Annotated in this window: 49 protein-coding genes (1 of these 49 cut by a window edge); 43 read left to right on the top strand and 6 right to left on the bottom strand. The window is 59.9% G+C overall.

Translation table 11 applies throughout. From position 1 onward, the window contains the following. Together I2I01_RS15345 and I2I01_RS15340 are read left to right on the top strand one after the other, a co-directional pair. Positions 1-105, top strand: partial view of a PorP/SprF family type IX secretion system membrane protein gene (locus I2I01_RS15345; protein ID WP_196287347.1) — the final stretch only. 942 nt of this gene lie to the left of the window's left edge; the window shows 105 of its 1047 coding nt (coding positions 943-1047); its start codon lies beyond the left edge, outside the window; its stop codon occupies positions 103-105. Positions 106-174: 69 nt separating this feature from the next. After that, positions 175-1452, top strand: coding sequence for an SUMF1/EgtB/PvdO family nonheme iron enzyme (locus tag I2I01_RS15340; RefSeq protein WP_196287346.1), 1278 nt, complete (start codon positions 175-177; stop codon positions 1450-1452). Positions 1453-1524: 72 nt separating this feature from the next. Here the strand turns inward: I2I01_RS15340 and I2I01_RS15335 are convergent, their stop codons facing one another. Then, complete coding sequence (locus I2I01_RS15335) at positions 1525-2226, bottom strand: ComF family protein (RefSeq protein WP_196287345.1); 702 nt, start codon at positions 2224-2226, stop codon at positions 1525-1527. A gap of 211 nt (positions 2227-2437) precedes the next feature. Here I2I01_RS15335 and I2I01_RS15330 point away from each other — a divergent pair, with 211 nt between their 5' ends. From I2I01_RS15330 to I2I01_RS15250, 17 genes are all read left to right on the top strand, one after another. Continuing rightward, the gene (locus I2I01_RS15330; RefSeq protein ID WP_196287344.1) at positions 2438-2851 is read left to right on the top strand and encodes a carboxymuconolactone decarboxylase family protein; all 414 of its coding nucleotides are present in this window, start codon (positions 2438-2440) and stop codon (positions 2849-2851) included. Continuing rightward, entirely contained in the window at positions 2848-3234 is a 387-nt protein-coding gene (locus I2I01_RS15325; RefSeq protein ID WP_211537976.1) for a hypothetical protein, read from the top strand. The genes I2I01_RS15330 and I2I01_RS15325 overlap by 4 nt, the downstream gene beginning before the upstream one ends. A gap of 268 nt (positions 3235-3502) precedes the next feature. Next, on the top strand, positions 3503-4519 hold the full coding sequence (locus tag I2I01_RS15320) for an ABC transporter ATP-binding protein (RefSeq protein ID WP_196287343.1): 1017 nt from the start codon (positions 3503-3505) through the stop codon (positions 4517-4519). Further along, the gene (locus I2I01_RS15315; RefSeq protein ID WP_196287342.1) at positions 4512-5882 is read left to right on the top strand and encodes an HlyD family secretion protein; all 1371 of its coding nucleotides are present in this window, start codon (positions 4512-4514) and stop codon (positions 5880-5882) included. Before I2I01_RS15320 ends, I2I01_RS15315 begins: the two co-directional genes overlap by 8 nt. Before the next feature lie 132 nt (positions 5883-6014). Next, on the top strand, positions 6015-7499 hold the full coding sequence (locus I2I01_RS15310; protein WP_196287341.1) for a TolC family protein: 1485 nt from the start codon (positions 6015-6017) through the stop codon (positions 7497-7499). A 291-nt stretch (positions 7500-7790) separates the two neighbouring features. Then, on the top strand, positions 7791-8561 hold the full coding sequence (locus I2I01_RS15305) for an exodeoxyribonuclease III (protein ID WP_196287340.1): 771 nt from the start codon (positions 7791-7793) through the stop codon (positions 8559-8561). Positions 8562-8742: 181 nt separating this feature from the next. After that, entirely contained in the window at positions 8743-12300 is a 3558-nt protein-coding gene (locus tag I2I01_RS15300; RefSeq protein ID WP_196287339.1) for a DUF4175 family protein, read from the top strand. 166 nt (positions 12301-12466) lie between these two features. Continuing rightward, complete coding sequence (locus I2I01_RS15295) at positions 12467-12913, top strand: ATP-binding protein (RefSeq protein WP_196287338.1); 447 nt, start codon at positions 12467-12469, stop codon at positions 12911-12913. Between the two features lie 16 nt (positions 12914-12929). Then, a complete protein-coding gene (gene ybeY, locus I2I01_RS15290) occupies positions 12930-13427 on the top strand; it encodes an rRNA maturation RNase YbeY (protein ID WP_211537975.1) in 498 nt (165 codons plus the stop codon). A 91-nt stretch (positions 13428-13518) separates the two neighbouring features. Next, complete coding sequence (locus tag I2I01_RS15285) at positions 13519-14253, top strand: GNAT family N-acetyltransferase (protein ID WP_211537974.1); 735 nt, start codon at positions 13519-13521, stop codon at positions 14251-14253. A 215-nt stretch (positions 14254-14468) separates the two neighbouring features. Next, entirely contained in the window at positions 14469-16337 is a 1869-nt protein-coding gene (mnmG, locus tag I2I01_RS15280; RefSeq protein ID WP_196287337.1) for a tRNA uridine-5-carboxymethylaminomethyl(34) synthesis enzyme MnmG, read from the top strand. Continuing rightward, on the top strand, positions 16334-16693 hold the full coding sequence (locus tag I2I01_RS15275) for a hypothetical protein (RefSeq protein WP_196287336.1): 360 nt from the start codon (positions 16334-16336) through the stop codon (positions 16691-16693). The genes mnmG and I2I01_RS15275 overlap by 4 nt, the downstream gene beginning before the upstream one ends. 231 nt (positions 16694-16924) lie before the next feature. Next, entirely contained in the window at positions 16925-17830 is a 906-nt protein-coding gene (locus I2I01_RS15270) for a methyltransferase domain-containing protein (RefSeq protein ID WP_196287335.1), read from the top strand. Further along, entirely contained in the window at positions 17830-18117 is a 288-nt protein-coding gene (locus tag I2I01_RS15265) for a hypothetical protein (protein WP_196287334.1), read from the top strand. The genes I2I01_RS15270 and I2I01_RS15265 overlap by 1 nt, the downstream gene beginning before the upstream one ends. After that, complete coding sequence (locus tag I2I01_RS15260; RefSeq protein ID WP_196287333.1) at positions 18101-19735, top strand: Ig-like domain-containing protein; 1635 nt, start codon at positions 18101-18103, stop codon at positions 19733-19735. The genes I2I01_RS15265 and I2I01_RS15260 overlap by 17 nt, the downstream gene beginning before the upstream one ends. A 1074-nt stretch (positions 19736-20809) precedes the next feature. Beyond that, positions 20810-21304, top strand: coding sequence for a DUF4385 domain-containing protein (locus tag I2I01_RS15255; protein ID WP_196287332.1), 495 nt, complete (start codon positions 20810-20812; stop codon positions 21302-21304). 194 nt (positions 21305-21498) lie between these two features. Further along, positions 21499-21984 (top strand): hypothetical protein, encoded by a 486-nt coding sequence (locus I2I01_RS15250; RefSeq protein ID WP_211537973.1) that lies wholly within the window; start codon positions 21499-21501, stop codon positions 21982-21984. 189 nt (positions 21985-22173) lie between these two features. Here I2I01_RS15250 and I2I01_RS15245 read toward each other — a convergent pair whose 3' ends face one another. Next, positions 22174-23577, bottom strand: a complete 1404-nt coding sequence (locus I2I01_RS15245; RefSeq protein ID WP_196287331.1) for an inorganic phosphate transporter — start codon at positions 23575-23577, stop codon at positions 22174-22176. Between the two features lie 167 nt (positions 23578-23744). Continuing rightward, a complete protein-coding gene (locus I2I01_RS15240; protein WP_317196897.1) occupies positions 23745-23957 on the bottom strand; it encodes a GIY-YIG nuclease family protein in 213 nt (70 codons plus the stop codon). Positions 23958-24127: 170 nt separating this feature from the next. Here I2I01_RS15240 and I2I01_RS15235 point away from each other — a divergent pair, with 170 nt between their 5' ends. The 13 genes from I2I01_RS15235 to I2I01_RS15175 all read left to right on the top strand — a co-directional run bounded on the left by I2I01_RS15235 (position 24128) and on the right by I2I01_RS15175 (position 44930). Continuing rightward, positions 24128-25633: a glycine--tRNA ligase gene (locus I2I01_RS15235; RefSeq protein WP_196287330.1), complete on the top strand. Its 1506-nt coding sequence runs from the start codon at positions 24128-24130 to the stop codon at positions 25631-25633. 123 nt (positions 25634-25756) lie between these two features. After that, positions 25757-29212 carry a DUF7948 domain-containing protein gene (locus I2I01_RS15230; RefSeq protein WP_196287329.1) on the top strand — a complete coding sequence of 1152 codons (3456 nt, stop codon included), beginning with the start codon at positions 25757-25759 and terminating at the stop codon, positions 29210-29212. Between the two features lie 135 nt (positions 29213-29347). Beyond that, the gene (locus I2I01_RS15225; protein WP_196287328.1) at positions 29348-31792 is read left to right on the top strand and encodes an efflux RND transporter permease subunit; all 2445 of its coding nucleotides are present in this window, start codon (positions 29348-29350) and stop codon (positions 31790-31792) included. A 142-nt stretch (positions 31793-31934) separates the two neighbouring features. After that, positions 31935-35339 carry an isoleucine--tRNA ligase gene (ileS, locus tag I2I01_RS15220; protein WP_196287327.1) on the top strand — a complete coding sequence of 1135 codons (3405 nt, stop codon included), beginning with the start codon at positions 31935-31937 and terminating at the stop codon, positions 35337-35339. Positions 35340-35506: 167 nt separating this feature from the next. After that, positions 35507-36178: a lipoprotein signal peptidase gene (locus tag I2I01_RS15215; protein ID WP_196287326.1), complete on the top strand. Its 672-nt coding sequence runs from the start codon at positions 35507-35509 to the stop codon at positions 36176-36178. A 282-nt stretch (positions 36179-36460) separates the two neighbouring features. Beyond that, positions 36461-37132, top strand: coding sequence for a lipoprotein signal peptidase (locus I2I01_RS15210; RefSeq protein WP_196287325.1), 672 nt, complete (start codon positions 36461-36463; stop codon positions 37130-37132). An 85-nt stretch (positions 37133-37217) separates the two neighbouring features. Continuing rightward, positions 37218-37514, top strand: coding sequence for a hypothetical protein (locus I2I01_RS15205; protein WP_196287324.1), 297 nt, complete (start codon positions 37218-37220; stop codon positions 37512-37514). 18 nt (positions 37515-37532) lie between these two features. After that, the gene (locus I2I01_RS15200) at positions 37533-37823 is read left to right on the top strand and encodes a GIY-YIG nuclease family protein (protein ID WP_196287323.1); all 291 of its coding nucleotides are present in this window, start codon (positions 37533-37535) and stop codon (positions 37821-37823) included. Positions 37824-37937: 114 nt separating this feature from the next. Then, the gene (locus I2I01_RS15195) at positions 37938-39842 is read left to right on the top strand and encodes an ABC transporter ATP-binding protein (protein ID WP_196287322.1); all 1905 of its coding nucleotides are present in this window, start codon (positions 37938-37940) and stop codon (positions 39840-39842) included. A 310-nt stretch (positions 39843-40152) separates the two neighbouring features. Next, on the top strand, positions 40153-42633 hold the full coding sequence (gene rnr, locus I2I01_RS15190) for a ribonuclease R (RefSeq protein WP_211537971.1): 2481 nt from the start codon (positions 40153-40155) through the stop codon (positions 42631-42633). A gap of 276 nt (positions 42634-42909) precedes the next feature. Then, on the top strand, positions 42910-43881 hold the full coding sequence (locus I2I01_RS15185; protein WP_196287321.1) for a polyprenyl synthetase family protein: 972 nt from the start codon (positions 42910-42912) through the stop codon (positions 43879-43881). A 6-nt stretch (positions 43882-43887) separates the two neighbouring features. After that, positions 43888-44538: a rhomboid family intramembrane serine protease gene (locus tag I2I01_RS15180; RefSeq protein WP_211537970.1), complete on the top strand. Its 651-nt coding sequence runs from the start codon at positions 43888-43890 to the stop codon at positions 44536-44538. 101 nt (positions 44539-44639) lie between these two features. After that, the gene (locus I2I01_RS15175) at positions 44640-44930 is read left to right on the top strand and encodes a PLD nuclease N-terminal domain-containing protein (protein ID WP_196287320.1); all 291 of its coding nucleotides are present in this window, start codon (positions 44640-44642) and stop codon (positions 44928-44930) included. A gap of 92 nt (positions 44931-45022) precedes the next feature. Here the strand turns inward: I2I01_RS15175 and I2I01_RS15170 are convergent, their stop codons facing one another. Next, entirely contained in the window at positions 45023-45646 is a 624-nt protein-coding gene (locus I2I01_RS15170; RefSeq protein WP_196287319.1) for a hypothetical protein, read from the bottom strand. A gap of 116 nt (positions 45647-45762) precedes the next feature. On the opposite strand from I2I01_RS15170, the gene I2I01_RS15165 reads away from it, so the two are divergent. Both I2I01_RS15165 and I2I01_RS15160 read left to right on the top strand, forming a co-directional pair. After that, positions 45763-46608, top strand: a complete 846-nt coding sequence (locus tag I2I01_RS15165) for a glycerophosphodiester phosphodiesterase family protein (RefSeq protein ID WP_196287318.1) — start codon at positions 45763-45765, stop codon at positions 46606-46608. A 255-nt stretch (positions 46609-46863) separates the two neighbouring features. Then, positions 46864-47250, top strand: coding sequence for a helix-turn-helix domain-containing protein (locus I2I01_RS15160; RefSeq protein ID WP_196287317.1), 387 nt, complete (start codon positions 46864-46866; stop codon positions 47248-47250). A gap of 207 nt (positions 47251-47457) precedes the next feature. Here I2I01_RS15160 and I2I01_RS15155 read toward each other — a convergent pair whose 3' ends face one another. Continuing rightward, a complete protein-coding gene (locus tag I2I01_RS15155) occupies positions 47458-47766 on the bottom strand; it encodes a DUF721 domain-containing protein (protein ID WP_196287316.1) in 309 nt (102 codons plus the stop codon). Between the two features lie 71 nt (positions 47767-47837). Beyond that, positions 47838-48950, bottom strand: a complete 1113-nt coding sequence (recF, locus tag I2I01_RS15150) for a DNA replication/repair protein RecF (RefSeq protein ID WP_196287315.1) — start codon at positions 48948-48950, stop codon at positions 47838-47840. Between the two features lie 74 nt (positions 48951-49024). On the opposite strand from recF, the gene pdhA reads away from it, so the two are divergent. The 9 genes from pdhA to I2I01_RS15105 all read left to right on the top strand — a co-directional run bounded on the left by pdhA (position 49025) and on the right by I2I01_RS15105 (position 57501). Further along, positions 49025-50191, top strand: a complete 1167-nt coding sequence (gene pdhA, locus I2I01_RS15145; RefSeq protein ID WP_211537969.1) for a pyruvate dehydrogenase (acetyl-transferring) E1 component subunit alpha — start codon at positions 49025-49027, stop codon at positions 50189-50191. Positions 50192-50300: 109 nt separating this feature from the next. Next, positions 50301-51080: a tetratricopeptide repeat protein gene (locus I2I01_RS15140; protein WP_211537968.1), complete on the top strand. Its 780-nt coding sequence runs from the start codon at positions 50301-50303 to the stop codon at positions 51078-51080. Positions 51081-51243: 163 nt separating this feature from the next. Further along, on the top strand, positions 51244-51720 hold the full coding sequence (gene ribH / locus I2I01_RS15135; protein WP_196287314.1) for a 6,7-dimethyl-8-ribityllumazine synthase: 477 nt from the start codon (positions 51244-51246) through the stop codon (positions 51718-51720). A 189-nt stretch (positions 51721-51909) separates the two neighbouring features. Further along, entirely contained in the window at positions 51910-52293 is a 384-nt protein-coding gene (locus I2I01_RS15130; RefSeq protein ID WP_196287313.1) for a TraR/DksA family transcriptional regulator, read from the top strand. A 158-nt stretch (positions 52294-52451) separates the two neighbouring features. Further along, positions 52452-54404, top strand: a complete 1953-nt coding sequence (locus tag I2I01_RS15125) for a pseudouridine synthase (protein WP_196287312.1) — start codon at positions 52452-52454, stop codon at positions 54402-54404. Between the two features lie 139 nt (positions 54405-54543). Further along, the gene (locus I2I01_RS15120) at positions 54544-55284 is read left to right on the top strand and encodes a type III pantothenate kinase (protein ID WP_196287311.1); all 741 of its coding nucleotides are present in this window, start codon (positions 54544-54546) and stop codon (positions 55282-55284) included. After that, positions 55271-56611: a porin family protein gene (locus I2I01_RS15115; protein WP_196287310.1), complete on the top strand. Its 1341-nt coding sequence runs from the start codon at positions 55271-55273 to the stop codon at positions 56609-56611. The genes I2I01_RS15120 and I2I01_RS15115 overlap by 14 nt, the downstream gene beginning before the upstream one ends. 39 nt (positions 56612-56650) lie before the next feature. Further along, positions 56651-57211, top strand: a complete 561-nt coding sequence (lptC, locus tag I2I01_RS15110) for an LPS export ABC transporter periplasmic protein LptC (protein WP_196287309.1) — start codon at positions 56651-56653, stop codon at positions 57209-57211. A gap of 26 nt (positions 57212-57237) precedes the next feature. Further along, positions 57238-57501 carry a hypothetical protein gene (locus tag I2I01_RS15105; RefSeq protein ID WP_196287308.1) on the top strand — a complete coding sequence of 88 codons (264 nt, stop codon included), beginning with the start codon at positions 57238-57240 and terminating at the stop codon, positions 57499-57501. Positions 57502-57671 lie beyond the last annotated feature (170 nt).

Here is a 57671-nt window from a genome sequence, read left to right as displayed (position 1 = left end):
GCCCACGAGGTGACGCTGGCCCTGCGCGCCTTCGACCGATTGGAAAACGCCCATCGTCGTTTAAAAAAGAGAGTTTACCCGGCAGCCCCTTGCCCAACATTCTAATATTTTGTATTATTGCGTCCTGATTGCCTTAGCTAACCCCTCAGCCCCCATACTCATTTTAACTTAATTATGAAATTAACCAATTATCTACGCCTCTCCGTGCTTGGCCTGGTAGTGCTGGCCAGCTGCGGCAAGAAAGGCCCGCCCACGGCCCAAAAGCCGGGCAAATATTCCTCTACGACCGGTATTGAATATAACACGGAGAAGGGCATGGCCGTGGCTAACTTCAAAAAAATCCCCGAAGGCCCGGGCCTGGTGTTCATCGAAGGCGGCCGCACGGTGCTGGGCTCGCAGGAAGAAGACGTAACCCAGACGCACGACAACATCGAGCGCACGGTGACCATCGCCTCGTTCTACATGGACGAAGCCGAGGTGGCTAACATCCACTGGCTGGAATACCTGCACTTCATCCGCACCGACTCGGCTGAAGAATTCTATCGTTCGGCCCTGCCCGACACCACGGTGTGGGCCCGCGACCTGTCGTTCAACGACCCCTACGTGACTTACTACCTGCGTTACCCCGGCTTCCGCTACTTCCCCGTAGTGGGCGTGAGCTGGCTGCAGGCCGATGACTATTGCTCGTGGCGTACCGCTAAGGTGAACGAGCGCCTCGCTGCTGGTGGCGAAAGCAAGCCCGGCGGAGGCAAAGGCCTCTTCGGCAAGAAAAAAGACAAAGCTGCTGGCGAAGGCGCTGGTGCTGAGGGCACCGCTGGCGCTGCCGGCGCCCTGGCTACCGGTAAGAACTCGACTTCCATCGAAAACGGCAACACGCTGCCCAACTACCGCCTCCCCACCGAGGCTGAGTGGGAATACGCTGCTCAGGCCCTCGTAGGCACCCAGGAAGTGGGCAACGAGAACCAGGAAGAGAAGCGCATTTACCCCTGGGACGGCAAATCGACCCGCAACGCTTACGGCCGCAAGCAGGGCCAGTTCCTGGCTAACTTCAAGCGTGGCCGCGGTGACTACGCCGGTATTGCCGGCAGCCTGAACGACGGCGCCATGATTACGGAGTACATCTACTCCTACCCGCCGAATGACTACGGTCTGTATAACATGGCTGGCAACGTGAACGAGTGGGTGCAGGACGTGTACCGCCCGTTGTCGTTCCAAGACGTAGAAGACCTGAACCCCTTCCGTCGCAACGGCGTGGGTGACCCCGCCGAGAAGTACGACAAGAAAGGCTACCAGTCGCTGATTGACGACCACGTGCGCGTGTACAAAGGCGGTTCGTGGCGCGACGTGGCCTACTGGCTGTCGCCCGGCACCCGCCGCTTCATGGCCGAAGATTCTTCGACGGCAACCATCGGTTTCCGTTGCGCCATGATTAATGCCGGCTCGAACAAGTAAGCTGGAATTTAAATAATAAAAAGGCCGCTCCTGATACAGGGGCGGCCTTTTTGTTATGATAGGTTTCTGGTTTTAGCGGTCGGCACAGGCTATTGTAGCAATGCTCACCTCGGCCGCGCCGGCCGCCAGCAGCACCGCACCGCAGGCTTCGAGGGTGGCACCAGTAGTCAGTACGTCGTCCACCACAAGTACGCGCTTGCCTACTACCGTCGTTGGGTTTTCTACTTCAAAGACCGTGGCCACGTTTTCCCAGCGCTCGGCGCGGTTTTTCTTGGTCTGGGTTTTGGTGTTAGTAGTGCGGCGCAGGGCGGCGGGGGTGGCGGGCAGTTGCATGCCTTCGGCCAGGCCGGTGGCGAAGGCGGCGGCTTGGTTGTAGCCGCGCTTGGCCAGCTTCTTGGGGTGCAGGGGGACGGGTACGATGAGGTCGAAATCGGCGGCGAGGCCGGCGGCGTGCAACTCGGCGCCGTAGAGTTGGCCCAGGGCGGTGCCCACGTCGCGCTGGCCCTGGTACTTGAGCTCGTGGAGCAGGTGCTGGACGCGGCCGTGGCGCACGAAGCGCAGGTAGCTCAGGGCGTGGCGCACGGGGAGCTTGCCCCAGAAGCGGCGGCCCAGCGGGTTTTGGTCGGGCGGGAGGCGGTGGTAGTCGGTGTAGGGCAGTTCAGCCCGGCAGCCGGTGCAGAGGTGGTTTTCGCCAGTGATGAGCGGCTCCTGGCAGGCCAGGCACAGGCGCGGGTAGATGAGACCCACAAAATCATCCCACAGGGTGCGGAGCATGGCGGTAGGGGAGGGCGAGAGTTTGGGGAGTAATTTTGGAAAAGCAATGTAGCTGGATTTAGCTAGCATCAAACAGAACGTCAGCCCGAAAGCACGTCATGCTGAGCGAAGTCGAAGCATCTCTACCGCTTCGTTGTTATCGTTTTGATTACTGCTGCACGCGAGATGCTTCGACTTCGCTCAGCATGACGTTCATAATAATCTCCTCTCTATGTCCCTAGTCACCGAATTCAACGAGTACCGCCAGCGGATGAATGCCACCATCATGGCGGCCGATAACAAAGTCATCAAGCGGTTTTTCAACCTCGACACCAACACGTACGCGGCCGGCGCGCTCGACGTGAAAACAAAGGAAATGCTGGGCCTGGCCTGCTCCATGGTGTTGCGCTGCGACGACTGCATTAAGTACCACGTGGGCAAATGCTTCGAGGAGAAGCTCACCGACGAGGAGATTTACGAGGTGTTTGCCATTGCCAACATCATCGGCGGCAGCATCGTCATCCCGCACTTCCGCCGCGCGGTGGAATACTGGGAAATCCTGAAATCGGAAGCCGGCAGCAGCGCACACGACGGCGCAGGCCTGGCCGCCCACAAGGCCGAACACGACGGCCAGCCCCACGCATGAGCGAGGACCTAAACCACCTCGCGCCCGCCGAGCATCCGGAGGCCGAAGCCGACTTCGACGCCCGTTGGGAAACCCTGATGCAGGAAATGGAAGCCCGCTTCGGCAAGCGGCCCGATTTGAACGCGCTGCTGCTGCTCATCGGCATTCAGGAGCTGAACCAGGGCCTCACCACCTTCACCAAAGAGCAAAAGCAGGACCTCATGCACATTGCCACCTGCCGGCTGTTCAGCCTGAGCGGGCACTACGAGCAGACGCATGTGGACGAGGATGGCTGGCCGCACTACAAGCTGCTGCGCCCCGTGCCGTTTGCCAATCTTAAGGAGCAGGAGCGCATGCTGAAGTGGCACATCCTGGAGTATTTCAACACCAATTACATGGAGTAGCCTACCGTGGCAAAGCAACTGCCTGCTACGCTACTTACCGTTTTTGAAACCAGCCCAAAGGCCGCCCCGCACAATTTGCCGGGCGGCTTTTTTCATAGCCTTTGGGCCGATAAGCAGGAAATTAAAATCGGATTAATGCCTAATTAAAAGGGGGTTAATTCGCACTTGGGCTTGTAACAAAGCTGGGAAAACGGGCATTTAGGTACTGAATTTTGCAGGCGCAATTGCTGCGCGGCTACCTGTTCAGTTTCTTTTTTACCGTTTATCAATGGCTTCATACGCTAGTACTTTGCCACCGCCCACGCCCTGGCAACGCCTAACGCGGATGCTCGACACCGAGCGCAAAACGATTCGTCACATTGTGTGGTACGCCGTGGTGGCGGGCCTCGTCAGCTTGTCGCTGCCGCTGGGCACGCAGGCGGTTTTCAACCTGGTTTCGACCGGGGCCGTGTTTGGCTCCACCTACCTGCTCATTGCCGTGGTGGTGGGCGGCGTGCTGCTGGCCAGCATCCTGCTCATCGGGCAGCTCACCATGGTGGAGGCCATCGAGCAGCGGCTGTTTGCGAAGGCCGCCATTGAGTTTGCCTATCGCCTGCCACGCATCAAGCCCGAGGTACTCGAAGGCCAGAACCCGCAGGAATTGGTGAACCGTTTTTTCGATGTGCTCACGGTGCAGAAAGGCCTCACCAAGCTACTGATTGACTTGATGTTTGCCGGCATGCAGATACTGTTTGGGGCACTGGTGCTGGCGTTTTACCACCCCATCTTCATCGCGCTGGGGCTGTTCACCATCATTGCCCTCATCCTCATCTACGCGCTGAACTACCAGCGGGCCCTGCGCACCAGCATTGCCGAATCGGCCTACAAGTACGAGCTGGTGGATTGGCTGGAGCAAGTGGCCGGGCGCCTGCCCGAAGTGCGCGCCGAGCGCAAGCAGAACGACGGCGCCCTCATCCGCACCGATGAGCTGACGTCGAGCTATCTGCACGCGCGCAATTCTCACTTTCAGGTGCTGAAAACCTACTACGCCTACGCTACGGCGCTGCGCACGCTGCTCACGGCGGGCCTGCTGATTGCGGGCACGCTGTTCGTGGTGTCGCGCCAAATGACGCTTGGCCAGTTTGTGGCCGCCGAAGTGCTCATCGTGCAAATCAGCGCTTCCATTGAGAAGCTGATGACGGGCGTGAGCACCATTTTCGATATTCTGACCGGGGTGGAAAAAATGGCGGCCGTGACCGACCTGCCCCTTGACTCCCACCACGCCGACATCACCACCCATGCTTAACCTTTCGAACCAACACGTAGCCGAGTGGGTATGGGAAAAAATACCCCGTAAATCGCGCCCCGAGCTGCTGCGCATCAACGGCAGCCAGCGCATGAGCCGCATCCTGCTGGTGGTGGCCGTCCTGTTTATTATTGCCTTGTTTCTGCCCTGGCGGCAGACGATTTCGGGCACGGGCACGCTCACGGCGCTTACCCCCCAGGACCGGCCCCAGACCGTGCAAAACCAGATTGCCGGCCGCATCGAGCATTGGAACGTGCGCGAGGGCCAGTTTGTGCACAAGGGCGACACGCTGCTCACCGTGTCGGAAATCAAGGACGAGTATTTTGACCCCAACCTGCCCGAGCGCCTGCGCGAGCAGCTCGCCGCCAAAGTAGCTAATGTGGCCGCCTACGACGCTAAAATAGCGGCCACCGACCAGCAGATTGCCGCCCTCGGCACCACGCTGCAGGTGCAGTTGGAATCGGCCCGCAACAAGGTGGAGCAGGCCGAGAACTACCTCAACATTGACCGCGCCGACCAGGTGGCGGCCACCAACTATTATGAGACGAGCCGCGCCCGGCTGGCCCGCTACGAGAAAGGCTATAAAAACGGCCTGTTCTCCCTAACCGACATCGAAACCCGTCGCCTCAAGCTGCAGGAAGACCTGGCCAAGGTGACGGCCGCCCGCAACAAGGTGGCCAGCAGCCAGCAGGCCCTGGCCAACGCCCGTATCGAGCTCAGCAACCTGCGCGCCAAGTACGCCCAGGACCTGGCCAAGGCCCAGTCGGACCGCAGTTCGGCCGTGTCGAGCCGGGCCAGCTCGGAAGGGGAGGTGGCCACCACGCGCAATAAAATCAGCAACGTCGAGGTGCGCCGCAGCCTCTACGTGGTGCGCGCGCCCCAAACGGGCTACGTGGTGCGGGCGTTCAAGGCCGGCATCGGCGAGACCATCAAGGAGGGCGAGTCCATTGCCACGCTGCAGCCGGAGGCGCCCTTGCTGGCCGCCGAAATCTACGTGCGGGCCATGGACGTGCCGCTTATTCAGCGCGGCCGGCAGGTGCGGCTGCAGTTCGACGGCTGGCCGGCCATTCAGTTTTCGGGCTGGCCCTCGGCGGCGGTGGGCACGTTCGGCGGCTTCGTGTCGGTGATTGATGTGGTGAGCAGCGGCAGCGGCAAATACCGCCTGCTGGTGCGCCCGGCCCAGCCGCAGTCCGGCGACAAGCCCTGGCCCCGCCAGCTCCGTCTGGGCTCGGGCGTGCAGGGCTGGGTAATTCTGGATTCGGTGCCGGTGTGGTACGAAATCTGGCGCCAGCTCAACGGTTTCCCGCCCACCCTCGCCGCTGAGCCCGATGAAGCGCCGGTGAAAGGCGACAAGGGCAAATAAGAACGAGGTAGGGGTAGGACTTGCGTCCGCCCCTACTTCGTTCTGCTAACATGAGTTTTGTGTATTAACATGTTATCCATCATATCCAGTAAGCTTTTTCAACCCCGTTTCAGCCGCCATTGGCCGCTGCTGATGCTGCTATTCGCCGTCTTTGCGCGCCCTGTTCTGGCCCAGAACCCCAGCCTGCCCGCCCGCCGCTCCGGTCTGGAGAAGGCGCCGCTGCAAACCACACAACTCGACGTAACCCGCCCCGGCGACACGGCCAAGGTGTTTTCGCTACAAGACCTGGCTGATTTGGTATTTGCCAATCACCCCATCGTGAAACAGGCCGACCTGCTTTCGGACGAGGCCCGCAGCCAAGTGCTGCAGGCCCGCGGCGGCTTTGACCCCAAGCTGGAGTCAGACTTTCACCGCAAGCAGTTCGGTGGCACCGACTATTACAACAACTGGGGCAACGAGCTGAAAGTCCCGCTCTGGCCCGGTGGCATCGACCTGAAAGCCAGCTACGACCGATACGTGGGTACTTACGTGAACCCCGAAGGCCGCACGCCTGTCAACGGCTTGGCCGGGGTGGGCGTCTCGGTGCCCATTGGGGCGGGGCTGTTGATTGACGCCCGCCGCAGCACCCTACGCCAGGCCAAAGCCATGCAGAACGCCGCCGAGGCCGACCGCGTGAAGCAAATCAACGAAGTGTGGCTGCAAGCCGTGAAGGACTACTGGACCTGGTACTACTCGGTGCAGCAGGCGGCCCTCATCCAGGAAGGCGTGGCGCTGGCCGACCGCCGCTTCCAGGGCACGGCCCGTCGTGCCCAGATTGGCGACCAGGCCCCCATCGACTCGGTAGAAGCCCAAATCACGGTGCAGGACCGCCAGGTGCAGGCCGCGCAGCTCGACGTGGACCTGCTCAATGCCCGCCTGGTGCTTTCCAACCACCTTTGGACCAAGGACGGAAAACCCGCCGAACTGCCCACTTATGCTGTGCCCCAGGCACCCGTCCTCGATACCGTCAGCCGCGCCGAGCTGCAGCGCCTCACCGAGTTTGCCGCCTCCCAGCACCCCACCATGCGCAAGCTCGAAGCCAAGCTCAGCCAGCTCAACATTGAGGAACGGTACCGCCGCGAGATGCTCAAGCCTAAGGTCAACCTGAGCGGTGTGCTGCTCAGCCAGGGCAACTTTTACCGCTCCGAAGTGCCTTCCTACTACAATTTCGGCATGGACAACTACAAGGTGGGCGTTGATTTTGCCTTCCCGCTGTTCCTGCGCGCCGAGCGCGGCAAGCTACAATACACCCGCATTCAGGTGAAGGAAACCACCCTGGAGCGCCAGCAAAGCCAGCGCACCATTGTGACGCGGGTGAACTCCGTGTACAACACCCTGCGCGCTTACGAGCAACAGCTCGCCCTGCAAGCCCAGACCATTGCCAACCAACGCCTGCTGCTGCAAGCTGAGCTGCAAAAATTCGAGCTGGGCGAAAGCACCATCTTCCTCATCAACGCCCGCGAAACCAAGCTCATCGACCTGCGCATCAAGCAGGAAAGCCTGCGGGCCAACTACGAAAAGTCGCGCGCCGAGCTGTACTACTATGCCGGCACGCGGTCGGTGGAAAACACACGATAAAGCGAACAAATTCAATCAATAGCCTTAATAAACAGCCCGTTATCCTGAGTGTAGTCGGAACATCTTCAAAGCAATAGCTTATTCGCTGCAACGACTAAGTTGATTGCTGAACCATTTCATTGCTCGGGTAAGGTGAGTTCCCTGGTGATGCAGTGGTAAGGATGTTTCGATTATACTCAGGATGACGGGCTGTTGGCTGTCCGGTTAATTTTGCACGATGATTTAAAATAAATGGGTTGAACAGAAGTCATCTAAGCCCTATAAGTCATTGTTTAATAGCCGGTATTAAAAATGAAAATCGTTTCTTACAACGTCAACGGCCTGCGCTCGGCCGTGAGCAAGGGCTTGCTGGACTGGGTGGCCGAGGCGGCGCCTGACGTGCTCTGCCTCCAGGAAATCAAAGCCAGCCGCGAGGCCATGGACGTATCAGGCTTCGAGAAACTGGGCTACCAGGCCTATCTGCACCCGGCCCAGAAACCGGGCTACAGCGGCGTTGCCACCTTCACGAAGGTGGCACCGAAGGCCGTCATCCACGGCTGCGGCCAGAGCTGCTACGACGACGAAGGCCGTGTGCTGCGGCTCGACTTTGAAGACGTATCGGTGCTGAACACCTACATGCCCTCGGGCACGAGCGGGCCGGAGCGGCAGGCCTTCAAGGTGGAATGGCTCCATTTTTTCCGCCGCTACGTAGCCCAGCTGCGGGCCGATGGCAGCACGCCGCCACTGCTCATCGGCGGCGATTTCAACTGCTGCCAAACGGCCATCGACCTACACAACCCCAAAGCCAACCAGAACAGCCCCGGCTACACGCCCGAGGAGCGGCAGTGGTTTAAGGATTTCCTGAATGATGGCTTGGTCGACACCTTCCGCCACCACCACGGCGAGGCCACGGGTCATTACTCCTGGTGGAGCTACCGGGCCGGCTCGCGCAAGCGGAACGTAGGCTGGCGCCTCGACCACTGGCTGGCCGACGCCGCTCTGCAACCGCGGCTGGCCGGCGCGGGTCTGTTGCCCGACGTGGTGCACTCGGACCACTGCCCGGCCTGGGTGGAAGTGCAGTAGCGGACGTGTCTGTTATCCTGAGCGCAGCGAAGGACCTTCTCACGTGACAACGACTTGTTCAGCCGTGAGAAGGTCCTTCGCTGCGCTCAGGATGACAGATGTTGCCTTGGCTTCGCTACATCGAACCAAGCACCCCGCCGTTGATGTATCTTTCCCGACTAAGAATTGATTTATGGCGGTGATGATAGAGCAAGGCGCTACGGCCACCGAGTACCCCGCGCTGGCGCGGGTGCGCACGGAGCTGGAAGCCTTCAAGCGCAAATTTTACCTCAACCTGCTGGTGCGGGGCGGGCTGGTAGCGGGCACCCTGCTGTTGAGCTTTTTTGTGGTGTTCAACGGCCTTGAATACTTCCTGTACCTGCCCACAGTGGTGCGGGCCGGGCTGCTGTTCGGTTTCATAGGCCTCACCATCTACAGCTTTATCCGCTGGATTTGGACGCCGCTGGCGGCCCTCACCAACCTGCGCCGGCTGCTGAGCGACGAGCAGGCCGCACGCCGGGTAGGGGAGTTGTTTCCGGAAGTGCAGGACCGCCTGCTGAATGCCCTGCAGCTGCAAGGCCAAGCCCGCGACAACGCCCTGATTGCCGCCAGCCTGGAGCAGCGCGCCGCCCAGATGGGCAACATCTCCTTCGCCAAAGGCATAGACATTCAGCAGCAGAGCAAGCCGCTATGGAAGTATGCGGCCATACCGGCCGCCGTGCTGTTGCTGCTGCTGGCTTTTTACCCCAGCTTTCTGGTGCAGGGCACCGAGCGCATCTGGCACTACAAACGGGCCTACTCACCGCCGGCGCCGTTTCAGTTTCTGATTAAAAACCCTAAGCTGACCGCATTCAAGGGCGAAGATTTTACGCTGGACGTGGGCGTGGCCGGTCAGGCGTTGCCGGCCGACGTGAGCATTGCATTCGAGGACGGCGAGCGTAAGCTGAGCAAGGTGGCGGGCCGGGGCGACCAGTTCCGCTACACCTTCGAGCAGCCCCAGGGCGACGTGACATTTCAGTTAAAAGGTGCCGGGTTTGCCTCGCCCGAGTACCAGCTCACGGTGCTGGAACGGCCCAACCTACGCGACTTCAAAGTCCGCGTCACCTATCCCGCCTACACCGGCAAGGAGGCCGAAACCATCGAGAACGGCGGCAACCTGACGGTGCCCGAGGGCAGCACGGTGCGCTGGGAATTTGCCACCGCCGCCACCGACGAGCTGGCCCTGGTGTTCCAGAACCCCGACGAAACCCTGGCCGCTACCGGCGACGACGGCACCTTCGTGGCTGAGCGGCGCATCATGCGCTCGCAGCCCTACCTGCTGCGCCTGAAAAACCCGGCCAGCCTCAACCGCGACCCCATTTCCTACCAGCTCACGGCCGTGCCCGATTTGGCCCCCACGCTCACGCTGGAAGCCTTTGCCGACACCGTGACGCGCCGCTATCTGGCCCTGGGTGGCACCGTGCGCGACGACTACGGCCTCACCCGCCTGGAGCTACACTACGCTCTGCGCCGCGCCGGCCAGGGTCCCAACGCCGCGCCCGTCCGCCAGGGCGCCACGCCGCTGGGCCTGCCCCGCGAGAGCGCCGGCACTTACGCCTACACCTGGAACCTGAACCCGCTGAACCTGCAGCCCGGCGACCGCCTCGAATACTACGTGGAGGCCTGGGACAACGACGGCGTGCACGGCCCCAAGGCCACCCGCACCCGCCCGGCCGAGTTCCGCCTGCCCAGCCGCCGCGAGCTGAAACAGGAGCTGCAGGCCCAGGCGCAGTCGGTGGCCAGCCAGATGAGCCAGGCCGCTAAGCAAAGCGAGAAGCTGGAGCGCGAGCTGGCCAAAACCCAGGACAAGCTCAAAACCAAGCGCGACCTGAGCTTCCAGGACCGCAAGCAGCTGGAAAACATGCTGGACCAAAAGAACCAGATGAACCAGCAGATGGAGCAGATGCAGAAGATGTTCGAGCAGCTGCAGCAGAAGCAGGACCAGGCCAACCCCAAAAGCGAGGAGCTGGCTAAGAAAGCCGAGGAGCTGAAAAAGCTGATGGCCGACCTGCTCGACCCCGAAACCAAGAAGCTCTACGACAAGCTGAAAAAGCTGCTGGAAGAGCAGAAACAGCCCGACGCAGAGATGCAGAAGCTGCTCCAGCAGCTCGAAAACAAGGAAGACACCCTGCAAAAGGAGCTGGACCGCGCGCTCGAAATGTTCAAGCAGATGCAGCTGGAGCAGAAAGCTGAGGAAACCGCCAATAAGCTCGATGAGCTGGCCAAAGCCGAAGAAAAGCTGGCTGAAAAAACTGCCCAGAACGACAAGGAAAACCCCGACAACAAGCTCTCGAACCAGGAGCAAAAGGCCAAGCAGGAGCAGCTGAAGCAGGAACAGGCCGAAAACCAGAAGGAATTCGAGGAACTGAAAAAGGACTTGCAGGACCTTAAGCAGATGGACAAGGAGCTCGATAACCAGAACGGCATGGACGAGCAGAAGCCCGAGCAGGAGCAGACCGACCAGGATATGCAGGAAAGCCAGCAGAGTCTCAGTAAAAACCAGAACTCCAAGGCCTCAGCCAAGCAGAAAAACGCCGCCCAGCGCATGAAGAAGATGGCGCAGAAAATGCGCGACCAGATGAGCGAGGAGGAGAGCGACCAGGCCCAACAGAACATCGACGACCTGCGCGACATCCTCGAAAACCTGCTCACCCTGAGCTTCGACCAGGAAAACCTGATGAAGGAATTCCGCAAAGTAGACCAGAGTGACCCCCGCTTCGTGCAGCTGGGCCAGACCCAGCGCAAGCTGCGCGACGACGCCAAAATCATTCAGGATTCCCTCTACGCCCTGGCCAAGAAGGAGCCCAAGATTCAGAGCTTCGTGACGCGCGAAGTGGGCGAGATGAACGGCCGCATGGACGAGTCGCTTACCCACATCCAGCAGCGCGACCTGGTCCGCGCCACCGCCACCGAACAGCAGGCCATGACCAGCATGAACAACCTGGCCCTGATGCTGCAAGGCTCCCTGCAACAGATGCAGCAAGAGCAGCAGGCCGGCAAAGGCCAGCCCCAGCAGGGCGACGGCAAGCCCGGCAAGGGCAAGAAAAAAGGCAAAGGGCAGGGCCAAGGGCAAGGCAGCAAGCCCGGCCCCGGCAGCATGGGCAAGATGCAGCAGCAGCTCAACGAGCAGATTCAGAAGCTCTCGCAGAGCGGCAAAAGCGGCCGGGCCATGAGCGAAGAATTGGCCAAGCTGGCTGCCCAGCAGCAGATGCTACGCCAAGCCATGCAGCAGCTCGACAAGCTGCAACAGGGCCAGGGCAAGCCCGGCGGCGCCCAAGGCCAAAGCGGCCAGGGTGGACAAGGCCAGCCCGGCCAGGGCCAGGACAAGAACGGCAAAGAAGGCAAGGACGGCAAGGAGGGCGGCCAGAATGGCAAAGACGGCAAGGGCGACCAGGGCGGGGGCGGCACGGGCGAGCTTAAGAAAATGATGGAGCAAACCGAAACCGACCTCGTGAACAAGCGCCTCACGGAAGAAACCATCCTGCGGCAGCAGCAAATCCTCACCCGCCTGCTGGAAGTGGAGAAATCGGCCCGGGAGCGCGACCAAGACACTAAGCGCGAGGCGCAAGCGGCTCAGTATAAACCCCCGGTTTTTCCGCCGGCGTTCGATAAATACAAGGCGCCCAAGGAACGCCAGACCGAATTACTACGTAGTACCCCCCCGAACCTGACCCCGTACTACCAACGCGAGGTGGGCGAGTACTTCCAGAAAATCAAATAGCCGGGCAGCCGGCTCATCCAAATTGGCCGGCCTTTCGTTAACTGTTTAGCAATCTGCCCAAATCCTTTCCAGCTGGGCGGCGTAAATTCTTGTGGCGGTTTGCCATTTAAAAGACTATTTTTGCCGCCCGCTTAACTTGCCGCCGCCCTTCCTAGTAAACCGCCTTATGAAGCAGGTAAAAATTCAGATTCCGTCGCTCGTCGAGAATATCCGCGTGGTCGAAAGTTTCATCGATAACTCGAAGGATACCTTTCAGATTGAGGACGATATCTACGGCAATATCATGGTGGCCGTGACCGAAGCGGTGAACAACGCCATTCGCCACGGCAACAAGTTCGACAAGGACAAGAACGTGTACCTGTCGCTGTACGTGGAGCCCCAGCAGCTCAAATTCGAAATCGAAGACGAGGGCACGGGCTTCAACTACGACAACCTCGACGACCCCACGGCCCCCGAAAACCTGGAAAACCCCGGCGGTCGCGGCATCTTCCTCATCCGCCATCTGGCCGATGAGGTGGAGTTCAGCAAGGAGGGCCGCCGCGTGCTGCTCACCTTCCAGCTGGCGTCCGCGCCTACCGGCGAAGCCTCGACTGCCGACCATATTGCCGCCTAAAGCTGCCTGAATTGCCATGATGAGCACCCCGCCGATGGGCCCGCCCCACCACGAGTCGTTCCCGCCCGGCGAGCTCCACCACGAGGCCCCCGGCATCGAGTTCATGGTGGAAGACGTGCCCGAGTTTGAGCTGTCGGACGCCGAGGAGCTGATTGGCTGGATTGAGCGCGTGGCGCGGGTGCACGAGCACCGCATCGTGCAGCTCACCTACATCTTTTGCTCCGACGACTACCTGCACCGGCTTAACGTGGAGTACCTCGACCACGACACGTTGACTGACGTCATCACCTTCGACAATTCGGACGACGCCGATATCCTGGAGGGCGACATCTTCATCAGCGTGGAGCGCGTGCGCGACAACGCCCAGGACCTCGGCATCAGCTTCCGCGACGAGCTGCACCGCGTCATGATTCACGGCGTGCTGCACCTGCTCGGCTACCACGACAAAGACCTGCTGAGCCAAACGGCCATGCGCAAAAAAGAAGATGACTGCCTGTCGTTGCGCACTTTTTAGCGCGGCCTTTGTTTGCTGATTTAAGATTGATAGAACGTCATGTTGCGCTTGTCGCAGCATGACGTTCTGATTTTAGACCTGTCCGTTTTTCATGTCTGCGTCCTCTTCTGCCGAGCAACCCATTATTCGCGGCGATGCCCTGGATTTTTACCTCGCCCAGGGCTACTACCGCATGCAGCAGGAGCTGTTTACCTGCCACTTCGTGCCCTTCGCGGGCCGCCTCTACACGACCCACTGGCTGCGGCTCGACCTGAGCCGCGTGGCTTGGGGCCCGGAGCAGCGCCGGCTGCTGCGTCGCAATGCCCGGTTTGTAGCCACCGTCCGCCCGTTCCGCCTCACCGAGGAATACGAAGGGCTATACGCCCGCTACCGCGCCTCCATCAACTTCGACGCGGCCCCCACGATAGAAGCCGTGCTGCTAGGCGGCGAAGCCCACAATGTCTTCAATACCCAGGTCATTGAGTTGCGCGACGAGGGGCGCTTGATAGCTGCTGGCGTCTTCGACTGCGGCGAGCGCACCCTGGCCGGCATCCTCAATTTCTACGACCCAGCCTACCGGCAGCACAGCCTCGGCAAGTACCTGATGCTGCTCAAAACCGAGTGCGCCCGCCGCCTGGGGTTCGACTATTACTACCCTGGCTACCTGGTGCATGGCTACCCGAAATTCGACTACAAGCTGTTTGCCTGCGCCGGAGCCACCGAGGTTTTCGACAACGTGCGGGGCTACTGGCTGCCATTCGATTGGGAAACGGTCAACGCTCATTCGGCCGAACTGCTGGCCGAATGGCTGCCCGAGGACTGGCAGGGTGGGGTAGGCAACGGCTAAGTCACTGGCCTTAACGTGAAGTTTGAGACCCGCAAGTCGTTTCACGTGAAACGGCCGTCGGGCGCGAATTGCGTAAATTTGTAGTTGTCAATGCGCGGCCGACATTTTTTCGCGCAAGGTTTCGTCAAGTTGAAATCAAGTTTCGCAAAGCTTGGTTCTAGCTTTTATCGCCTTGGCGAAACTCAACTTTTAACCTTCGCGAGACGCTACGCTATATGTTTCAGCAAGAAGAATACGACGTCATTGTAGTGGGCGCGGGCCATGCCGGTTGCGAAGCTGCTGCCGCTGCCGCTAACCTCGGCTCGAAAGTGCTGCTGGTGACGATGAACATGAACACCATCGCCCAGATGTCGTGCAACCCCGCCATGGGCGGCGTGGCCAAAGGTCAGATTGTGCGCGAAATCGACGCGCTGGGCGGCCAGTCGGGCATTATCACCGACCAGACCATGATTCAGTTTCGGATGCTGAACCGCTCGAAGGGCCCCGCCATGTGGAGCCCGCGCGCGCAGAGCGACCGCATGCGCTTCGCCGAAGCGTGGCGCCTGACGCTGGAAGGCATCGCCAACGTGGATTTCTGGCAGGAAGCCGTGACCGGCCTTGTGGTGGAAAACGACGCGGTTGTGGGCGTGAAAACCCAGCTTGGCATCGAGTTCCGGGGCAAGTCGGTGGTGCTCACCAATGGCACCTTCCTGAACGGCCTCATCCACATCGGTGAGAAGAATTTTGGTGGCGGCCGCGCGGCCGAGAAGGGCAGCCGCGGCATCACTGAGCAACTAGTGGAGCTGGGTTTCGAATCGGGCCGCATGAAAACGGGCACCCCGCCCCGCGTGGACGGCCGCAGCCTTGATTACTCCAAAATGGAGATGCAGGGCGGCGATGAGGTGCCCAGCAAATTCTCCTACCTCGATACACCGCGCCTTACGCAGCAGCGCCCCTGCTACATCACCTATACCAACGAGCGGGTGCACGACATCCTGCGCGAGGGCTTCGAGAAGTCGCCCATGTTCCAGGGCCGCATCAAGGGCCTGGGGCCGCGCTATTGCCCGAGCGTGGAGGACAAAATCAACCGCTTTGCCGACAAGGACCGGCACCAGATTTTTGTGGAGCCCGAAGGCTGGAGCACGGTGGAATGCTACATCAACGGCTTCAGTAGTTCGCTGCCCGAGGATGTGCAGTACCGCGCACTGCGCGAAATCGCAGGATTCGAGAACGCCAAAATGTTCCGTCCCGGTTACGCCATCGAGTACGACTTTTTCCCGCCCACGCAGTTGGCGCTTACGCTCGAAACTAAGCGCGTGCAGAACCTCTATTTCGCGGGCCAGATTAACGGCACCACGGGCTACGAAGAAGCTGCTTGCCAGGGCCTGATGGCCGGCATCAACGCGCACAACAAAGTGCACGGCAAGGCGCCCTTCGTGCTGAAGCGTAGCGAGGCCTACATCGGCGTGCTCATCGACGACCTGGTGAACAAAGGCACCGACGAGCCTTATCGCATGTTCACGAGCCGCGCCGAGCACCGCATTCTGCTGCGCCAGGACAACGCCGACCTGCGCCTCACCCCGCTGGGCCACGAGCTGGGCCTGGCTTCGGATGAGCGTTTGGAGCGCGTGCGGCTGAAAGAGGCTCAGACCGCCGAAGTGGGCGCGCTGTTCCAGAAATTCGCCATTGAGCCGGCCGAAATCAATCCGCTCATGGTGGAACTGGGCTCGGCCGAAATTCACGAAAAAACCCGCGCTGTGAACCTGCTGCGCCGCCCCAACGTGGAGCTGGCCGACCTGCGCCGTGCCCTGCCTGCGCTGGACGAAGCCCTGGCCGCTTACGACGCCGAGGCGCTGGAGCAGGCCATCATCAACATAAAGTACGAAACCTACCTGCAGAAGGAGCAGCAGCAGGCCGAGCGCATGCAGGAGCTGGAAAACTTCGTGATTCAGGGTCGCCTCGACTACCGCGCCATGCCGGCCCTCTCGCACGAGGCCCGCGAAAAGCTGCTGCGCATTCAGCCCGAAACCATAGGGCAGGCCTCGCGCATTAGCGGCATCTCGCCGGCTGACGTGTCGGTGCTGATGGTGTATTTGGGCCGATGAAAACTGAAACGGGGGGCAGTCGCTGGTCCCGCTTCCTGTTTTGGACGGCCCTATTCAACGGGCTTGGTTTGTGCGGACTGCTGATTTGGCTGTTTTTCAATTTTCAGTCTGCCGAACATCACTTTTGGCTGCACTGGCTGGCGCTGGCTTGCTGGGCGTTGCTGCTGATGCAAGGGCTGCTAGCCCTTGTGGTCATGGTGCATCAATTATGGCACCGACGCTGGAGCGCAGCCTTGGTCTGGTTGCTGTGGGCTGGTCTCGGCCTGGGGCTTTGCATGGTAACGATGTTTCCGGTAACAGTGCTTTTTGGAATCGGCAGCTCAGTGGGCGAGCCGCCGCCGGGCAGCCCCGAATGAATCGATTCTGACCGCGCCGACTCGCTCTGGCGAATCCAATCGAACCGAATTGATTCGCTTTCCAACTTGCCCAATCGCAACCTCGGAATAACAAGCGAAAAGTGATTGACCGTCGGCCGTAATTCAGGTCGCTGCCTTACTGTAGCCTTAAAAGCCTATTTTTGCTGGTACAACACAAACAGCAGCCCGACTTGCAGCGGGCTGCTTTGCTTATAGTCTGAACATCTGCCTGTGTCCTACGAACGATTAGAGGCCTGCCCGGTGTGCGGCAAAACCGACTTTAAGAACAAGCTGGTGGTGGAAGACCGCACGGTGAGCCACGAGAGCTTCGCCATTGTGCAGTGCGCGGGCTGCGGCTTCCAGTTCACCAACCCACGGCCCAATGAGGCCGAAATCGGCAAATACTACGAGTCGGACGCCTACGTGTCGCATAACAGCGCGGCCCAGGGCTTCGTGAACCAGGCCTACAAGGTGGCGCGGTTTTTCACCATGCGCCGCAAGGTGAGCTTGCTAAACAAGCTGGCGCCGCGCCGGGGCAAGCTGCTGGACTACGGCTGCGGCACAGGCCACTTTTTGGCCGCCGCCAAGGCCGCGCGCTGGCAGGTGGCCGGCCTCGAGCCCAACACCCGCGCCCGCGAGGAAGCCAGCCAGCGCTTGGGGCAGCCCATCGGGCAGGAAAGCCTGGTACAGTTTCAGCCCGGAACGTTCGATGCGATTACGCTCTGGCACGTGCTCGAACACGTGCACACCCTGAATGAAACCCTGGCCCAGCTGGTGGCTTTGCTGAAGCCCGACGGCGTGCTGCTTATTGCCGTGCCCAACGTGGAAAGCCTCGACGCCCAGCACTACCGCGAGCTGTGGGCCGCCTACGACGTGCCCCGCCACCTCTACCACTTCGCTCCCAAAACCATGGCCCAGCTGCTCAAGAAGCACAAGCTGGCCATCCGCCAAACGCTGCCCATGCCGCTTGATGCCTACTACGTGAGCATGCTGAGCGAAAAGCACCGCAACGAGCGCGCCGGCGGCCTGCTCACGGTGCTCAAGGCCGGCTACAAGTCGAACCAATATGCCGAGCAGCACGAGGGGCAGTACTCCAGCCTGCTCTACGTGGCCGGGCGGCGCACCCCGGCGGCCTGATGCGGCGCGCGGCCGGTCGATGGGGGAGGGGGCTGCTGCTGGCCGTGTGCCTGCTGCCCGTCGCCCGCGCTCAAACCGTGCCCGCCACGCCGCCCGCGGCTTCATCGCCCCCCGATTCGGTGCGCAAGCTGGCCCCGACCTTTGTGGTTGATACCACCCGCACGGCCACGGTCGTTAGCGCCGAGCCGAGCGATGCCGTGACGCGCCCGCTGGCATGGCGCATCGGGGCAGCCATTGTTATTCTCACGCTTTCCACGCTCCTGCTCTATAATGTCCGTTCGCGCTGAACTGCTGGCCTCGCTGGCCCTGCTTGCTTTGCTTGAAAGCTGCGCCGCCGTGGCCCCGCCCCTGGGCGGCCCGCGCGACCGTATTCCGCCGCGCCGCATCAGCAGCTCGCCCGATAGCGCGGCCCGCAACGTGAGCCAGAAATTTGTGCGCCTCGAGTTTTCGGAGCCCGTGGTGACGAAGGACCTGAGCAAAAACCTGCTCATTACGCCCCAACTGCCCGAGGACAACCCCTACAAGCTGCGCGAAGACCGTAATTCCATCACGCTGCTTTTCGACAAGCCGCTGGACCCGAACACCACCTACAGCTTCAACTTCCGCGACGGTGTGGTGGACATCACCGAGGGGCTGCCCGCTAAGAATGCGGTGCTCAATTTCAGCACCGGGGCCGTGCTCGACTCGGGCCGGGTGAGCGGCACCGTCACCGACCTGCTCACGGCCCGGCCCGTGGCCGAAGCCAGCATCGGCCTCTACCGTGCCACCGACACCGTCGGCGTGCGCCGCGGCCGGCCCTACTACACCGCGCTTACCGACAAGGAAGGCAAATTCAGCTTGGGCTTCCTGAAGGACGGCACCTACAAAATCTACGCCCTGGGCGATAAGAACAACAACGGCCGCTACGACGACGGCGAGCGAATTGCCTACCTGCCCGCCCCCATCACCATTGCCGGCCGTGCGGGTGCGCCCGTGGCCCTCGTGCTCACCCAGCCCGACCGGCGCCCGCCACTGCTCACCACCCGCACGCCCAGCCCCACTCAGCTGCGCCTGGCTTTCAACGAGGCCTTGCGCACGGCCGCGCTGACTTCGTTGGGCGCCGGCCCCACGCCTGCGGCCCTGGCCGAAGCCAGCCAGCTCACCGAGCGCGGCCGCACGCTGGTGCTTTTCAAAACGCCGGAGGTGGGCGATGGCCGCTACCTGCTCACCATGGCCGACAGCACGGGCAATGTGGGCTACGACACCCTGCAGGTAAAATTTCCGGTGCCGCCCGCCACGGCCAAAAAAGTGGTCAACCCGCCCTTGTATAGCGTAGAAGGCCTTCCCCGGAGTGTGTACCCCGAAGGCCAGGTCCGTTTCAAATTCACGGTGCCGGTGCGGGTGGCCAGCGGCAAGCCCTTCGGCACCCTCATCGAGGACTCAACCAAGCGCCGTCCCCTGCGCCTGCCCGCCGATGGCACCCTCGGGCCCAACCGCGACGAGCTAACCGTGCGCTTCAATAGCAAGGCTAAAAACCGGCTCGAAATCGTGCTCGATAGCACGGCCATCAGTGCCATCACGGGCCAGAGCTTGCGCCTGCGCCCGCTGCGTCTCGGCATTAGCGAGCAGGACGTGTCCAATAGCTTGTCGGGCACCATCACCACCAAGGAAAAGAGCTATGAGCTACAGCTCCTCGATTCTAAATTTGAAGTAGTGGCCAGCCTGGCTTCGCCCAAGGGCAAGTACCTGTTTTCCGACATCAAGCCTGGCACCTACCTTCTGCGTGTGCTCATCGATGCCGACGGCGACGGCCGCTGGCGCGGCGGCGACCCCAACCTGCTGCTCCCCCCCGAGCCGGTGTACCTCGACCCCAAGCCCCAGCAAGTCCGGGCCGGTTTCGACATCATCGAGCCCCTCACATTCTAAGCCCAGCGCCTCTTTCCCGACGTTTTTTCCTGAGCCCCGGCAGGGCGGTTCCTCTTCGTTGAGGGCCGTTTGGCCGGGGCTTTGGCGTGGTGTATGTCGTCGGCCAACTAGCGGTACCATTCGGGTGGTTTTGGCTTCGGAAGATAAGCCAGACAATAGCGCAGGCTTTGTAGTCTGCGCCCCCGCACTGTTCGCAGCTGCGCAAAAGGCGTGGGGACGCGGACTGAAAATTCGGCGCTTGCCATTCCCCCGGAAGCCGCTTTAACCTAAAAATCTTACGCCGTAGCCCGGCTGCGTGGATAACCAAAGTTGGATTCCAGTTACTGAGGGCCTTTTTTACCGCTAATCCACCACTAATCCACGGGTTTTCCACGGGCTTTTCCACAGCGGTTTGGGCTTGTGGGAAATTTCGGGGATAACCTGGGGGAAACATGGGGAGAAGCCGGGGATAAATGGGGCACAAGTTTTTTTGGTGCTTTCAGCGCCTATACAGGGCATTTTCCCCGGGGATAACCGTGGATAACTTCCCCAGGCCACAAGCCCTTTTCACACCAGGAGTTTCGGCGGAGATAGAAAAATGTGGAAACCTGGTGGAGATGTTGAAAAATGAATTAACCTTTAGATAACCAGTGCTTTATTTTCCACAATGCCGGTGGATATTGCGTGGATAAGGCCGTCGTTTCCCCCACGTTTTCCACGCTGGGGATAACCCCGCGGGCTTTTCCACTTATCAACGGACCTAATGAGTGGAAACAAAAAGGTTTTTTAGAAAAAAAATTTAATTAAAAAGTAAGACTGGGGAAAACCTGAATCAAAGGTTTGGAACGCGCTTCAAGCGTTTTGTCCCGCCTCAAGGTTTCAGAGCGCGCCTCAAGCATTTTCTCAGGTCTGGGCTTGAGCCAGCACCAAGCGTTTGAAACACGGCCAGAAATCTTGCGCCCCAAACCCCGTTCTGCTCCCGGCCAAAAAACCGAACCCACTCGCCCGGCTGAAAAAGCGCCCTCCGCCCCTCTTATCCCTCCCGCTTTGTGGAAAAGTGCGTAGAATAGTCATGCCCACATTTCCGCCAAGCCCATGCCGTTCGATTATACCCTCGATTTCCACACCACCGATTTCCGCCAGCACCCCGAGCTATATCGTGTGGGCCGGGGTGAGCAGGGCGTACTGCTCGTGCAGCCATACAAGGGCGAAATTCTGCCGCACTGGCGCTTCAAAGACGCCGCGGCAGCCCGGGAGTCGTCCGAAACAATTTACGGCCTGTTTGAAGCTTATTTGAAAGCTCGCGATTTTGTGGGGGCCGACATGGCCCGCAAATTCATTCAAATGGGCTTTACCCGGGCCCGGCGCTACGCCAACCACAAAGGCGGCAAGAAATACGACGGCCCCGTGCCCGACGACAAGAAAGGCCAGAGCGGCGCCCACGGCCGGGCCGAATTGCCCCGCACCGCTCACCCCGATGTGGATAAGGTGGAAGCCGCCGCCATATTCAAGCGCAAGTGGGATGAAGCCAAAACCCACCCGGAGTACCTGCGGCAGAAGGAAGCGTTTATTGAGAAATACGGGAAATAGGGGGATAAGTCTGTGGGTAAAGTGGCACATCTGTCATCCTGAGCGCAGCGGAGGGCCTTCTCACGTTTGAGTAAACTGTCAGTAAACGCTACTGACGTGGTAAGGTCCTTCGCTGCGCTCAGGATGACAGGCGCGGCCTAGTGAACACCCAACCTCCCTGCCTACCTTTGCTTACCATCCTTTACCCCAACCCCATGAACACCCAACAATCCTCCAGCATCGAGGAAAACGAAATCATTCTGGGCACCGGCATGGGCCCACTGCGCTTCGGCGCCACCATGGACGAAGTGCGCACCCTCGTGGGCGAGCCCGAGGAAATTGAAGAGTCGGACGATGACGACGACTTCGAGCACCAGGCCTGGAACTACCACGAGGAAGACTACCTGCTCTCGCTCTACTTCGACCGCGAAGACGACTTCCGCCTGAGCTGCATCGAAACCGACAACCCCAACATGCGCCTCTTCGGCGAGGCCATCTACGGCCTGAGCATCGACCAGGTGAAGGCCATCATGGCGCGCCACGACCAGCCCACGCCCGAACTCGAAACCATGGAAGAAGGGGCAGTGCGCCTGTCCTACGAGAAGTCGATGATTGACTTATACTTCGAAGAAGGCGAACTGCAGTTCGTCAATTTCGGCGTGTTCATCAACGACGACATGGAAGTGCAGTGGCCCAAGTAAGGCCGACTTTATCCACATTTACCCAGGTTTTTGCTGTGGATAAGTGGATAAGTAACTAAAAGCAGGGGGCTTATCCACGCTTTCGGATGCTTGCTTCAAAAGGAGTTTCGCGTTCCCCCATTTGACGAGCAATAAAAAAGGCGGCCCACATCGGGTCGCCTTTTTTGTGTTTAGCTGGGTTGAAGGCTGTTAGCCAAGCACGGCGCGGAACAGCAGAAACAGCAGGCCCGAGAGCACCACCGTGACGGGCAGTGTGAGCACCCAGGCCAAGGCAATGTTGCGCACCATGCCGGGGTTGATGTTCTTGACGCCGCGGCTGGCCACCATGCTGCCCGCGATGCTCGACGTGAGCACGTGCGTGGTGGACGAGGGCAGGCCAAACTGCGTGCTCACCCCAATCATGGCGGCGGCCACCAGCTCGGAGCTGGCGCCCTGGGCATAGCTCAGGTGCTCCTTGCCGATGCGCTCGCCAATGGTTTTCACGATGCGCTGCCAGCCTATCATCGTGCCCACGGCCAGCGAGAGGCTCACCATCAGCAGCACCCACCAGGGGGCGTAGTCGGTGAAGGTTTTCATCTCCTTGGTGGCCGCGTCAAAGGTGCCGCGGTCTTGGGTGCTGAGGCTCACGCTAGGCGAGGCCAGTAGCTTTTTCGACTGGTTGGCCAGCAGCAGCACGTCGCGGCGGATTTCGAAACGCGCCTGCTGGGGCAGCTGCTTCACGTCGGTTTTGCCTTCGAAAATGCGGTCGAGGTCGGCAGTTTTGGCTTGGATGTCGGCCAGGGTTTTTTGGTCGTTGGGGCTGAGGTCGGCGCGGTTCACGCGGCCGATGACGTACTCGATTTTGGTGAGCGACTGGCGCAGGTCGAGCGGGTTTTTGGTTTCGTCGAGGGCGAAGCGGAAGGGCACGATGCCAATCAGAATCAGCATCACCAGGCCCACGCCCTTCTGGCCGTCGTTCGAGCCGTGGAAGAAGCTCACCAGCGTGCAGGTGGTGATAAGGGTAAGGCGAATCCAGAGGGGTGGGGGCTTGCGCTTGTGCGGCTCCTTGAAGATGGCCTTGCTGCGCACAAAGCGCTTGAACAAAAACATGAGGCCGATGGTAAGCGCGAAGCCCAGCAGCGGGCCCACCAGCAGGGCAATGCCGGTTTCGCCGGCCTTGCTCCAGTTCACGGCCGCGCCCTTCGACTCGGGCAGGAGGGAGTAGGCAATGCCCACGCCCAGAATCGACCCAATCAGCGCGTGCGAGCTGGAAGCCGGAATGCCGTAGTACCAGGTGCCCACGTTCCAGATGATGGCGGCCAGGATGAGCGCGCCCACCATGGCAATGCCGTGGTACACGTTCTGGTCGACCAGCGTTTCGACGGGCAGTAGGTAAATGATGCCCATTGCTACGCCGATGCCGCCGGCGAATACGCCGATGAAATTCCAGAAAGCCGACCACACCACGGCCACCCAGGGCCGCAGGGCGTTGGTGTAGATAACGGTGGCCACGGCGTTGGCCGTGTCGTGGAAGCCATTCACGAACTCGAACGCGCAGGCGGCCAGCAGGCAAATGCCGAGAAGCAGAAGCACGTGAGGTTCTAAACCAAACATAAAAGGCGGTTTTGTGGGAAATTGATTGAAATCATGCGTCAAAGGTAGGAATAGGGCTGACTGTGGATATGTTACCGAATTGTGACGCGCCCGCTTGTCATCCTGAGCGAAGCGAAGGACCTTACCAAGTTTGCGCTGTGTGCATTATCAGTGTATCAGGTTTGCTATTAAATTGTTAGAAACTCTCTGTTGGGATTCAATGATGCAATCAATGCTTCTTTTTTAGCGCGGGTCCACCCCTTTAACTCCTTTTCGCGCGCTATTGCAGCATCTATGTCGGCGTACTGTTCAGCATGAATGAGATTGTGGCAGAAATACTTTCCAGCAAAGGTTTCGGGGGTGCCCCGATTTTGGAAATGCTGCGCTAAGCGCTGCCGCAGATTATTAGTGACACCGATTACGGGCCGGGTTTGTGGTAATGTAAACGTAGTAGGCCATCGTTGAATGTGCGGACGTGGTAAGGTCCTTCGCTGCGCTCAGGATGACAGACGCCGGCGCGCCTTCTACGCACAAGTTTCAGCTTCAGCCGCATCGGCCTACTTTTGCGGGCATGAACCCAGCAGCAGAACCCGCACAACTAAAAGATATCGTGGCCCACGCCAAGGAATACGGTTTCGTGTTCCAGTCCTCGGAAATCTACGACGGCCTGGCCGCCGTGTACGACTACGGCCCCAACGGCGTGGAGCTCAAAAACAACCTCAAGCGCCTGTGGTGGGATGCCATGACCCAGCTGCACGGCAACGTGGTGGGCCTCGACGCCGCCATTTTCATGGACCCGCGCACCTGGGAAGCCAGCGGCCACGTGGCTGGCTTCAACGACCCCATGATTGACAACCTCGACAGCAAGAAGCGCTACCGCGCCGACGTGCTGCTCGAAGAAAAAGCCGCCGAGTACGAGAAGGCCGGCGACCCCGCCCGCGGTGCCGCCCTCACGGCCGAAATGGGCCGCTTGCTCACGGAAAACGACCTGGCTGGCGTGCGCCAACTCATCATCGACGAAGACATCAAGTGCGCCGTATCGGGCACCGGCAAGTGGACCGAGGTGCGCCAGTTCAACCTGATGTTTTCCACCCAAGGCTCGGCCGTGGACGGCGACGCGCCGCCCGTGTACCTGCGCCCCGAAACGGCCCAGGGCATCTTTGTGAACTTCCTGAACGTGCAGAAATCGGCCCGCATGAAAGTGCCGTTCGGCATAGCCCAGATTGGCAAGGCCTTCCGGAACGAGATTGTGGCCCGCCAGTTCATCTTCCGGATGCGGGAGTTTGAGCAGATGGAGATGCAGTTCTTCGTGCGTCCTGGCACCGAAGGCGAGTGGTACGACACCTGGAAGGCCGCCCGCCGCCGTTTCCACGAGGCCATTGGTCTGCCCGCCGCCAAGCTGCGCTTCCACGACCACGACAAGCTGGCCCACTACGCCAAGGCCGCCGTCGATATCGAGTTTGAATTCCCCTTCGGCTTCAAGGAAATCGAGGGCATTCACTCCCGTTCCGACTTCGACCTGACCCAGCACCAGAACCTGAGCCGCAAAAAGCAGCAGTACTTCGACGCCGACATCGACCCCGCCACCGGCAAAGCTTACGGCAACTACGTGCCCTTCGTAGTGGAAACTTCGGTGGGCGCCGACCGCCTGTTCCTGGCTACGCTCTGCAACGCCTACCAGGAAGAAACCATAACCGAAGGCGAGGGCGAAGCCCAGCAAACCAAAACCCGCACGTTCCTGAAGCTGCACCCGGCCCTGGCCCCGGTGAAGGCCGCCATCTTCCCGCTGGTGCGCAAAGACGGCATGCCCGAAAAGGCCCAGGAAATCTTCGACGCGCTGAAGTACGACTTCCGCCTGGTGCTGGAAGAGCGCGACGCCATCGGCAAGCGCTACACCCGCCAGGACCTCATCGGTACGCCCTTCTGCATCGTGGTGGACGGCCAGACGCTGGAGGATAATACCGTGACCGTGCGCCACCGCGACTCGCGCGAGCAAACCCGCATGGCCATTTCGGAGCTGCGCCAGTACATCGGCGAGGCAGTGAGCCCGCGCCGAATTTTTGAGCAGCTGGCGTAAAAGGCGAACGGAATAAAAAAGTTCAACTAAAATTCATTTGAACTAGCCTGAGCCAGTGAATCCGGTAAGCTTATTGCTTGCCGGATTCACTGGCTTTTTTCATCCTTTTCCTTTTTTATGCATTTGAAAACTACCTTACAGTTGGGGCTGCTACTGGCTTCACTGCCTGCCGCGGCGGGAACCCCAGCGCCCGTGGGCCCGCCCCCGTCTAGCGCCATCGAGTTTGTGGCCAACCGGAACCAATGGGAAAAACCCGTCCTGTTTGCCGCCGACGTGGCGGCCGGCCGCCTCTACATGGAGCACGCCCGCCTGCTGCACGTGCTCTACGACAGCAAGAAGGCCGACGAACTGCATCACAGCCCGACCAAGCCTTCGGGCAAGGAACACATTCAGGGCCACGCCTACTCTACCACGTTTGTAGGCGCCAACACGCAGGCCGCGGTGAGCGGCGAAGCGAGGCAGCCCGGTTATAACAACTACTTTTTGGGGAATGACAAGAGCCGCTGGGCCAGTAACGTGCCCACCTACGGTGAGGTACGCTACCAGGCGCTTTATCCCGGCATCGACCTGCATTTTTACAGCAAAGAGCAGGCTCTGGAGTACGACTTTGAAGTAGGCGTCGGGGCCGATGCCGGCCGCATTGCCCTGCGCTATGACGGCCAGGCCAAGCTGCAGATAGTAAAAGGCGCGCTGAACATTGGCACCACGGTGGGCACGGTGGTGGAGCAGCGCCCCTATGCCTACCAGCTGGTGGACGGCAGGCGCCAGCGGGTAGCCTGCGAGTACGTGCTGGCCACCAAAAACACGGTGAAATTTGTGCTGCCGGAGGGCTACAACCGCGCCCTGCCCCTGGTGATTGACCCGGTGCTGGTATACTCCACCTACACGGGCTCCACGGCGAGCAACTACGGCTACACGGCCACTTACGACTCGCTGGGCAACCTCTACGCCGGGGGCGACGTGCACAGCGCCGGTTACCCCACCAGCGTGGGCGCCTACGATGCCACCTTCAACTCGGGCGGCATCGACATGGGCATCATCAAATACAACCCGGCGGCGGCCACGGGGCCGGCCAGCAAGGTGTACGCCACCTACATCGGCGGCAGCGGCAGCGACTGGCCGCACAGCATGGTGGTGGACCGCAACAACAACCTGATTGTGCTGGGCACCACCAACTCTGGCAACTACCCCACCACCACCGGGGCATACGATACGAGCCTGGGCGGAACCGACATTGTGCTTACCAAGCTTAACGCAGCCGGCTCGGGGCTGGTGGGCTCCACGTTTTTGGGCGGCAGTGGTGTTGACGGCCAGATTAGCAGGAGCAATACAGCACTCTGGGTAAACTATGGCGATGAATACCGCGGCGACGTGACGGTTGACCGGAACGGCAGCATCTTCATAGCCTCGATGACGTCGTCGACGAACTTCCCGGTTACCAGCGCTATTTTTCAGTCGACGAGCGGCGGCGGGGTGAGCGATGGCGTGGTGTGCAAGCTTAACGCCACGCTCACCAATCTTATTTGGAGCACCTACTTGGGCGGTTCCGGGGCCGACGCGGCCTACTCGGTGCAGCTCGACAGCGTGAACAACGTGTTTGTGGGCGGCGGCACGTCCAGCCCCAACTTTCCGGGCGTGCAGGCCGGCTTCCGAAGCACCTACCATGGCGGCACGGCCGACGGCTTTGTGTCGCGCATCTCGGCGGCCGGCGATGACCTGGTGCAGAGCACTTATTTGGGAACTTCCGCTTACGACCAGGTGCACTTTGTACAGCTTAACCGAAACGGCGAAGTGTACGCTTTTGGCCAAACGGAGGGAGTTTATCCGGTTTCAGCGGGGGTTTATGCCAACCCGGGAAGCCGCCAATACATTCAAAAACTCAATGCCCGACTGACTTCAGGTATTTTCTCAACCGTTATCGGCAACGGGGCTAGCGCTTCACCCTGCTTGTCGCCTACGGCCTTCCTGGTCGATAACTGCGGGCAAATCCTATTCTCGGGCTGGACGCCCCAAAGCAACATGCCCACCACTTCCAACGCCATCCTGGGTGCGATAAGTGGGGGCACTTCTTCGACGACCATCAGCCCTTCGGGCTATTTCTACCTTGGGCAGCTATCGGCCAATGCCCAAACGCTAGTGTATGGGACGTATTTTGGCAATGGAAGCTGCCATGTGGATGGCGGCACCTCGCGTTTCGATAAGCGCGGCATCATCTATCAATCGATGTGCGTGGGCAGCGGCACGCCGGTACTGACCACCCCTAACGCCTTATCAGCCAATAATTCGAGCTCTTGGAATAATGTGGCGTTTAAGATGGACGTGCTGCAGCTAAGCGCCAACTTCGTGCCTGCCCTCACTGCCACCAGCTCCATCCGGCAGGCCAGCTTGTGCGCCCCGGCCACGTTCTACTTCAACCGGCCGGCCGCCACGGGCACCAGCACCCTCTGGAACTTCGGCAACGGCCAAACCTCTACGCAGGCCAACAACGCCACCACCACCTACACCCAGCCCGGCCGCTACCCCGTGCGCCTCACGGTGTTTGACGTGAACAACTGCCTGCAAAGTGTGACTGCCGTAGATACCGTGACGGTGTATGCCGTGCCGCAGCCGCGCGTGGCCCCGGCCAGTCGCCAAACCATTTGCATCAATTCATCCATCACGCTTTCGGCCACCAACCTGGCCCCAGTCATGCCCAACGTCACCTACACCTGGACGGCGCCGGGCCAGCCCACCCTCACGGGTGCCAGCGTGACGGTGCAGCCCACCACCACCACCCGCTACACCGTGACGGCTACCTCCCCGGCCGGCTTGGGCAGCTGCGCGGGCACCGATACGGTGACCGTGCGCGTGATTCCGCGCCTGGTGGTATCGGCAGGGCCGCCCCGCACCATCTGCCCCGGCACCGCTACCACCCTCTCCGTGGCTGACGCCGGCCCCGGCGCCACCTACACCTGGACGGCGTCCGGCCAGCCCACCCTCACAGGCCGCAGCATCACGATGAGCCCCACGGCCAGCGTGCGCTACCTGGTGCGTGTGGTGAGCGTCACGGGCTGCGTAGGCCGCGACTCGGTGCAGTTCACCATTCCGTTGGCGCCTGTGCTGGCCGCCACTGCCAGCGCCCCCAACCTGGTGGGCAAGCCGGTGATGTTCACCACCACCACCGGGGCCACCAACTACCGCTGGGACTTTGGCGACAACTCGCCCACTTCGACCGAAGTGAACCCCTCGCACATATACGCCACGGCCAACCCCCAACCCGGCTACCAGGCCCGCCTGACGGCCATTTACGGCCCGGGCTGCGAGGCGTCGCTTTTGGTGCCCGTGCCCGTGCGCGGCTTCGACCTGCCCAATATCATCACGCCCAACGGCGACCAGCAAAACGACACGTTCCGCCCGTTTGTGACCACGGAGAAGGTGAACATTCAAATTTTCAACCGTTGGGGCCGCAAGGTGTTCGAGCAAGCCAACTACACCGACGGCTGGGGCGCCGATGCCGAACTTGCGCCCGGCGTGTACTACTACCGCCTCGTGAGTGCCACCGGCGAAAGTTGGAAAGGATGGGTTGAAGTCGTGAAATAACCCGTTTCATGCTACCCTGATTGCCATACCGCTCCCGGCCTTCGCCGGGAGCGGTTTTGTTTTTGGGCCTGCGCTTCTGGCCTTGAAAGCGGCCCGCGTTGCGCGTACGTAACTTTGCCTCTTTAGCAGGATATTATGTGGGAACAACTTGCCGTCTTTATCATCCGGTTTCGCCTGTCGCTGGTGGCGGTGCTGGCCGCCATCACCGTCTTCATGGCCTACAAGGCCAAGGACGTGGAAATGACCTACGACTTTGCCCAGGTGGTGAGCGAACAGGACCCCGACATGGTGTATTTTCGGCAGTTCAAGCGCACGTTTGGCGAGGATGGTAATGTGCTGGTTATCGGCCTGCAGGATAGTTCCATCTACAAGCTGGGCAACTTCAATGAGTTCCGTCAGCTGACCGATACGCTGGCCAAGGTGCAGGGCGTGAGCGGCGTGCTCAGCGTGAGCAAGCTGCTCAACATCAGCAAGGACACGTCCAGCAACAGCTTCAAGGCGGCGCCCATCTTCCGCAACCCGCCTCACTCGCAGGCGGAACTCGACAGCCTGATGCGGGTGGTGAACAGCGTGGAGTTCTACAAGGGCCAGCTCATCAGCCCCAGCACCGGGGCCACGCTACTGGCCCTCACGATGGACCCGAAATACCTGAACTCCTCAAAGCGGCAGGCGGTGATGAACAACATCCTGGGCTTTGCGGCGCAGTTTGAGAAGAAAACCAACATCAAGCTGCACTACGCCGGTCTTCCCTACGTGCGTTCCACCATGACGAGCAAAGTGGCCGGGGAGATGAAATTCTTCACCATTCTGGCCATGATTGTGACCGGGATTACGCTGCTGGTGTTCTTCCGTACATGGTCGGCGGTGTTGTTTCCGCTCATTGTGGTGGGCGTCACGGTTATCTGGTGCATCGGCTCGATTGTGCTGCTAGGCTTCAAAATCAACCTGCTTACCGGGTTGATTCCCAGTATCATCATCGTTATCGGCATCCCGAACTGCACCTACCTACTCTCGCGCTACCACTACGACTACCGCAAATCCGGCAACCAGATGCTGGCCATGACGCGGGTAATCCGCAAAATCGGCCTCGTCACGCTAATGAACAACACGACCACGGCCGTGGGCTTCATCGTGTTTGCCTTCACGGATATCGCCATTCTCTACCAGTTTGGTTTGGTGGCCACCATCAACATTTTCGCGGCCTTCGTCATCAGCTTCATCCTGATTCCGGCCGTGTTCACCTACCTGCCGCCGCCCACGCCCAAGCAGCTGGAGCACCTCGACGCCGCGCCACTTACCAAGCTCCTGGAGTTTTTCGACCACCTCGTGCTGGAGCGCCGGCCCACCGTCTATATCGCGGCGCTGGTGATGGTGGCGGGCGCGGCCATCGGCATCTCGCGCATCGAGGCCGTGTCGTACATGGTGGATGATTTGCCCAAGAAAAGCTCGGTGAACTCCGATTTGGCCTTCTTCGAGAGTCATTTCCACGGCGTGATGCCGCTGGAATTTGAGGTGGACACCCACAAGAAAAAAGGCCTGTTCAAGCTGAAAAACCTGGAGAAAATAGACCAGTTTGAGAAGTTCCTACGCACGCAGCCGGAGCTGTCGCCACCCGTGAGCTTGGTTACGTTTCTTAAGGCCAGCACCCAGGCCTTCTACAATGGCAATCCAGAATTCTACCGCCTGCCCGATAACTCAGAAAAGAACTTCATCCTCAGCGCCCTGGCCAATTCCGGCAACTCCGCCGGCGGCGCGGGCATGAACAGCAAGCTGCTGCGCTCCTTCGCCGACAGCACCAGCCAGAAAGCCCGCATCAGCCTGAAAATCGCGGACATCGGTTCCCAGAACCTGGACACGCTGATGAACACGAAAATTATTCCGGAGATGAACCGCATCTTCAAAGGAACGGGCATGGACATTCGGCCCACGGGCACGACCATCATCTTCACCAAGGGCAACGAATACGTCATTCATACCCTGCGCGACAGCCTATTCATGGCCTTCGGGCTGGTGGGGCTGGTGGTGCTCATCCTGTTCCGCTCGTTCAAAACGGTGCTTTTTGCGCTCATCCCCAATGCCGTCACGCTGATTCTCACGGCCGGCATCATGGGCTATTTCAACATCGCCCTCAAGCCCAGCACGGCCTTGATTTTCGTGATTGCACTGGGCATCGACGGCGATAATTCTATTCACCTGCTAGCCAAATTCCGCCAGGAAATGGCCCTGAACGGTGGCCGGGTGCGCGAAGCTGTTTCGGTGACGCTGAGCGAGGCCGGTACCAGCATGATATACACGAGCATCGTGTTATTCGTGGGTTTCAGCATCTTCGCCTTCAGTGAGTTCGGCGGCACGAAGGCCTTGGGAATGCTCATGTCGGCTTCGTTGTTGATAACGAACTTCTCGAACCTGATTCTGTTGCCTTCGCTGCTGGTGACGTTTGAGCACGGCAAGGGTGACACGGATACCAACGCCCTCATTCGGCACTACGATGAGTCGTACCACGAGGAGGACGATGATATCGACCTGAACCTTAAAGAAATGCATAAAGCCTCTGATTACGAAGGCGATTACTCTATCTAAAGCTTAACAAAACAGAACGTCATGCTGAGCGCAGCCGAAGCATCTCGCGTGCAGCAGTAATCGAGGCGATTGCAACGAAGCGAGCGAGATGTTTCGGCTGCGCTCAGCATGACGTTCTAAAGAATTGATAACAACCCAATTCATGAAATACCCCGAATACAAGCAGCCGCTCAATTACGGCCAGGTGGGCGAGGAAATCCTCGCCTGGTGGAAGGAGCACGGCATCTTTGAGAAGAGCGTGAGCAGCCGCGAAGGCCAGCCCACGTTCGTGTTTTACGAAGGCCCGCCCTCGGCCAACGGCGCGCCCGGCATCCACCACGTGATGGCGCGTACGGTGAAGGACATCTTCTGCCGCTACCAGACGTTGCTGGGTAAGCAAGTGCCCCGCAAGGGCGGCTGGGACACCCACGGCCTGCCCATTGAGCTGCAGGTGGAGAAGGAGTTGGGCATCACGAAGGAGGACATCGGCAAGAAAATCAGCGTTGAGGAATACAACCAGCGCTGCCGCGAAACCGTCATGCGCTTCAAGGCACAGTGGGACGACCTGACCGAGAAAATGGGCTACTGGGTCGACCTCGACGACCCCTACGTGACCTTCGAGCCGGAGTACATCGAAAGCTGCTGGGCGCTGCTCAAGAAGCTTTACGACAAGGGCTTGCTGTACAAGGGCTACACCATTCAGCCGTACTCGCCGGCGGCCGGCACCGGCCTCAGCTCGCACGAGCTGAACCAGCCCGGCACCTACCGCGACGTGAAGGACACGACGGTGGTGGCGCAGTTTAAGGTGAAGCACACGGAGGTTTCGGAGAAGCTGTTTGCCCTGGCCGACGGCCTGCCCGTGTTTATCGCGGCCTGGACCACCACGCCCTGGACTCTGCCGGCCAACACCGGCCTGGCCGTGGGTAAGAACATCCGCTACGCGGTGGTACGCACCTTCAATCCTTATACCTATGAGCCCCAAGTGGTGGTGCTGGCCAAGGATTTGGTGGGCCGCTACTTCACCGAAAAAGGCGCGCAAGCTGCCCTGGAAGATTACCAGGCCGGCGACAAAGTGCTGCCCTGGCGTCAACTGGCCGAGTTCACTGGCGCTGAGTTGGTGGGCATCAGCTACGAGCGTCTGTTCGGCACCGAGAATGGCTTCCCGGCCTTCGAAGGGGAGGAGCGGGCTTTCCGCGTCATCCCCGGCGACTTCGTGACCACAGAGGACGGCACGGGCATCGTGCATATCTCGCCCACCTTCGGCGCCGATGACTTCCGGGTAGCCCAGCAAAACGACATCCCCGCCCTGATGGTGATGGACGACCAGGGCAAGCTGAGCCCCATCGTGGACCGTACCGGCCGCTACGTAGCTCAAATGGGCGAATTTGGCAGCCGTTGGGTGAAAAACTACGACGGCCACGACGACACCGCCGCCGACTACCGCACCCTCGACGTGGACATCAGCGTGCGCCTGAAGGAGCGCAGCCGGGCCCTGAAAGTGGAGAAGTATGAGCATACCTACCCGCACTGCTGGCGCACCGATAAGCCCGTGCTTTACTACCCGCTCGATTCCTGGTTTATCAAGACCACGGCGGTGAAAGACCGGCTCATCGAGCTCAACAAAACCATCAACTGGAAGCCCGAAAGCACCGGCACCGGCCGCTTCGGCAACTGGCTCGAAAACCTGGTGGACTGGAACCTGAGCCGCTCGCGCTACTGGGGCACGCCGCTGCCCATCTGGCGCACCCAGGACGGCACCGAGGAGCTGTGCATCGGCAGCATCGAGCAGCTGAAAGCGGAGATTGACAAGGCCGTGGCGGCCGAAATCATGACCCATAACCCCTACGCCAACGGCGAAAAAGTGGACCTGCACCGGCCCTACGTGGACGATATTTTCCTCGTTTCGCCCAGCGGCCAGCCCATGTACCGCGAGCCCGACCTCATCGACGTGTGGTTCGACAGCGGCGCCATGCCCTACGCGCAGTGGCATTACCCCATCGAAAACGAGGCGAAATTCCAGCAGAATTTCCCCGCCGATTTCATTGCCGAAGGCGTGGACCAAACCCGCGGCTGGTTCTTCACGCTGCACGCGCTGGCCGTGATGCTGGAAGACTCCGTGGCCTTCAAAAACGTGATGGCCAACGGCTTGGTGCTCGACAAAAACGGCAACAAGATGAGCAAGCGCCTCGGCAACGCCGTCGACCCGTTTGCCACCATCAAGCAGTTTGGCCCCGATGCCACCCGCTGGTACATGATTGCCAACGCGCCACCGTGGGACAACCTCAAGTTCGACCCCGCCGGCGTGACCGAGGTGCAGCGCCGCTTCTTCGGCACGCTGTTCAACACGTACTCGTTTTATGCGCTGTACGCGAATCTGGACGAGTTTCAGACCAGCGAATTCGACCGCGTGCCGCTGGCCGAGTTGAGCGAGCTGGACCGCTGGGTGCTGAGCAAGCTGCAGTCGCTGATTGTGGAAGTGCGTGGGTATCTGGATGCTTACGACCCCACGAAGGCCGCCCGCGCCATCCAGGATTTCGTGACGGACCAGCTTTCGAACTGGTACGTGCGCCTCTCGCGCCGCCGTTTCTGGAAGGGCGAGCTGACCCAGGACAAGCGCGCCGCCTTCGAAACCCTGCAGGAATGCCTGGTGGTGGTGGCGCAGCTGATGTCGCCCATCGCGCCGTTTTTCGGCGAGTGGCTCTACAAGAACATGACCGACGGCATGCGCGCCGAGGCCGTGGCCAAAAACACGCCCCTGGCCCCGGAATCGGTGCACCTGACGCTGCTGGTGGAGGCCGACCTCGCTCGCATCGACCAGAAGCTGGAGGAGCGCATGGAGCTGGCCCAGCGCATCAGTTCGCTGGCCCACTCGCTGCGCAAAAAGTCGGTGCTGAAGGTGCGCCAGCCCCTGCAGCGCATCCTGGTGCCGGTGCTGAACGACACGACTAAGGAGCAAGTGGGCCTCGTTGAGGACCTGATTTGCGCCGAAATCAACGTGAAGCACATCGAATTCCTCGACGACGAAAGCGGCGTGCTGGTGAAGTCGGTGAAGCCCAATTTCAAGCGCCTCGGCCAGCAATACGGCCCGCGCCTGAAGGCCGTGGGTGCCCGCATTCAGCAGATGACGGCCGCCGAAATCTCGAAGCTGGAGAAGGAGGGAAGCCTCGCCGTGGAGGTCGACGGCCAGCCCATCACCCTGGCCCCGGACGATGTGGAAATCCGCACCGACGACCTGCCCGGCTGGCTCGTGGCCACCGACGGCCCCCTCACCGTGGCCCTCGACGTGACCCTGACCGACGAGCTGCGCCAGGAAGGCCTCGCCCGCGAGCTGGTGAACCGCCTGCAGAACCTGCGCAAAGACTCGGGCCTGGAAGTGCAGGACAAAATCCGCGTCACGTTGGCAGACCAACAGCCCGAGCTCACGGCCGCCGTGGCCGCGTTCGGCGACTACATCCGCACCGAAACACAAGCCCTCGCGCTCGACTTTGCGGCCGACGTGAACGGCGGCTCGGTGCTCGAATTTGATGACTACTCCGTGCCGGTTCGGCTGGAGGTCGCAACTGCCTGATGCTGAACGACTCGCCGGGGGCCCGAAACCCCGGCGAGTCCTCGGCCGCACAAACACTCAATAAGCTCGTCTTTGGTCGCACAAAACCTCAGACAATCAGTTGTAAAAGGTACAAAATAACGGTAATAAATCAGGCCGTCGTTTTCGCCGCTTTTGGCACCGTCTGAATGCACCCAACCCTCACCACTCGCCAGCAATCCGCGGCTAAATTCTTCCTGCTGGCGCTGTTCGTCATTGCCATCGACCAGCTCTCGAAGTGGGCCGTGCACACCTACATGCAGCCCGGCATGGCGGGCGAAATCCCGCTCATCGGCCACTGGGCCAAGCTGCACTACACGCTAAACCCCGGCATGGCCTTCGGCGCCGAGCTGCCTGCGCCGTATGGGAAGCTGGTTCTCAGTGGGTTCCGCTTGCTGGCCGTGTTTGGCCTGAGCTACTACATTATCCGCCTTTGCAAGCAGCGCGCCGCCGGCGGCTACATCGCCTGCATGGCCCTCATCCTCGGCGGCGCCGTCGGCAACCTGATTGACTCGGTTTTCTACGGCATCATCTACGACAACGCCCCGTTTGGCTCGCCCACGCGCTGGTTCTACGGCCAGGTCATTGACATGCTCTACGTGGACATCTACGAAGGCTTTTTGCCCCAGAATTGGCCGCTGATAGGAGGGAAGTACGTGTCGCTCTGGCCCATCTTCAACATCGCCGATTCCTCTATTTTCATCGGCGTAGCCTTGATTTTGCTCAATCAGAGCCGTTTTTTCAAGCAGGATGAGCCTGTGGCTGTAAATGAGAAACAGAGCGAGCCCTTAGTAGCTCCGGACTCGGAGAACCTGGGGTAGCGTGCTGTAGCGTGGACTCTGCGAGTCCGCGCAGGGTAGGGGACGCCCAGACGTCAACCTCACCCCCTGACCTCCTCTCCAAAAAAGAGGGGGCATCGGTTCGGGAAAAGAGTCAAAAACGAAAGAGCCCGGCGCGTTACGTCGGGCTTTTTTACGTCCCAAAATTCGTTAGAAGCAATGCTGGTGCCCCCTCTTTTTTGGAGAGGGGGGCAGGGGGTGAGGTTAATGCAGAAGCCGATTCCGTGCAAACGCACCGTTCTTTGCAGCTTCATCCCGCCTGCAATGCACCCAACCCTGACAACCCGCCAGCATTCCGCCGCCAAATTCTTCCTGCTGGCCCTGTTTATCATCGTGCTCGACCAGCTTTCGAAATGGGCCGTGCACACCTACATGCAGCCCGGTTCGGCCGGCGAAATCCCCGTGCTCGGCCAGTTTGCGAAGCTGAATTATACCCTGAACCCCGGCATGGCCTTCGGTGCGCAGCTGCCCGCGCCCTACGGCAAGCTGGTGCTCACGGCTTTCCGCAGCCTCGCCGTAGTGGGTTTGGTGTACTACATCATCCGCCTGTGCCGCCAGCGCGTGGCCGCCGGCTACATCGCCTGCATGGCCCTGATTCTGGGCGGCGCCGTGGGCAACCTCATCGACTCGATTTTCTACGGCGTACTCTACAATAATGCCCCGGTAGGCTCGCCCACGCGCTGGTTCTACGGCCAGGTCATCGACATGATTTACGTGCCGCTGTACGTGGGCTATTTCCCCAAATCCTGGCCTCTCATCGGAGGCTCCTACAGCAACGGCTTCCCTATCTTCAACATCGCCGATTCTTCCATCTTCATCGGCGTGGTGTTAATTCTGCTCAACCAGAGCCGCTTTTTCAACGAATCGCAGCCGTCAGCCGCCCCGCACCCCGAAAGCGCGCCCTTAGTCGCTCCAGACGCGGAGAAGCTGGCGTAGCAGGGGAGAGGCATGGCTCTAGGGCTTTAGAACGTCATGCTGAGCGCAGTCGAAGCATCTCTACCGCTTCGTTAAATTAGTAAACATGATAATCATTCCAATGAGTTTACAAAAAGTCACTGTCTATGCTGATGGTAGTACCGAACCTGAAGTAGCGTCGGGCACTCCGATAATTCTAATTCAGAATGGTGAGGTAGAAGTAGGTAGGCTCGTTCTAGAAGAGGATGATTATGGTAGCAATTCTATTGAGCATCCTTCGAATTCTGAAGATTTGAAAAGAGAAGCTTTTGATGCTGTCAGAAAAGAGCCTGCGCTATTAGTATCAGAGAAAGCAGTAATTGTAGTTTGTCCACAGAGCCTTTCGTCTAAAATGATTTGGTGAAATTGATAAAATACGGCCGTGCACGTCTACATCCTGACAAATCCGACCCAAACTACCCTGTACATCGGCGTCACCAATGACCTCACGCGGCGACTCTACGAGCACAGCACTGGTAGGGGAGATGCCGAGAAATTTACTGGCCGATATCAAATTGATTTGCTGGTTTACTTCGAAACGCTACCCGATGCTACACAGGCTATTGCTCGTGAAAATCAATTGAAAGGCTGGACACGCCGGAAGAAAGACGCGCTGATTACTGCATTTAATCCGACTTGGAAAGCCATTGATTTAGATACTTGGGAAGGCTGAACCCAACGAAGCGGTAGAGATGCTTCGACTGCGCTCAGCATGACGTTCTTTTTTGGCCGTTCTTGCATACCAAACTGCCCAAAACCGCCCCTAAAGCTGCCCTAATTCCCCTCCGTGCCCAACCCGCTGCTCTCCGTCCGCGACCTCACCATTGATTTCTCCAGCCACCGCGGCGACGTGCGGGCCGTCGATGGCGTGTCGTTTGAGCTGCATCGGGGCGAGACGCTGGCCATTGTGGGCGAGTCGGGCTCGGGCAAGTCCGTCACGTCGCTGGCGCTGCTGGGGCTCATTCCGATGCCTCCTGGGCGCATTGCCAGCGGCGAGGCCATCTTCCAATCCGAAAAGCTGGGCCAAACCGACCTGCTGAAGCTCGCCGAAGCCGACCTGCGCCAGGTGCGCGGCAACGACATCGGCATGATTTTCCAGGAGCCGATGACCTCGCTGAACCCCGTGTATACTTGCGGCAGCCAGGTAGTGGAAGCCCTGCGCCTCCACACCGACCTCAGCGAAGCCGCCGCCAAGGCCCGCACCATCGAGCTGTTCACTGAGGCCCAACTGCCGCGCCCCGAAAGCATCTTCGGCAGCTACCCGCACGAAATTTCGGGCGGCCAGAAGCAGCGCGTCATGATTGCCATGGCTATGGCCTGCCGCCCGGCCCTGCTCATCGCCGACGAGCCCACCACGGCCCTCGACGTGACGGTGCAGGCCCGCATGCTGCGCCTCATCGACGACCTGCGCCGCCAGCACAACACGGCCGTGCTCTTCATCACCCACGACCTCGGCGTGGTGGCCGAAATCGCCGACCGCATTCTGGTGATGTACCGGGGCCGGGTCGTGGAACAGGGGAGGGTGCTGGATATTTTTTCAAATCCGCAACATCCGTACACAAAAGGGCTGTTGGCGTGCCGTCCGCGCCTCTCGGTGGGCAAAAAACGCCTGCCCGTGGTGGCCGATTTCATGCGGGAAGACGCCAGCGGGCAATTATTGTCCCAGCCCGAGCCCGTGCTTCCGCTCGAAAATGAGGCGCTTACGGATTCCTCACCCGAAATCGAGGCCCAGCAGTTACGGGATAATTCTGAAACCACCAAAACGTTCCCCGTGGAACATGGCGTTTTGGGGGATGTTCCACGCCCTGCCGAGCTTTCTTCGGCACCCGTTCCCGAGCCTGCAGCGGCCCCTGCGCCCAATGCCTCGGAGCCACTGCTTCAGGTGCAAAACCTCCAGGTCTACTTCCCGCTTCGCAAGGGCTTCTTCCGCCGCGCCACCGATTACGTGCGGGCCGTCGACAACGTCAGCTTCACGCTTTACCCCGGGGAAACCATCGGCCTTGTGGGCGAGTCGGGCTGCGGCAAGACCACGCTGGGCCGGGCCTTGCTCCGCCTCACGGAACCAACGGCGGGCAGCATCCTGTTTGAAGGGACCGATTTGGCGAAGCTGTCGAGCGGGGAGTTGCGCCGCCGTCGGCGCGATTTGCAGCTGGTGTTTCAGGACCCCTACGCCGCCCTCAACCCCATGCTAACCGTGGGCGAGGCCATCTGGGAGCCGATGCGCGTGCACAACGTGGGCGGCACCCGCCAGCAGCAAAAGGCGAAAGTGCTGGAGCTGCTGCGCACCGTGGGGCTGCGCGAGGAGCATTTCCAGCGCTACCCGCACGAGTTCAGCGGCGGGCAGCGGCAGCGCATCTGCATTGCCCGGGCGCTGGCCTTGCAGCCCAAATTGATTGTCTGCGACGAGTCGGTCTCGGCCCTCGACGTCTCGGTGCAGGCGCAGGTCCTGAACCTGCTCAACGACCTCAAACGCGAGTTCGGCATCACCTATCTTTTCATCACGCACGACCTGTCCGTGGCCCGGTTTATGAGCGACCGGCTGCTGGTCATGCACCAGGGCCGCATCGTGGAAAGCGGCCCGGCGGCGGCCATCTACGCCGCTCCCCAACACGAGTATACCCAAGGCCTGCTAGCCGCCATCCCCAAGGACAGCCTGGCCGACATCGAAGCCGCCGTAGCCAGCCGGGCGTAGCTCAAGCGTGGACTCTGCGAGTCCGCGCTTGAGCGAACGTTCTACTAGGTGCGGACTCGCAGAGTCCACGCTACGGCCCACGCGCTACTCCGCGCCGGCCTCCTACCTTGCGCCGCCAGAAGCTGCCGCAGCAGCTCCCGGTTCTGGCTGCTGCCAGGCTTGGCGCTACCCCGCGCGGGCTCCCAAAGCCTGCACCATAACCTCCCGGCCCGGCCCGCGTTTCATAAAGCGGCGCGGCCCAGCCAGCCAATCCATTTCCGCTCTCGCCGCCTGCGACCAATCAACTTTTCGGCGGCCACTTTTTACCCAAATGAATACCCCCGAAAACTCCCGGGCTCCCCGCGCCAAGCGCGAAAAGCCCGAACCCGCGGCCATCACCCAGGACCAGGTCCTGCGCGTCTTCGCCGACAACCCCACCAAGGTGATGGCCTACCGCCAGCTTTCGCGCCGCCTCGGCGTGACGACCAAGGGCCAGCGCGAGGAGATATTTGCCCACATCAAGGTGCTGCGCAAAAACGGCCTCATTACGCTGCTCCAAAACGACGAATACCGCCTCGCCGATACCGACGCCGTGGCGGCGGCCCTGATGCCGTCCAGCGCCAAAAAAGGCGGTAAAAAAGGTGGGTCGGCCGTGACGCCGCCTCGCAACCTTTCGGTGCAGGCCCAGTTCGGGCAAGACCCCATTGTGCACCGCCGCCGCTCGGCCGGCTTCGACTATGTCGATGGTGACGACCGCCCCGGGCGCGCGCCCTCCAACACCATCATCGGCACCGTCGATTTGGCCACACCCAACTTCGCCTTTGTGGTGCCCGAGGGCAACGACAACGCCGACGATATCCGCGTGTTCACCGACCAACTGAAGTTTGCCTTGCAGGGCGACGTGGTGCGGGTGCGCCTACGTAGCGGCTCTCGCGACGGCCGTCCCATGGGCGACGTGGTGGAAGTCCTCAAGCGGGTGCGTCCAGAAATCGTAGGGCGCCTGCAGGTGCAGGGTACGCTCGGCTTCGTGAAGGCCGACAACCGCAAGGTGTACTTCGACGTGTTCGTGCCGCCGCATCTGCTGCACGATGCCCGCACCGGCGACAAGGTGCTGGTCCGCATCAACGAGTTTCCGGAGGACTCGCACCGGCAGCCGGTGGGCGAGGTGGTACGCAACTTTGGGCAGGCCGGCGGCAACGAAGCCGAGATAAACGCCATCATGGCCGAGTTCGGTTTGCCCTTCGAATTCCCTTCGGAAGTGGAGGAAGAATCGGAGGCCATTAGCGAGGTGATTGCCGAAGACGAGATTGCCCGGCGCCGCGACTTCCGCAACATCACCACCTTCACCATCGACCCCGCCGACGCCAAAGATTTCGACGATGCCCTCAGCATCCGGCAGCTCGAAAACGGGCACTGGGAAGTGGGCGTGCACATCGCCGACGTCACCCATTACGTGCGCCCCGGCACCGAGCTGGAGCGCGAGGGCAAGCACCGCGCCACCTCGGTGTACCTCGTCGACCGCGTGATTCCGATGCTTCCCGAGCGCCTCTCCAATGGCCTCTGCTCGCTGCGTCCCAACGAGGACAAGCTGACCTTCTCGGCCGTGTTTGAGCTCGACGAAAACGGCAAGCTCTACGAGTCGTGGTTCGGCAAAACCATCATTCACTCCGACCGCCGCTTCAGCTACGAGGAGGCGCAGGAGCGCATCGAAAGCAAGGAGGGCGACTACGCTGTGGAGATAAATGTGCTTAACGACATGGCGCATAAAATCTGCGCCCAACGCTTCAAGCAGGGCGCCATCACCTTCGAAACCCAGGAGGTGAAGTTCCGACTCGATGAAAATGGCAAGCCGCTCGGCGTGTACGTGAAGGAGCGCAAGGATGCCCACAAGATGATTGAGGAGTTCATGCTGCTGGCCAACCGCAAGGTGGCCGAGTTCGTGTTCAACCTCAAAAAGACCAAGCCGCGCTTCACCATGGTGTACCGCGTGCACGAAGCCCCCGAGCCCGAGCGCCTGCAAACCTTCGCCCTCTTCGCCCAGAAATTCGGCTACAAGCTGAAGCTCGACAACCCGAAAAAAATCAGCACCGAGCTCAACAACCTCAGCTCCGAAGTGGTGGGTAAGCCCGAGCAAAACGTGCTGCAGGGCCTGGCCATCCGGACCATGGCGAAGGCCATTTACACCACCGAGCCCTTAGGCCACTTCGGTCTCGCGTTCGCCCACTATTCGCACTTCACCTCGCCCATCCGCCGCTACCCGGATATGATGGCGCACCGCCTGCTGGAGCACTACCTGGAGGGCGGCAAGAACGTGCCGGCCGAGCCCGTGGAAGAAGAGTGCAAGCACTCCTCGGCCCGCGAGAAACTGGCCGCGAACGCCGAGCGCGCCAGCATCAAGTTCAAGCAGGTCGAGTTCATGGTGGACGAAATCGGCAACGTGTTTAAAGGCGTGGTGTCGGGCCTCACCGAGCGCGGCATGTACATCGAAATTGAGGAGAACAAGTGCGAAGGCATGGTGCGCCTTTCCGACATTCCCGGCGACGAGTTCGAGCTCGACAAGGACAACTACCGCATTGTGGGCCGCCGAACCAAGCGCATCATCCAGTTCGGCGACGAGATGGAAGTAGTCGTAAAATCCGCCAACCTCCTCGACCGCACCATCGACTTCGAGCTGGTAGATGACCGTCCCGACTTCGTGAAAAACCGTGAAGCTGCCGAGCGCAAGCAGCGCAGCAGCGAGCCCCGCGGCTACCGCGACTACAGCGGCGGCAAGGGCCACAGCAAGGGTGGCCACAAGGGCAAGCGTCGGTAGGACCCGCCTGTCATTGCGAGGCCGTAGGCCGCAGCAATCCGTCCTCTCAGCTGCAACCAGCCCTGAGGCGTGACAACGCCGTTTAATGTTTCGAAGCCCCGGCTCTACACCAGAGCTGGGGCTTTTTTGTTGTGGGCCCTAAAGGCCGCTTATTACATCAGTAAGCTGGTCGCTAGGAGAGGACGGATTGCCGCGGCCTGCGGCCTCGCAACGACAGATACCATCCAATCCAACCCGCCACCACTATGCCAGCCGCCCCCGTTCTTTGCACCACCTATGACCCCAGCCGACTTTCCCGCTAACATCACCGCCGCCCTCGCCCAGCTCGACTACGGGCAGGCCCCTGATACTCTCTACGCCCCTATTCGCTACATCATGGGCCTCGGCGGCAAGCGCATCCGGCCGCTGCTTACACTGCTCGGCGCCCACCTCTTCACCGACGACCTTAGCGGCGTCTTGAAGCCCGCCCTTGCTACTGAAGTCTTCCACAACTTCACCCTGCTCCACGACGACCTGATGGACCAAGCGCCCCTGCGCCGCGGTCAGGCCACCGTGCACGAAAAGTGGAACCCCAACGTCGCCATTCTCTCCGGCGACGTGATGCTGGTGCGGGCCTACGAACTGTTCCTTGACGTGCCGCCCGCACTGCTCCCGCGCATCCTCGCCCGCTTCAGCCAGACGGCTGCCGAGGTGTGCGAAGGCCAGCAGTGGGACATGAATTTCGAGACCGAGCCCCAGGTCAGCATCGCCCAATACTTGGATATGATTCGCCTGAAAACGGCCGTCCTCCTCGGCTTCTGCCTGGAGCTGGGCGCACGTTTGGCTGGCGCTTCGGACGAGGATGCCGAGCACCTCCGTCAGTTCGGTACCGATATCGGCCTGGCCTTCCAGCTGCGCGACGACCTGCTCGACGTGTACGGCGACGCTGCCACCTTTGGCAAGCGCGTGGGTGGCGACATCATCTCCGACAAGAAAACCTTCCTCCTGCTCTCCGCCCAGGCCCAGGCCAGCCCCGCCCAGCAAGCCATCCTGGCCCGCCACATCGGCCAGCCCGTGGCCGACGCCGATGCCAAGGTGCAAGCCGTCCGCGCCATCTACGACGAACTCGAAATTCGCTCTCAGACGGAGGCTCTCATCAACTCCTACTTCCAGGATGCGCTGCAGCATTTGGAGCGCGTAGCCGCGCCCAATGAGCGCAAGCAGCCCCTGCATCACCTCGCGCTCCAGCTCATGGACCGCGAAAGCTAAATCGCCGTGCTCAATCCCATTCTGATTCTCATCGGCCTCACGGTCGCCATCTCCGCCTACGCCTGGTCGAAACAGGAGCTGATGGATTCCTGGATAATGGACCCCTATCGCATGGCCCGTTCCCCGGGCCAATGGTACCGCCTGCTTTCCTCGGGCTTTCTGCATGCTGACTGGGCGCATTTGCTCTTCAACATGTTTGCCTTCTACTCGTTTGCTCCCCTCGTGCTAGGTGCCTTGTCCGATGGCTACGGCCCAGGGCTCGGCATTGGGCTGTTTCTGCTGCTCTACTTGGGCGGCATCGTTCTCTCCGATTTGCCCACCTACTTCCGCCACCGCGACGACCGGGGCTACCGCAGCCTTGGGGCGTCGGGCGGGGTATCGTCGGTGCTCTTTGCCAGCATCGTGCTCATGCCGGTTGCACCCGCCGGGCAGGGCATCATCATCTTCCCCATTCCCTTCCCCATTCAGCCTTTCCTGTTTGGTTTCCTCTACCTCGGCTATTCCTACTACATGGCCCGCCGCCGCGCCGACAACGTGAACCACGACGCCCATTTTTATGGCGCTCTGTATGGCGTGGTGCTGCTGTTAGCTCTAATGCCGGCCGCCGGTCCGGCCTTCTTTCAGCAAATCAGCCTGTTCTTAAAGTCAAAGCTCTGATTGTCAATACAATAAATAAGACAATCTGCTTTTCTATATCTATTTGCAGAGCATTGCGTAATGATGGGCAAGTTCATTCTTTCACTTTCCTTTCTTTCACAATGAATACCCTTCGCCACTTCGCTTCTCGCCTGCCCCTCACGGCCCTGTTGCTTCCCCTGATGCTCCTGGCCACCTCCTGCAGCCGTTTCAATGCCGATGGCAGCCTGGCTACGTGGGGCTACGTTTTGCTTGCTCTCGACATCCTTGCCCTGCTCGATGTGTTCCGCCAGCCCTGGACTATTGGCAAAAAGATTCTCTGGGCTGTTATCATCTTCCTCTTCCCCTTTGGCGGCCTCATCATCTACTACCTCTTCGCCGGCCGTGGCAAGTCCAACACGGGCGTTATGTAAGGGATTTGCCTTTGCTCGATAGCATGCAACAAAAAAGCCTGTCGCAATCAGCGACAGGCTTTTTTGTATCTAATTCTCAACGGATGCTGCTGCTACTGGTTTAGTAGCCGCTTCTTTTCCAGCCGGGCCACGCCCCGTAGCAACTCGCCGCTGTTCGTAATCTGCGTCATCTGCCAATGGTCGCCCAGGCGGCGCATCTTCACCTCCACCACCATGGTGGTGTCGTAACGGGGCTGCGTCACTTCCAGACCCACAAACGCATTGTCGCCCTCTTCACGGGTATACTTGATGCCTTTAAATTCGCTCTCCGGGCTCACTACGCGGCTGGCCAAGCCGGTCAGCGAGATGTTCACCAACCGCTTCGGAGCGGCCGCTGCAGCCGCTTCCAGCGAGCCTGTTTCCACATAGCGCTGAACTTCCTGGTGAGCCGCTTTGGCCAGAGCCGGCTTCAGCATGCGCAGGGCACCTCCCATCACGAGGCTGCCGCCGGGCAGCAAAGAAGTGAGCGTCGAGCCCTGCTGGGCCACATCATCCACCAAGTGCCCGGTCACGCTGCTCACGTCCACGTATTTCTCAAAAGCGGCCATGTCGTGGCTCTGCACGGCGGCTGCAGCCAGCACCAGTGCCCCCTTGGGCCCATTTTTCTGGCTTTGGAAATAATAGTAGCCGCCCCCAACCAGGGCTAGTAGCAATACGAGTAACAACAGTTTTTTCATGAAGGCTTTGTGGTGAATGTTGAGCCGCAAAATTACCCGCAAACCATGGCTTCCAAGGAATAGCGTATACGTCCGATTTTAAAGCTTTTCAGCAGCAACACCCATTTCCTGTCAGTATGCCTGCCCTGTCCCGCCCCGAAATCCACGGCCACCGCGGTTGTCGTGGCCTATACCCCGAAAACACACTGCCTGCCTTTCTGCACGCACTAGAGCTCGGCGTCGATGTCATTGAGTTGGATGTTGTCATCTCAGCCGATAACCAGGTTGTCGTGTCCCACGAGCCCTGGTTTAATCCGCTCATTTGCCTCGACCCCGCTGGCCAACCGATACCACCTGATGAAGCGCACCAGCACAACCTTTTCCAACTCCCTTACGAGGTCATTCGCCAATACGATTGCGGGTCGCGGCGCCACCCTGGCTTTCCTGAGCAGGATACAATGCCTTGCTACAAACCCCTGCTGCGAGAAGTCTTTTCAGTCCTCGAATCCGCCACGCGACAGCTGGGCCGGGCGCCCGTCGGGTATTCAGTAGAAATCAAAAGCACCCCCGAGGGCGACGGCATATTTCACCCAGCCCCGCACGACTTTCTATCCTTAGTTCTTTCCGAGCTGCGTATGGCCGGTATGCTGTCTCGCACCACACTGCTTTGTTTCGACCAGCGCATCCTGCGGCTCGCCCATCACCAAGCACCACATTTGGCCACTTGTCTGCTCATAGAAGACCAGCGCCCTTGGGCTACGAGCCTTGATGAACTCGGCTTTGTGCCCGCCGTGCTCGGCCCTGATTTCACTACTGTATCAGCAAAAGCTGTTAGAGCCTTGCGCATGGACTTCCCCGGTTTGCGCCTCGTTCCTTGGACTGTTAACCATGTGCTGGATATAAAGGCAATGATTGAACTGGGTGTCGATGGCATCACAACCGACTATCCTAACCTCGCGCTCCGGTTTAGTAACATGGTATAAAATGCCAGATTATGCATTCCAACCTCACTATTGCATTAAATGGCATTCTTGCACTGTACTGTAATGTGTTACAATATGTGTAATATTCATAACTGTGTAACGTGTGTAAATTAATTATTTTGTATCATTTCCGTATGTAAAGTTACACTGTATCGTTGTTCTTTTTTTGGTGATAATGTATTTTGTACACGTACATATTTGTTTAATAAACGTACGATTTACATATTTGCACCAGCGTTACGCAACACTCTAATTATGCCACACCAAGGCGAAATCCTGCAAGAAGCCATTAAAAACAGTGGTATTTCAATCACGCGTATCGTGGATGAAATGGGTATTACACGCCCTACTATTTACCGTAAATTCAAAGAGGATACAGTCGATTACAACTTTGTAAAGAAAATCGGTGAGATTATAAATCACGATTTTTCAAATGACTTTACATCTGTTCAACAATCTGCTTTGTCGTTTGTAACACCTGTACAAAAAAGTGTTGTTACAAGCAGTGTTACACCACGTGTAACATCTTTGCAACCCGCTGATTCTGACCCTTCCAAACAACTTTTAATACTCCAATCGAAGTACATAGCCCTCTTAGAGGCCTACAATGAACTTTTGCTTAAAGTGTATGGCCCTAAGTGACAAAAATGTTCCACGTGAAACATATTTGTTCGGTGGACACAGTGCCAGCAAAAGGTAAGCGCACGCTCTCGTATTGTTCAGGGCGTTACTTAACCCATAGGACCTACAGGAAACTAAAGGTGAATTGTGCCACCAAGAAAAGGTAGCTGAATAGGGGTGGAGCATGCAGTCAACCCCAGCGCCCCAAATCAAGAACCGTTGATATTATTAAAGGAAAATAACCTCATTAATAACGGTCTCCCCAACTTCAGAATTGATGAGCTCCGCCACCCGAGACTTAGCCATTAGCAACTCGTGCTTGAGTGGGGCAGAGGTAAGCCGAACGAACAGCCGACCCTGGTTGACATAGACTTCCTTTGTCTTCAAAGCAACGGCCTTGCCCATCACCCGCTCCCAGCTTGACACGACCGTTACCTCATTGAGCTTGCCCTGCAGCCTATAAGCTTTCACCAATGCTTCGAGTCCTTCCTTAAGAGAAATGTCACCAGAACGAGAGGGGGAGGCAGGCTTTTTCACAGAGCAATAAAAGACAGCACACCATTGCGGATGTGCGACGTGGCAGAGGCTACAAAGGTACCGCTGCAGCTCTAAACCGGTGCAACCGTTCCTGCCTGAACCCGAAAGCGAATGATGGGGATGCTGACCCGCGCCAAGGCTTGGTCGGTGCGCTCGAGGTTGGTATCGGTAAGGAATACCTGGCCGAATGTCTCGTCAGCCACTAGCTCGAGCAAACGGGCAATACGCTTGTCGTCGAGACGGTCGAAAATGTCGTCGAGTAGGAGTAGAGGCTTGTGCTGTTGCTTGGCTGCCAGCATTTCAAACTGTGCAAGCTTGAGGGCAATGGCAAACGACTTTTGTTGGCCCTGGGAGGCATGGCTCTTAACTGGCATGTCCTCCATCAGGAAAACGAAGTCGTCGCGATGCGAGCCCGTGGTGCTGCGTTGCAAGGCAAAGTCACGTCGCTCGTTGTAGCGAAGCAACTGCGCAAAATCGGCGCCGAGTAGTTGGCTCTTATAGGTGAGAGTGACTACCTCACGACCATCGGCCAACTGTTGATAGTGGCGCTGAAAGATGGGCACGTATTCAGCGAGAAAAGCTTCACGCATGAGGGTGAGCTGCTGGCCTAGTGGGGCAAGCTGCTCATCCAAAGCTAATAGATACTCCCGGTCGAAACCATGCGAGGGCCGCTCGCCTTGCTTAAGCACCGCATTGCGCTGGCGGAGCAAGGCATTGTAGGCAATGAGTATTTCCAGGAACTCATGGTCCAACTGCGACATGAGGCTGTCGAAATACTTGCGACGCTCTTCGCTGCCCTGGCGGATTAGGTCGGTATCATAAGGCGAAATCAGCACGGCGGGGTAGCGTCCGATGTGGTCGGCCATGCGTTCGTAGGGCTGCTTATTATGCGTGAGTGTCTTTTTCTGACCCTGGCGCAAACTCACCTGAATGGTTTCGGGGCTGGAAGGCAAATCTGAAGAAAAAACGCCCTTAACTACAAAGAAATCAGCGCCTTGCTTGATGCAAAGAGCGTCGGAGGTAGTTATCGCACTCTTAGTCAGCGACAAATAGTGGATGGCATCCAGCAGATTGGTTTTGCCACTGCCGTTGTCGCCGATGAAGCAGTTGAGGCCGGGGGAGAGGCGCAGGGCAGCATCGTCGTAGTTTTTAAAAAAGAGCAGCTGCAGGGAGTCAAGGGTCATAAGGTTCGGTATTGCCAGCTCTTTTACGTAATTTCGCCCTCCCAACGCGAAATATTCTTTTCCTCGAACGTGCTATGGCGGATACGAAAGTAAAAGCGGCTTCCAAAAAAACGACGGCCCCCAATGGCGAAGCAGCCAAAGGCAACAGCAAAGCCGCTGCCACCAAGAAACAGCCCGACCCGGTGATGCCGGGCACCGATGCGCCGACCCTGGCTGCCTCGGGCACTGACCTCTCCCAGCAGGCTGCCGCTGGCACCAACTTCCCCAAGGAGACCTACCTGCAGTGGTACGAGCAGATGCAGCTCATGCGCAAGTTTGAGGACAAGGCCGGCCAACTCTATGGTCAGCAAAAAATCAAAGGCTTCTGCCACCTCTACATTGGCCAGGAGGCCTGCGTAGCGGGCGCGGTGTCGGCACTGGAGAAAGGTGACAAGTACATCACTGCCTACCGCGACCACGCCCACCCGCTGGCGCTGGGCACCTCGCCCAATGCCGTGATGGCTGAGCTGTTTGCCAAAGCCACCGGCTGCTCGAAAGGCAAGGGCGGCTCGATGCACATCTTCGACAAGGAGGTGGGCTTCATGGGCGGCCACGGTATTGTGGGCGGGCAGGTGCCGATGGGCGCCGGCGTGGCCTTCGCCGAGAAGTATAATAAGACCGGCAAGCTTTGCATCTGCTACATGGGCGACGGCGCCGTGCGCCAGGGCGCCCTGCACGAGGCCTTCAACATGGCCATGCTGTGGAAGCTCCCGGTCATCTTCGTGATTGAGAACAACGGCTACGCCATGGGCACCTCGGTGCAGCGCACCTCGAACGTGACCGACCTCTACAAGATTGGCCTGAGCTACGACATGCCTTCGGAGCCGGTGAACGGCATGCGCGTGGAAGACGTGCACGAGGCCGTGGCCCGCGCCGCCGAGCGCGCCCGCGCCGGCGAAGGCCCCACGCTGCTCGAGTTCAAGACCTACCGCTACAAGGGCCACTCCATGAGCGACCCGGCCAAGTACCGTACCAAGGAAGAGCTGGAAGACTACCGCCACCGCGACGCCATCGAGGGCGTGCGCCACACCATCCTGTCGCAGAACATGGCGACGGAGGCTGACCTCGAAGCCATCGACGAAAAAATCAAAGCCCAAGTGCAGGAATCGGTGGATTTCGCTGAGAACTCGCCCTTCCCCACGCCCGACGAGCTATACAAGGACGTGTACGTTCAGGCTGATTATCCTTATATTCACGATTAATTTGGAAGTGCTGTAAGCTAAAAGCTAGCTTTTTGCCGAATCCAAGGACCTCATTTCTTTAAATAAAAAGCCAGTCGCTGCTAGCAAATGGCTAACAGCTTCTCTTAGTATGTCGAAGATTCCTTACACTGGCAAAAGCCAGCAGGCCCAGCAAAATCGCCAGGGACAGCAAGTCACCCAACAAGTGCCGGTCGACCCGCTGGCCCCGGCCGAGAACCTCGCGCCCGAGAACCCGCTGCTGGAAGACCCGGACGCGCTGGCTGCCCGCCTGGCCGAGTCGGAAGACTTCGTGCGCAACAACCGCAATGTGTTGCTCACCATCCTGGCGGTAGTGGTACTGGCCGTGGTGGGAGGCTTTGGCTACTACACTTGGCGCAACCAGCAAGACGAGAAAGCCCAGGCCACGATGTTCCGCGCCGTGAACAACTGGGAAGCCGATTCGCTGAACCAAGCCATCAAAGGCGACGGCAAAGCACCCGGCCTGGTAACCGTGGCCAACGAGTACGGCAGCACCAAAGCCGGCAACCTGGCCAACTTCTATGCCGGCGTGGCCTCGCTGAAGCAGGGCAAGTTCAAAGAGGCCCTCGACTACCTCGAAGATTTTAGCTCGGACGACTACCTAGTGCAGAGCCGCGCCTATGCTCTGATGGGCGACGCCCAGCTGGAACTTGGCAAGGCTAAAGAGGCTGCCGACTTGTACGCCAAAGCTGCCGACCACAACGCCAACGAATACTTCTCGCCCGGCTACTTGCTGAAGGAAGGCACGGCCCGCGAAATCGCCAACGACAACGAAGGCGCCATCAAGGCCTACGACCGCATCATCAACGAGTACCCCACTGCCCAGGAAGTGGGCGAAGCACGCCAGTACAAAGCCAAGCTGGACAAGTAAGCTTCGCTTGATTTAGTGAATTCCAATTGCGCTTCCTCACTTGTGGGGAAGCGCAATTTTTTATTTCGCCCTGCAAACTTTCGGCTGAATCTCGGCTTAAGCTGACACCGCGAAGGTCCGACGCGCCCCACCATCTCTTACCCCTTTACGAGACCATACCAATATGGCAACCGCCCTCCAAAACCTGAGCAACTACGACGCCTCCAGTTTCATTGATATTAGCGAAAAGCGCTTCGGGCTGGTGGTGGCCGAGTGGAATCGCGAAATCACCGACGTGCTGAGCGCTGGTGCCTACGAAACCCTGCTCAAGCACGGCGCCAACGCCGACAACATCTTCCGCAATACCGTGCCCGGCAGCTTTGAATTGACCTTGGGGGCCCAGTTCCTGGCGCAGCACGAGGAGATGGACGCTGTGATTTGCCTGGGCGTCGTGATTCAGGGCGAAACCAAGCACGACGACTACATCTGCCACGCCGTGGCCCAGGGCATCACCAACGTGGCCTTGAAGTTCAACAAGCCGGTTATTTTTGGCTTGGTAACGACGAACACGCTGGAGCAAGCCTGGGACCGCGCCGGCGGCAAACACGGCAACAAGGGGGTGGAAGCAGCCGTGGCTGCCATCCAAATGCTGGGGTTTTAGCTGGCTGAGGAAAAGCGGGTTAAAAGGCGTAGCTTTGCACCCGCAAAATCAGGCCTTGCCGCAGCATTTAGGCGAGGGCAGTAGCGCCTTTCGCTCGCTACTAAACCATTTAGCGGCTGGCGGCGTTGCCAGGACAGTAGCAAACACAATTTCTTAACGCAGTACGCAGTTCTCTTTTTACCGATTCCAATGAACGACGACAACATTCGCTATTCGCGGGAGGACTTGAACGAGTTCGACCAGATTATTCAGGAAAAACTGACGGCGGCCCGCAAGGAGTTGTCGTTCATCAAAGAGACCCTGAACCGCAGCAACGAATCCGGCACCGACACTACGGCCTCCTCGGCCAAGGTGCTGGAAGACGGCGCCGACACCGCCGAGAAGGAAAGCATGAACCAGCTGGCCTCGCGTCAGATGAAGTTCATTCAGCAGCTCGAAAACGCCCAAGTGCGCATCAAAAACGGCACCTACGGTGTGTGCATTGGCACCGGCAAGCTCATTCCCAAAGAGCGCCTGCGCGCCGTTCCCCACACCCAGCATTCCATCGAAGCCAAAATGGCGCGGCGCGACTAAGCACTCGCTTTAATTATTGGTAGTCGGTACGGCCTAGCCGGCAGTTAGAATTATATTCGGGTTAATACTGTTGACCCGCTTCTGACTGCCGGCTACTTCGTGCCGACACTTTTTTATAACCTGTACCGTAGCGATACGGCACGCAAATTTTTCTCCCCATGGGCAAGAAACATTTCTCTGACAACAACAACGCGGACCGTCGCGGCGGCCGCAACGCGGGTGGCCCCGGCGGCTTTGGCAACAACGCCGGCCGCGGCAACGACCGAGGCGGCTTCGGTAACGAGCGCGGCAACGGCCGGAGCGGTGAGCGCCCGGCCTATGGCAGCGGCCGCCCGGCCAGCAACGGTGCCTTTGGCCGCCCGGCGGGTGGCAGCGGCTTTGGCGGCAAGAAATTTGGCGAGGGCGGCAGCCGGCCCTATGGCAGCAGCTACGGCGGGGGCGAACGCCGGGAAGGCGGCAGCGGCTTTGGCGGGGGCAAGAGCTTCGGCGCTGGCTTCCGTCCTGGCAACGACCGGCCCTTTGAGCGCCGCGACGATAAGCCGCGTGTAGGCAAAGAGCAGCGCAGCGGCACGAGCTACGGCCGCACCGCCGCCCCGCGTCCGGAGCGCAGCTTTGGCAACGACCGCGACGAGCGGCGTGGCCCGTCGGCGGAAGCTCGGCCCATCCGGGACTACCAGCCCAAGGAAAACTGGCCCGGCCAGCCCTACCGCCGCGACGGCGAGAAGGCCGTGCCCCGCGGTTTGCCCGGCGAGCGCAACCGGAAGTTCCAAAAACAAAATCCCTTTGAGCAAGCCGAAGACCGGGCACCGCGCACCGGCGGCAGCTTCGGCCGAAGCACGCCGCGCGAGCCCGAGAACTTTGACCGCAACGCCGAGCGCGGCGAGGAGCGCGGCCCAAACCGTCCCATCCGTGCGGCCCGTCCGTTTGAAGCCAATCCGCCGCAGCCGCGCGAGGAGCGGGGCGAGCGCCGCGACTTTGGCCGTGAGCGCGACGAGGCCAGTGATGCCGACTACCGCGCCGACCAGGCTGCGTTTGGTCGGAAGTTTACGCCCGGTGCGTTTGGCCGGCGCGATGGCGCGCCCGGCACGCCCCGCAGCACCGGCGAGCGGCCCGGCGGTTACGAGAAGCGCAGCCAGGAGCGCTGGACGCCCGCGCCCGGCAGCTTTGCTGAGCGCCGCGAGCAGCTAAAGGCCCAGGAGCGCAGCATCCGGCGCTCGGGCACGGCGTACGGCGCCAGCGACAAGCCCCGTCCGGCCCGCCCGGTGGTGCAGGAAAACCGCGCCGACAAACCCCGTTACGGCGAGAAGCCCGGTGAGGCGCCCGACTACAAAAACCTTAAGCACTACGAAGCTGACAAAACCCGCGGCAACAAGCGTCGCCGCGAAGAAGATGACTTCGGCGCGGACGAAACGCGCCTGAACCGCTACATCGCCAACGCCGGCATCTGCTCGCGCCGCGAGGCTGATGCACTGATTGCAGCCGGCGAAATCCGGGTGAATGGCGAAGTAGTGACGGAAATGGGCTACAAGGTGCAGCCCACCGACACGGTGCAGTATGGCAAGACCAACCTAAACCGCGAGAAGTCGGTGTACGTGCTGCTGAACAAGCCCAAAGACTTCATCACCACTACCGAAGACCCCGAAGGCCGTCGCACGGTGATGGACCTGGTGGCCAGCGCCTCGAAGGAGCGCATCTTCCCGGTGGGCCGCCTCGACCGCAACACCACCGGCCTGCTGCTTTTCACCAACGACGGTGAGGTGGCCCAGAAGCTCTCGCACCCCTCGCACAAGAACAAGAAAATCTACCAGGTCGAGCTCAACCGTCCGCTGACGGAGGAGGACCTGCGCAAGATTTCTGAAGGTTTGGAATTGGAAGACGGCAAGGCCGTGGTAGATGATGTGGCCGTGGTGGCCGGCAACGCGCATTTTGTGGGCATTGAAATCCACATTGGTCGCAACCGCATCGTGCGCCGCATCTTCGAGCACCTCGGCTACGAAGTAGTGGCGCTGGACCGCGTACAGTACGCCGGCCTCACCAAGAAAGACCTGCCCCGCGGCAAATGGCGCTTCCTGAGTGAGCAGGAGGTGATTCGCCTGAAGTACTTCCTGTAAGCCATTGCGCGAACTAAGAAGAACGTCATGCTGAGCGAAGTCGAGGCATCTCTATCGCAGTAGTAACTGTTTACTCTCGCGGTAGAGATGCTCCGACTTCGCTCAGCATGGCGTTCTTTTTTCCTTAATCAACAACCCCATGCACACTCTCGCCCTCGACATCGGCAACACGGCCGTGAAGGCCGGCTGCTTCGATGGCCCGGCTCTGCGCGAAATGGCCGCCGGCCTCACCCCAGCCTCGACGCGGGAGCTAGTGCGGCGCTGGCAGCCGCAGCACGTCATCGTGGCCTCGGTGGCAGAGGCAGCGGTACTGGCCGTGGAGGAGGTGCAGGACCTGGTGCCGGGGCAGGTGCTGGGTTTTAGCCCCGGCACCACGCCGGTACCCTTGCGCAATGCCTACGCCACGCCGCACACACTGGGCGCCGACCGGCTGGCCGCCGCGGTGGGGGCCGCCGCTTTGCGCCCAAGCCAAAACACGCTCATCATCGATGCGGGCACGGCGTTGAAGTTTGACCTCGTGACGGCTGATGGTACTTACCACGGCGGCAGCATCGGGCCGGGAATGCAGATGCGGCTGCGGGCGTTGCACGCTTTCACGGGGCGGCTGCCGCTGCTGGATTTGCCGGGGCCGGATGCAACGATTCCGCTGGTGGGCGACTCCACTACCGGGAGCCTGCTGAGCGGGGTAGTGAACGGGGCCGTGGCCGAAATCATGGGCCTGATTGACCAGTACCGCGCGCTGCATCCTGGCCTGGGCGTGCTGCTGACCGGGGGTGATGCCGCCTTTCTGGCGGCCCGGCTCCCGGCGCGTATCTTTGTTGTGCCTGAGCTGGTGCTGCTCGGCCTAAATCGGATTTTAGCTTATCATGTTGAAGAATAAAGTGATGGCAGGCCAGGGCGCTGGCCTTGTGTTGGTGGGAATGCTGGTATTGGGGGCAACGGGCGCGCAGGCGCAGGGCCTCGGCAATTCGCCCTATTCGCGCATTGGTCTCGGCGATTTCAACGCCAACACCGGCGGCGTGCGCCAGATGGGCATGGGCGGTGTCGGCATTGCGGCACCCAACGGCGTCAACGTGAACGAGTTGAACCCGGCCATGCTCTATTACACAGGCCGCACTACGTTCGAGGCGGGCTTCAACGGGCAGTACAAGACGGTGAAGAATGCCACGGCCTCGAACCGCAGCGGCAGTGGCACGCTGGGCTACTTGGCCCTGTCGGTGCCGCTGAGCACGCGCTGGGGCGCGGCCGTAGGCCTGAAGCCACTCACCGCCGTCGACTACGAGTCAAACATTTTGCAGGATGTGCCAGGTACGCCGCTGTCTACGCAGGTGCTGAAGCAGTACAAAGGCACGGGTGGCATCTCAGAAGCTTACCTGGGGCAGGGCTTCCGCATTGCCAAGGGGCTGACACTGGGCTTCACGGCTTCTTACCTCTTTGGGGTGATAGACGAGACGACCGGCACTACGGTCATCATCGATAACAATTCGACCTCGCTGCAACGCGCGGTGGAGCGGCAGCACGTGCGCTATTCGGACTTCGGCTTCCGCGCCGGGGCGCACTACCGCCAGAAGCTGGGCAAAACGCTCAACATGAACCTGGGCGGCGTGTATAGCTTCGGCTACAACCTGAACGGCCAGCAAACCAACACCCAGGAGCGCGAAGACGCTACCACCGGTGCCCTCGTTATTCCGGCCACCACCGTGAGCGACACCCGCGGCAGCAGCTACGTGCCGGCCCTTGTGCAGGCAGGCGTGAGCTTCGACAACGACAAAAACTGGAGCATCAACGCCGATGTAAGCCAACAGCAGTGGTCGAAGTTTCACAACTTCAACTCGAACGGACCGGCCCTGAACAACACCCTGCGCTTCGGCCTGGGCGGCGAGCTGACGCCCGACCCGAGCTCGGTGGACCACTACTTCCAGCGGGTGACTTACCGCGCCGGCCTCACGCTGGCCCAAATGCCCTACCAGCCGGGCGGCAAAATGCTGTACGACCGCGCGGTGAGCTGGGGCTTTGCCTTCCCGCTGCCCACGGCCACGGCCCTGGATGCTACCACCATCAGCCTGGCCTTCACCTACGGCCTGCGCGGCAACACCGACGTGCTGAGCGCGACCCAGGGCACCAGCAACGTGCAGGAAAGCTACATTCGCGGCCAGTTGGGCATCACGCTCAACAACCGTTGGTTCATCAAGCGCCGCCTGCAATAATCTGCAATAACCGGTTTCGTCACCAAGCCCTACACCATCGTGCACGCACTTGCGAAAATGACCGCCGGCCTGGCGCTCCTGACCGTTGGCGCGCTAGCCGGCTGCGACAAACAGAAAATGAGTGGCCCGCTGACCGTGTATACGGGCCCCTTGATGGAAACCACCAACGTGCTGACCCTCATCAGCGACTCGGCCAAGCTCAAATTTCAGCTCACGGCCCCGCTGGAACAGCAATTCGAGAACGGCGACGTCATCTACCCCAAGGGTATGGTGGTCACGTTCTACTCGGCCGACGGCAAGAAGCACGTCATCAACACCCTCACGGCCAAGTACGGCAAGGTCGACAAAGCCAAGAACCTCTACATCATGAAGGGGAAAGTGCAGGTGGTGAACGTGCCCAAGCAGCAGCGCATGGACACCGAAGAACTGTTCTTCGACAAAACCAAGCAGGTGATTTACACCGATTCACTCATGCCCGTGCGCATGGAAACCCCGACCGAGGTTTTATCCGGCAACGGCTTGTGGGCCAAGCAGGACCTGAGTTTTTACCGCCTTTTCCATACTACCGGCATCCTCGACAAGGTGGGCACGGGGTTGTAAGCCCCCGCTCGCGGGGCATTTAGACTATGAAATTCGACAAATCCTTATTGCGCACTGTCTTGTTCGCCGTGGGCGTGGTGGCGATGGTGATTGGCATCTATCAGACGATTTACTACAACGACCTGGGGCGCAACTACTGGATTTTCATGATTTCCATGACGTGCTGGATGCCCTTGCTCTATTGGCGGCAGCAGGAGCGACTCGAAGCCAAAATAGCCGAGCAAAAAGCCAAGCTGGCCCAGCAGAACCGCGCCAAAACGCCGGTTAAATCGTCCAAGAAACGGCGTTAAACGCAGGCAGGCTGGCTAATGAACTCGTAGCCAGCGGGTGAGCCGCGGGAACGATTGGGCCGTTTTTTGGGGCAATTTTGGTGCTTAAAATTGGGTAAAACTTTGATTCCCGGTCAAATTCTGGTTATTTTGCGCCTCTTTTGACCAACACGACTTCGATTCTTTTGACA

It is taken from the genome of Hymenobacter properus (assembly GCF_015694735.1).
Taxonomy (GTDB): Bacteria; Bacteroidota; Bacteroidia; order Cytophagales; family Hymenobacteraceae; genus Hymenobacter; species Hymenobacter properus.
Note: the sequence above shows the minus strand (reverse complement) of the source record. Positions and strands in the feature narration are given on the sequence as shown.

What these genes read in the sequence shown, in the direction of transcription:
- I2I01_RS15340 (WP_196287346.1), top strand. Translation starts at nt 175, where the DNA reads ATGAAATTAACCAATTATCTACGCCTCTCCGTGCTTGGCCTGGTAGTG.
- I2I01_RS15335 (WP_196287345.1), bottom strand. Translation starts at nt 2,226, where the DNA reads ATGCTCCGCACCCTGTGGGATGATTTTGTGGGTCTCATCTACCCGCGC.
- I2I01_RS15330 (WP_196287344.1), top strand. Translation starts at nt 2,438, where the DNA reads ATGTCCCTAGTCACCGAATTCAACGAGTACCGCCAGCGGATGAATGCC.
- I2I01_RS15325 (WP_211537976.1), top strand. Translation starts at nt 2,848, where the DNA reads ATGAGCGAGGACCTAAACCACCTCGCGCCCGCCGAGCATCCGGAGGCC.
- I2I01_RS15320 (WP_196287343.1), top strand. Translation starts at nt 3,503, where the DNA reads ATGGCTTCATACGCTAGTACTTTGCCACCGCCCACGCCCTGGCAACGC.
- I2I01_RS15315 (WP_196287342.1), top strand. Translation starts at nt 4,512, where the DNA reads ATGCTTAACCTTTCGAACCAACACGTAGCCGAGTGGGTATGGGAAAAA.
- I2I01_RS15310 (WP_196287341.1), top strand. Translation starts at nt 6,015, where the DNA reads ATGCTGCTATTCGCCGTCTTTGCGCGCCCTGTTCTGGCCCAGAACCCC.
- I2I01_RS15305 (WP_196287340.1), top strand. Translation starts at nt 7,791, where the DNA reads ATGAAAATCGTTTCTTACAACGTCAACGGCCTGCGCTCGGCCGTGAGC.
- I2I01_RS15300 (WP_196287339.1), top strand. Translation starts at nt 8,743, where the DNA reads ATGATAGAGCAAGGCGCTACGGCCACCGAGTACCCCGCGCTGGCGCGG.
- I2I01_RS15295 (WP_196287338.1), top strand. Translation starts at nt 12,467, where the DNA reads ATGAAGCAGGTAAAAATTCAGATTCCGTCGCTCGTCGAGAATATCCGC.
- ybeY (WP_211537975.1), top strand. Translation starts at nt 12,930, where the DNA reads ATGATGAGCACCCCGCCGATGGGCCCGCCCCACCACGAGTCGTTCCCG.
- I2I01_RS15285 (WP_211537974.1), top strand. Translation starts at nt 13,519, where the DNA reads ATGTCTGCGTCCTCTTCTGCCGAGCAACCCATTATTCGCGGCGATGCC.
- mnmG (WP_196287337.1), top strand. Translation starts at nt 14,469, where the DNA reads ATGTTTCAGCAAGAAGAATACGACGTCATTGTAGTGGGCGCGGGCCAT.
- I2I01_RS15275 (WP_196287336.1), top strand. Translation starts at nt 16,334, where the DNA reads ATGAAAACTGAAACGGGGGGCAGTCGCTGGTCCCGCTTCCTGTTTTGG.
- I2I01_RS15265 (WP_196287334.1), top strand. Translation starts at nt 17,830, where the DNA reads ATGCGGCGCGCGGCCGGTCGATGGGGGAGGGGGCTGCTGCTGGCCGTG.
- I2I01_RS15260 (WP_196287333.1), top strand. Translation starts at nt 18,101, where the DNA reads ATGTCCGTTCGCGCTGAACTGCTGGCCTCGCTGGCCCTGCTTGCTTTG.
- I2I01_RS15255 (WP_196287332.1), top strand. Translation starts at nt 20,810, where the DNA reads ATGCCGTTCGATTATACCCTCGATTTCCACACCACCGATTTCCGCCAG.
- I2I01_RS15250 (WP_211537973.1), top strand. Translation starts at nt 21,499, where the DNA reads ATGAACACCCAACAATCCTCCAGCATCGAGGAAAACGAAATCATTCTG.
- I2I01_RS15245 (WP_196287331.1), bottom strand. Translation starts at nt 23,577, where the DNA reads ATGTTTGGTTTAGAACCTCACGTGCTTCTGCTTCTCGGCATTTGCCTG.
- I2I01_RS15235 (WP_196287330.1), top strand. Translation starts at nt 24,128, where the DNA reads ATGAACCCAGCAGCAGAACCCGCACAACTAAAAGATATCGTGGCCCAC.
- I2I01_RS15225 (WP_196287328.1), top strand. Translation starts at nt 29,348, where the DNA reads ATGTGGGAACAACTTGCCGTCTTTATCATCCGGTTTCGCCTGTCGCTG.
- ileS (WP_196287327.1), top strand. Translation starts at nt 31,935, where the DNA reads ATGAAATACCCCGAATACAAGCAGCCGCTCAATTACGGCCAGGTGGGC.
- I2I01_RS15215 (WP_196287326.1), top strand. Translation starts at nt 35,507, where the DNA reads ATGCACCCAACCCTCACCACTCGCCAGCAATCCGCGGCTAAATTCTTC.
- I2I01_RS15210 (WP_196287325.1), top strand. Translation starts at nt 36,461, where the DNA reads ATGCACCCAACCCTGACAACCCGCCAGCATTCCGCCGCCAAATTCTTC.
- I2I01_RS15205 (WP_196287324.1), top strand. Translation starts at nt 37,218, where the DNA reads ATGATAATCATTCCAATGAGTTTACAAAAAGTCACTGTCTATGCTGAT.
- rnr (WP_211537971.1), top strand. Translation starts at nt 40,153, where the DNA reads ATGAATACCCCCGAAAACTCCCGGGCTCCCCGCGCCAAGCGCGAAAAG.
- I2I01_RS15185 (WP_196287321.1), top strand. Translation starts at nt 42,910, where the DNA reads ATGACCCCAGCCGACTTTCCCGCTAACATCACCGCCGCCCTCGCCCAG.
- I2I01_RS15175 (WP_196287320.1), top strand. Translation starts at nt 44,640, where the DNA reads ATGAATACCCTTCGCCACTTCGCTTCTCGCCTGCCCCTCACGGCCCTG.
- I2I01_RS15170 (WP_196287319.1), bottom strand. Translation starts at nt 45,646, where the DNA reads ATGAAAAAACTGTTGTTACTCGTATTGCTACTAGCCCTGGTTGGGGGC.
- I2I01_RS15165 (WP_196287318.1), top strand. Translation starts at nt 45,763, where the DNA reads ATGCCTGCCCTGTCCCGCCCCGAAATCCACGGCCACCGCGGTTGTCGT.
- I2I01_RS15160 (WP_196287317.1), top strand. Translation starts at nt 46,864, where the DNA reads ATGCCACACCAAGGCGAAATCCTGCAAGAAGCCATTAAAAACAGTGGT.
- recF (WP_196287315.1), bottom strand. Translation starts at nt 48,950, where the DNA reads ATGACCCTTGACTCCCTGCAGCTGCTCTTTTTTAAAAACTACGACGAT.
- pdhA (WP_211537969.1), top strand. Translation starts at nt 49,025, where the DNA reads ATGGCGGATACGAAAGTAAAAGCGGCTTCCAAAAAAACGACGGCCCCC.
- I2I01_RS15140 (WP_211537968.1), top strand. Translation starts at nt 50,301, where the DNA reads ATGTCGAAGATTCCTTACACTGGCAAAAGCCAGCAGGCCCAGCAAAAT.
- ribH (WP_196287314.1), top strand. Translation starts at nt 51,244, where the DNA reads ATGGCAACCGCCCTCCAAAACCTGAGCAACTACGACGCCTCCAGTTTC.
- I2I01_RS15130 (WP_196287313.1), top strand. Translation starts at nt 51,910, where the DNA reads ATGAACGACGACAACATTCGCTATTCGCGGGAGGACTTGAACGAGTTC.
- I2I01_RS15125 (WP_196287312.1), top strand. Translation starts at nt 52,452, where the DNA reads ATGGGCAAGAAACATTTCTCTGACAACAACAACGCGGACCGTCGCGGC.
- I2I01_RS15120 (WP_196287311.1), top strand. Translation starts at nt 54,544, where the DNA reads ATGCACACTCTCGCCCTCGACATCGGCAACACGGCCGTGAAGGCCGGC.
- I2I01_RS15115 (WP_196287310.1), top strand. Translation starts at nt 55,271, where the DNA reads ATGTTGAAGAATAAAGTGATGGCAGGCCAGGGCGCTGGCCTTGTGTTG.
- I2I01_RS15105 (WP_196287308.1), top strand. Translation starts at nt 57,238, where the DNA reads ATGAAATTCGACAAATCCTTATTGCGCACTGTCTTGTTCGCCGTGGGC.